General features: G+C 67.8%; 49 protein-coding genes (1 of these 49 only partly in view). 31 read left to right on the forward strand and 18 right to left on the reverse strand.

The features are described from left to right. On the reverse strand, positions 1-456 hold a 456-nt coding region (locus tag MUU56_RS19005), incomplete at its 3' end, for an AMP-binding protein (RefSeq protein WP_244768861.1). A 170-nt stretch (positions 457-626) separates the two neighbouring features. Further along, positions 627-1,499, reverse strand: a complete 873-nt coding sequence (locus tag MUU56_RS19010) for a GntR family transcriptional regulator (RefSeq protein WP_244768862.1) — start codon at positions 1,497-1,499, stop codon at positions 627-629. A 210-nt stretch (positions 1,500-1,709) separates the two neighbouring features. Between MUU56_RS19010 and MUU56_RS19015 the strand changes: the two genes are divergently transcribed. From MUU56_RS19015 to MUU56_RS19060, 10 genes are all read left to right on the forward strand, one after another. Then, positions 1,710-2,630, forward strand: coding sequence for a GntR family transcriptional regulator (locus MUU56_RS19015; protein ID WP_244768863.1), 921 nt, complete (start codon positions 1,710-1,712; stop codon positions 2,628-2,630). Further along, a complete protein-coding gene (locus MUU56_RS19020; protein ID WP_244768864.1) occupies positions 2,627-3,985 on the forward strand; it encodes an acyclic terpene utilization AtuA family protein in 1,359 nt (452 codons plus the stop codon). The genes MUU56_RS19015 and MUU56_RS19020 overlap by 4 nt, the downstream gene beginning before the upstream one ends. Beyond that, the gene (locus tag MUU56_RS19025; protein ID WP_244768865.1) at positions 3,978-4,280 is read left to right on the forward strand and encodes a DUF4387 family protein; all 303 of its coding nucleotides are present in this window, start codon (positions 3,978-3,980) and stop codon (positions 4,278-4,280) included. Before MUU56_RS19020 ends, MUU56_RS19025 begins: the two co-directional genes overlap by 8 nt. Positions 4,281-4,637: 357 nt before the next feature. Continuing rightward, positions 4,638-5,591, forward strand: a complete 954-nt coding sequence (locus tag MUU56_RS19030) for a tripartite tricarboxylate transporter substrate binding protein (protein ID WP_244768866.1) — start codon at positions 4,638-4,640, stop codon at positions 5,589-5,591. Positions 5,592-5,621: 30 nt separating this feature from the next. Beyond that, entirely contained in the window at positions 5,622-6,095 is a 474-nt protein-coding gene (locus tag MUU56_RS19035) for a tripartite tricarboxylate transporter TctB family protein (RefSeq protein WP_244768867.1), read from the forward strand. A gap of 1 nt (position 6,096) precedes the next feature. Continuing rightward, positions 6,097-7,614, forward strand: a complete 1,518-nt coding sequence (locus MUU56_RS19040) for a tripartite tricarboxylate transporter permease (protein ID WP_244768868.1) — start codon at positions 6,097-6,099, stop codon at positions 7,612-7,614. A gap of 82 nt (positions 7,615-7,696) precedes the next feature. Further along, positions 7,697-8,776 carry an Ldh family oxidoreductase gene (locus MUU56_RS19045; RefSeq protein ID WP_244768869.1) on the forward strand — a complete coding sequence of 360 codons (1,080 nt, stop codon included), beginning with the start codon at positions 7,697-7,699 and terminating at the stop codon, positions 8,774-8,776. Further along, positions 8,776-9,561, forward strand: coding sequence for a hydroxypyruvate isomerase family protein (locus MUU56_RS19050; protein WP_244768870.1), 786 nt, complete (start codon positions 8,776-8,778; stop codon positions 9,559-9,561). Before MUU56_RS19045 ends, MUU56_RS19050 begins: the two co-directional genes overlap by 1 nt. Continuing rightward, a complete protein-coding gene (locus MUU56_RS19055) occupies positions 9,558-10,934 on the forward strand; it encodes an NAD-dependent succinate-semialdehyde dehydrogenase (protein WP_244768871.1) in 1,377 nt (458 codons plus the stop codon). Before MUU56_RS19050 ends, MUU56_RS19055 begins: the two co-directional genes overlap by 4 nt. Before the next feature lie 8 nt (positions 10,935-10,942). Next, a complete protein-coding gene (locus tag MUU56_RS19060; protein ID WP_244768872.1) occupies positions 10,943-11,350 on the forward strand; it encodes a cupin domain-containing protein in 408 nt (135 codons plus the stop codon). A gap of 281 nt (positions 11,351-11,631) precedes the next feature. Here the strand turns inward: MUU56_RS19060 and MUU56_RS19065 are convergent, their stop codons facing one another. Both MUU56_RS19065 and MUU56_RS19070 read right to left on the reverse strand, forming a co-directional pair. Further along, positions 11,632-12,711: a threonine aldolase family protein gene (locus MUU56_RS19065; protein ID WP_244768873.1), complete on the reverse strand. Its 1,080-nt coding sequence runs from the start codon at positions 12,709-12,711 to the stop codon at positions 11,632-11,634. Positions 12,712-12,787: 76 nt separating this feature from the next. Further along, complete coding sequence (locus MUU56_RS19070) at positions 12,788-14,197, reverse strand: helix-turn-helix domain-containing protein (protein ID WP_244768874.1); 1,410 nt, start codon at positions 14,195-14,197, stop codon at positions 12,788-12,790. A 119-nt stretch (positions 14,198-14,316) separates the two neighbouring features. On the opposite strand from MUU56_RS19070, the gene MUU56_RS19075 reads away from it, so the two are divergent. From MUU56_RS19075 to mce, 5 genes are read left to right on the forward strand one after another with little or no spacing between them, the layout of a single operon-like run. After that, on the forward strand, positions 14,317-15,849 hold the full coding sequence (locus MUU56_RS19075) for an acyl-CoA carboxylase subunit beta (RefSeq protein WP_244768875.1): 1,533 nt from the start codon (positions 14,317-14,319) through the stop codon (positions 15,847-15,849). A gap of 14 nt (positions 15,850-15,863) precedes the next feature. After that, positions 15,864-16,166, forward strand: coding sequence for a hypothetical protein (locus MUU56_RS19080; protein ID WP_023514401.1), 303 nt, complete (start codon positions 15,864-15,866; stop codon positions 16,164-16,166). Beyond that, the gene (locus tag MUU56_RS19085) at positions 16,166-18,184 is read left to right on the forward strand and encodes an acetyl-CoA carboxylase biotin carboxylase subunit (protein WP_244768876.1); all 2,019 of its coding nucleotides are present in this window, start codon (positions 16,166-16,168) and stop codon (positions 18,182-18,184) included. Before MUU56_RS19080 ends, MUU56_RS19085 begins: the two co-directional genes overlap by 1 nt. Positions 18,185-18,239: 55 nt before the next feature. Beyond that, positions 18,240-20,378 carry a methylmalonyl-CoA mutase gene (scpA, locus tag MUU56_RS19090; RefSeq protein WP_244768877.1) on the forward strand — a complete coding sequence of 713 codons (2,139 nt, stop codon included), beginning with the start codon at positions 18,240-18,242 and terminating at the stop codon, positions 20,376-20,378. A 7-nt stretch (positions 20,379-20,385) separates the two neighbouring features. Then, entirely contained in the window at positions 20,386-20,787 is a 402-nt protein-coding gene (gene mce, locus MUU56_RS19095; RefSeq protein ID WP_244768878.1) for a methylmalonyl-CoA epimerase, read from the forward strand. Between the two features lie 13 nt (positions 20,788-20,800). On the opposite strand, the gene MUU56_RS19100 is transcribed toward mce, so the two are convergent. Beyond that, positions 20,801-21,799 carry an AraC family transcriptional regulator gene (locus tag MUU56_RS19100; RefSeq protein WP_244768879.1) on the reverse strand — a complete coding sequence of 333 codons (999 nt, stop codon included), beginning with the start codon at positions 21,797-21,799 and terminating at the stop codon, positions 20,801-20,803. 320 nt (positions 21,800-22,119) lie between these two features. On the opposite strand from MUU56_RS19100, the gene MUU56_RS19105 reads away from it, so the two are divergent. Further along, positions 22,120-23,238, forward strand: coding sequence for a branched-chain amino acid ABC transporter substrate-binding protein (locus MUU56_RS19105; RefSeq protein ID WP_244768880.1), 1,119 nt, complete (start codon positions 22,120-22,122; stop codon positions 23,236-23,238). Between the two features lie 169 nt (positions 23,239-23,407). On the opposite strand, the gene MUU56_RS19110 is transcribed toward MUU56_RS19105, so the two are convergent. Then, positions 23,408-24,265, reverse strand: coding sequence for a LysR family transcriptional regulator (locus MUU56_RS19110; RefSeq protein WP_064333568.1), 858 nt, complete (start codon positions 24,263-24,265; stop codon positions 23,408-23,410). A gap of 92 nt (positions 24,266-24,357) precedes the next feature. Here MUU56_RS19110 and MUU56_RS19115 point away from each other — a divergent pair, with 92 nt between their 5' ends. The 9 genes from MUU56_RS19115 to MUU56_RS19155 all read left to right on the forward strand — a co-directional run bounded on the left by MUU56_RS19115 (position 24,358) and on the right by MUU56_RS19155 (position 36,238). Then, positions 24,358-25,689 (forward strand): aspartate aminotransferase family protein, encoded by a 1,332-nt coding sequence (locus MUU56_RS19115; protein WP_244768881.1) that lies wholly within the window; start codon positions 24,358-24,360, stop codon positions 25,687-25,689. 13 nt (positions 25,690-25,702) lie between these two features. After that, positions 25,703-26,161, forward strand: a complete 459-nt coding sequence (locus MUU56_RS19120; protein ID WP_244768882.1) for a cobalamin B12-binding domain-containing protein — start codon at positions 25,703-25,705, stop codon at positions 26,159-26,161. Next, positions 26,158-27,150, forward strand: a complete 993-nt coding sequence (meaB, locus tag MUU56_RS19125) for a methylmalonyl Co-A mutase-associated GTPase MeaB (protein WP_244768883.1) — start codon at positions 26,158-26,160, stop codon at positions 27,148-27,150. The genes MUU56_RS19120 and meaB overlap by 4 nt, the downstream gene beginning before the upstream one ends. After that, positions 27,147-28,847 carry a methylmalonyl-CoA mutase family protein gene (locus MUU56_RS19130; RefSeq protein WP_244768884.1) on the forward strand — a complete coding sequence of 567 codons (1,701 nt, stop codon included), beginning with the start codon at positions 27,147-27,149 and terminating at the stop codon, positions 28,845-28,847. Before meaB ends, MUU56_RS19130 begins: the two co-directional genes overlap by 4 nt. Positions 28,848-28,855: 8 nt before the next feature. Beyond that, positions 28,856-29,605: an enoyl-CoA hydratase/isomerase family protein gene (locus MUU56_RS19135; RefSeq protein WP_244768885.1), complete on the forward strand. Its 750-nt coding sequence runs from the start codon at positions 28,856-28,858 to the stop codon at positions 29,603-29,605. A 2-nt stretch (positions 29,606-29,607) separates the two neighbouring features. Beyond that, positions 29,608-31,239, forward strand: a complete 1,632-nt coding sequence (locus tag MUU56_RS19140) for an AMP-binding protein (protein ID WP_244768886.1) — start codon at positions 29,608-29,610, stop codon at positions 31,237-31,239. Between the two features lie 147 nt (positions 31,240-31,386). Next, positions 31,387-33,336, forward strand: coding sequence for a PrkA family serine protein kinase (locus MUU56_RS19145; protein WP_244768887.1), 1,950 nt, complete (start codon positions 31,387-31,389; stop codon positions 33,334-33,336). 25 nt (positions 33,337-33,361) lie between these two features. Further along, positions 33,362-34,684, forward strand: a complete 1,323-nt coding sequence (locus MUU56_RS19150) for a YeaH/YhbH family protein (RefSeq protein ID WP_244768888.1) — start codon at positions 33,362-33,364, stop codon at positions 34,682-34,684. A gap of 12 nt (positions 34,685-34,696) precedes the next feature. After that, positions 34,697-36,238 (forward strand): SpoVR family protein, encoded by a 1,542-nt coding sequence (locus tag MUU56_RS19155; RefSeq protein WP_244768889.1) that lies wholly within the window; start codon positions 34,697-34,699, stop codon positions 36,236-36,238. 253 nt (positions 36,239-36,491) lie between these two features. Here the strand turns inward: MUU56_RS19155 and MUU56_RS19160 are convergent, their stop codons facing one another. From MUU56_RS19160 to MUU56_RS19200, 9 genes are all read right to left on the reverse strand, one after another. After that, a complete protein-coding gene (locus MUU56_RS19160; RefSeq protein WP_244768890.1) occupies positions 36,492-38,894 on the reverse strand; it encodes a polysaccharide biosynthesis tyrosine autokinase in 2,403 nt (800 codons plus the stop codon). Between the two features lie 51 nt (positions 38,895-38,945). Continuing rightward, on the reverse strand, positions 38,946-39,851 hold the full coding sequence (locus MUU56_RS19165; RefSeq protein ID WP_244768891.1) for a UTP--glucose-1-phosphate uridylyltransferase: 906 nt from the start codon (positions 39,849-39,851) through the stop codon (positions 38,946-38,948). Positions 39,852-39,855: 4 nt separating this feature from the next. Further along, positions 39,856-40,887, reverse strand: coding sequence for a glycosyltransferase family 2 protein (locus MUU56_RS19170; RefSeq protein ID WP_244768892.1), 1,032 nt, complete (start codon positions 40,885-40,887; stop codon positions 39,856-39,858). Beyond that, a complete protein-coding gene (locus tag MUU56_RS19175; RefSeq protein WP_244768893.1) occupies positions 40,884-41,810 on the reverse strand; it encodes a glycosyltransferase family 2 protein in 927 nt (308 codons plus the stop codon). Before MUU56_RS19175 ends, MUU56_RS19170 begins: the two co-directional genes overlap by 4 nt. Continuing rightward, on the reverse strand, positions 41,807-42,805 hold the full coding sequence (locus MUU56_RS19180) for a glycosyltransferase family 2 protein (protein WP_244768894.1): 999 nt from the start codon (positions 42,803-42,805) through the stop codon (positions 41,807-41,809). The genes MUU56_RS19175 and MUU56_RS19180 overlap by 4 nt, the downstream gene beginning before the upstream one ends. Further along, on the reverse strand, positions 42,795-43,994 hold the full coding sequence (locus MUU56_RS19185; RefSeq protein ID WP_244768895.1) for a glycosyltransferase family protein: 1,200 nt from the start codon (positions 43,992-43,994) through the stop codon (positions 42,795-42,797). The genes MUU56_RS19180 and MUU56_RS19185 overlap by 11 nt, the downstream gene beginning before the upstream one ends. 14 nt (positions 43,995-44,008) lie before the next feature. After that, positions 44,009-44,794 carry an endo-1,3-1,4-beta-glycanase ExoK gene (gene exoK / locus MUU56_RS19190; protein WP_244768896.1) on the reverse strand — a complete coding sequence of 262 codons (786 nt, stop codon included), beginning with the start codon at positions 44,792-44,794 and terminating at the stop codon, positions 44,009-44,011. Between the two features lie 5 nt (positions 44,795-44,799). Beyond that, positions 44,800-45,942 (reverse strand): acyltransferase family protein, encoded by a 1,143-nt coding sequence (locus tag MUU56_RS19195; RefSeq protein WP_284219589.1) that lies wholly within the window; start codon positions 45,940-45,942, stop codon positions 44,800-44,802. Between the two features lie 353 nt (positions 45,943-46,295). Beyond that, positions 46,296-47,768 (reverse strand): lipopolysaccharide biosynthesis protein, encoded by a 1,473-nt coding sequence (locus tag MUU56_RS19200; RefSeq protein ID WP_244768897.1) that lies wholly within the window; start codon positions 47,766-47,768, stop codon positions 46,296-46,298. 122 nt (positions 47,769-47,890) lie between these two features. On the opposite strand from MUU56_RS19200, the gene MUU56_RS19205 reads away from it, so the two are divergent. Together MUU56_RS19205 and MUU56_RS19210 are read left to right on the forward strand one after the other, a co-directional pair. Continuing rightward, a complete protein-coding gene (locus MUU56_RS19205) occupies positions 47,891-48,850 on the forward strand; it encodes a glycosyltransferase family 2 protein (RefSeq protein ID WP_244768898.1) in 960 nt (319 codons plus the stop codon). 63 nt (positions 48,851-48,913) lie between these two features. Continuing rightward, entirely contained in the window at positions 48,914-49,876 is a 963-nt protein-coding gene (locus MUU56_RS19210) for a polysaccharide pyruvyl transferase family protein (RefSeq protein WP_244768899.1), read from the forward strand. A 24-nt stretch (positions 49,877-49,900) separates the two neighbouring features. Here MUU56_RS19210 and MUU56_RS19215 read toward each other — a convergent pair whose 3' ends face one another. Both MUU56_RS19215 and MUU56_RS19220 read right to left on the reverse strand, forming a co-directional pair. Beyond that, on the reverse strand, positions 49,901-50,896 hold the full coding sequence (locus MUU56_RS19215; RefSeq protein ID WP_398432570.1) for a glycosyltransferase family 2 protein: 996 nt from the start codon (positions 50,894-50,896) through the stop codon (positions 49,901-49,903). A 100-nt stretch (positions 50,897-50,996) separates the two neighbouring features. After that, positions 50,997-51,287: an exopolysaccharide production repressor protein gene (locus MUU56_RS19220; protein WP_244769141.1), complete on the reverse strand. Its 291-nt coding sequence runs from the start codon at positions 51,285-51,287 to the stop codon at positions 50,997-50,999. A gap of 715 nt (positions 51,288-52,002) precedes the next feature. Between MUU56_RS19220 and MUU56_RS19225 the strand changes: the two genes are divergently transcribed. The 4 genes from MUU56_RS19225 to MUU56_RS19240 all read left to right on the forward strand — a co-directional run bounded on the left by MUU56_RS19225 (position 52,003) and on the right by MUU56_RS19240 (position 56,321). After that, positions 52,003-52,680, forward strand: a complete 678-nt coding sequence (locus MUU56_RS19225; RefSeq protein ID WP_244768901.1) for a sugar transferase — start codon at positions 52,003-52,005, stop codon at positions 52,678-52,680. 104 nt (positions 52,681-52,784) lie between these two features. Beyond that, positions 52,785-54,008, forward strand: a complete 1,224-nt coding sequence (locus MUU56_RS19230; RefSeq protein WP_398432615.1) for a polysaccharide biosynthesis/export family protein — start codon at positions 52,785-52,787, stop codon at positions 54,006-54,008. Between the two features lie 7 nt (positions 54,009-54,015). Next, positions 54,016-55,293 (forward strand): O-antigen ligase family protein, encoded by a 1,278-nt coding sequence (locus MUU56_RS19235; protein ID WP_244768903.1) that lies wholly within the window; start codon positions 54,016-54,018, stop codon positions 55,291-55,293. After that, entirely contained in the window at positions 55,290-56,321 is a 1,032-nt protein-coding gene (locus MUU56_RS19240; RefSeq protein ID WP_244768904.1) for an acyltransferase family protein, read from the forward strand. Before MUU56_RS19235 ends, MUU56_RS19240 begins: the two co-directional genes overlap by 4 nt. Positions 56,322-56,644: 323 nt before the next feature. On the opposite strand, the gene MUU56_RS19245 is transcribed toward MUU56_RS19240, so the two are convergent. Next, on the reverse strand, positions 56,645-56,655 hold the final stretch of the coding sequence (locus MUU56_RS19245) for an ATP-binding protein (RefSeq protein ID WP_244768905.1). Its footprint extends 2,107 nt past the window's final position; 11 of the gene's 2,118 nt are visible here — the last part of the coding sequence; the start codon falls outside the window, past its right edge; the stop codon is at positions 56,645-56,647.

The following is a 56,655-nucleotide window of genomic DNA, read 5'->3' on the forward strand; positions in this document are numbered from 1 at the left end:
GCCGCGCTCCGCGTCGAGGAAATCGGTCTCCTCGTCCGCCGCAAGCTCCAGCAGCGAGCCGCCGCCCGCCTCGTCCAGCGTTTCGACCCCGGCGCCGTATTTGCCGGCGATGGGGCTGACGCCCTCGCGGGCACCCGGCGAGACGACGACGAGGCTCGGCTCGGCATCGCCGATGAAATAGTTGAGTTCGGCCAGCGTATAGGCGGTGTTGAGCGGCAGGTAGACGGCGCCGGCCCTGACGCAGGCGAGATAGAGCATCAGCGCCTCGGGGCTCTTTTCCACCTGCACGGCGACCCTGTCGCCCGGGCGCACGCCGCGCGCGGCGAGGGCGCCGGCGAGCTGCCCCGAAAGCGCGATCATGTCGCCATAGGTCCATCGACGCCCGTCGCCCGTCTCGATGAAGATCGCCTCCGGCCGTGCCGCTGCCCGGATCGCGTCGAAGAGATGGTTGCTCATGGGGTCGTTTCCCTCGTGTTGCCGATTCTGCCCCGCGCCGGGCCAAGCCGCGAGCACACTAGAGCATTTCCAGCCGAAGCGAAGTCGCTTCGGCGTCGGATAATGCGGCAGAACAAGAATCTGGAGCCTTGCGGATCCGCGCCGGACAGCGCGAATTCCCCGCCACCGGTTCAGGGCGCGGGCGCCTTCAGCGGGCCAAGCGCGCTCAGGTGCTGGCGCATCGCCTCGGCGGCCTCTCCATTCCGGCCGTCCAGCACCAGTTCGAGGATGTGCACATGTTCGGCGCAGCGCTGGCGGGCCTGTTCGCGGTCCACCCGCTGCTGGTACTCGATGAGCCGGCGCAGCCGGTCGACGCGCCGGAGGCTTTCGATGAAGAAGGCGTTGCGGCTGCATTCGGCGATCGCCTCGTGCATCTCGCTGTTCGTCTCGAACAGGCGCACGGCCGAGATCTCCAGGATCTCCCCCGCCACGAAACGGCGCTGCTGTTCGAGATGCCGCTCCAGCACGGGCCGGTTGAGCGTGAAGCCCGGCTCCAGCAGCGCGGCCGGCTCGATCGCCTGGCGAAAGCTGTAGCTCTGCCGGTAGGTCTCCATCGAGGTCAGTACCGGCAGGAAGCGCCAGCCGTGCCCGGGCAGCCGCTCCGCCCAGCCTTCCTCCGACATGCGCCTGAGCAGGGCCTGCAGGCGCGGGCGGGTGATGCCGTAGCGGCGCAGGAGCTCGTTCTCGCTCGTCCGGTCGGGGATCTCGCCGGCCAGCCGGTCGCGGGCGATGGCGAGATAGACCTCCTCGCCGCCGTCGGGCGCCGGCGTGCTGGCGGCAAGCGCCTTCGCGGCGGAAGGATCGGCCACCTTGAAGCCGCCGCGCTCGGCCGCCGTCAGCACGCCGGCGCGCTGCAGTTCGCGCAGCGCCGTGCGGATCGGCGAGCGCGAGACGAGGAAGCGTTCCGCAAGGCTGCGCTCGGTCAGGGGCTCGCCGGGCGCCAGCCGCTCGGCATGCACGAGCCGGGCGATCTCGTGGGCAAGGGTGCTGGCTATCTGGGTCATCGGCGCTCCTGGATGGCCTGTGCCTTGTCGCATGTTCCGCGGGCTTCGCCAAGCGCCGGTTCTTTGTGCTTGCATAGTACCAGGATTCGGGCTATTGGACTTTTGTCATTTCAAAACACCAAGGAGAGTGCGCCGGCAGGACCGGCGCCGCCAGATTGATTGCCTGTGGATTGTCGTATATACGCGCTTAATACCATCCAGGGGTCGATCATGAACGAACTTCATCGCTCGCTGGCGGACAAGATCGTCCGCCATATCAGGACATCGGCCATGGAACGGGGACAGCACCTGACGGAAGCCAGCCTCCAGTCCCTGTTCGGCACGTCGCGCCAGCCGATCCGCTCGGCGCTCGGCATCCTGGCCGACCAGGGCATTGTCGAGCGGGTGCCCAACAAGGGCTTCTACCTGCGCGATCCCGACCGCATCGCCGCCGATCCGCTGCCCGCGGCCAACGAGACGTCGGACGAGGCGACCTATCTGCGCATCGCCGAAGACCGCCTGTCGCGCCGCCTGCCGGACCGGGTCAGCGAGACCGACCTCATGCGGCGCTACGGCGTGTCACGGCTGGGGCTGCGGCGCATCCTGACGCGCATTTCCGGCGAGGGCTGGATCGAGCGCAACGAGGGCCGGGGCTGGACCTTCGCGGTGCTGATCGATTCCGTCGAGGCCTACCGGGAATGTTACGACCTGCGCCAGGCGATCGAGGTGCACGGCATCCGCTCGCCCGAGTTCCGGGCCGATCCCGCCGTGCTCGCGGACCTGCGCCGCCGGCAGGAGATCGTCGCCGACGGCGGCTGGCGTCGGCTCAGCCAGATGGAGCTGTTCGAGGCGAATTCGTCCTTCCACGAGGGTCTCGCCGCGCTCTCCGGCAACCGTTTCCTGGTCAACACGGTGCAGAAGCTCAACCAGCTCCGTCGCCTGATCGAATACCGCCAGACGCTGAATGCCGAGCAGGTGCGCGGCCAGAATGCCGAGCACCTCGCCATTCTCGACGCGCTGGATGCCGGCGATACCGGCAGGGCGGCGGACCTGATGCACGACCACCTCGGCAGGGCCAAGCTGCGCAAGGCCCGCGCCGAAATGTTTTCCGGTGGCCCCGCTGGCGGGCCGAGCAAGGGAGGTGACACATGACACGCGTACTTATACCCGCAGGCGCGCTGGGACTGGGCTATGACCGCGCGGCGCTGGAGCGCGGCGTCGCCAACCGGCCCGATATCATCGCCATCGACGGCGGATCGACGGACAGCGGCCCGTCCTATCTCGGGCGCGGCGTCTCGAAATATTCGCGCGCTTCGACCAAGGTGGAGTGGCGCGAATTGATGCAGGCGCGGGCCAAGGCCGGCGTGCCGCTCGTCATCGGCACGGCCGGCACCTGCGGCGCCGATGCCGCGGTCGACTGGCTGTTCGACATCACCCGCGAGATCGCCCTGGAGGAGGGCATGCAGGTCAAGGTCGCAACGCTGAAATCCGGCCAGCCGAAGGAACGGGTGAAGGCCGCGCTCGGCGAGGGCCGCCTGCACGCGCTGCCCGCCGCGCCCGACATCAACGAGGCCATCGTCGACGACTGCACCAACATCGTCGCGCTGGCCGGCGTCGAGCAGGTGGCGGCGGCGCTCGCCACCGGGGCGGACATCGTGATTGCCGGCCGGACGACCGACACGGCCATCATCGCAGCGCTGCCGGTGGTGCGCGGCGACCATGCCGGCGCCGCCTGGCACGGCGCCAAGGTCGGCGAATGCGGGGCGCTTGCCACCACGCAGCCGAATTCCGGCGTGATCCAGATCGATTTCGACGCCTCGGGCTTCACCATCGAGCCGATGGCCGCCGATGCCGCCGCGACGCCCTACACCGTCTCCGCCCACATGCTCTACGAGAACTCCGACCCCTTCATCCTGCACGAGCCGGGCGGCCATCTCGACGTGACGCGGTCGGAATACGAGGCGCTCGACGGGCGCCGGGTGCGCGTCGAGGGCTCGAAATGGGTGCCGGGGGGCTACACGGTCAAGCTGGAGGGCGCCCGCATCGTCGGCTACCAGACGGTCGGTCTCGCGGTGGTGCGCGAGCGCCGCTATGTCGAGCATGTGCGCGAATGGGCGGCGGATGTCGAGGCCAGGGTGCGCGACAAGATCGTCGCCCGCATGGGCCTTGCCCCCGATGCCTTCACCGTCGAGATCCGGCTGATCGGCATGGATGCGACGCTCGGCGCGCTGGAGAACCGCCACGACATTCCCGTCGAGGTCGGCATTCTCGGCATCCTCACCTGCCCGACCGCCGAGCTGGCGGCCGAGGCCGGCAAGATCCTCAACCCCTATCTCCTGCACCATCCCCTGACCGAGGACGAGCCGATGCCGACCTTCGCCTTCCCCTTCTCGCCCGCCGAAATGCAGCGCGGCGCGCTCTACGAGTTCTGCCTCAACCATGTGATGGAGCTGGACGACCCGCTCGCCGCCTTCGTGCTCGAGACGCACGAGGTGGGACATGCCTGAACTGGGAAGCCTCGTCAGCAAGGTGCGCTCCAAGAATGCCGGGCCGTTCTGGCTGACGGTCGATGTCTTCTGCGACGATCCGGCGACCTATGCCCGGGTGCGCGACGGGCTGAAGGACGCCACGGTGGCGAAGCTCTTCGGCGTCGAGCAGCAATTGCTCAAGCGCTTCGACATCCCGGCGCTCAACGTGGTGAAGTTCTCCGTGCCGCGCCCCGTCGTCCAGGGCACGCGCGCCGACCGCGACATGCACGGCGCCGGCTGGGCCTGCCTGCTTGAGGAACTGCAGATCGACTGACCGGCCTGTTGCGCGCCGTTTCCTTTCGACGCCCTCTGCCCTGGGCGTTTTGTTTGCAGGCCGAGGTTGCCGGCGCTCCGTTGTTTTCTTTTGAAACGATGTCGCTTCAGCAGTGGCCTATGAACAATGGAGATGACGGCCACCCCCTCTGCCCTGCCGGGCAGAGGGGGGCTGCACCGGGTCCGGAACCCGGACCGCTTATTGCGCGGAACCGTTGCCTCCCAACGGCAACAACGGTGTTGCGCAACCGATAATATTGTCGTAAGTGTCTTATTAAGACAACGGCAAGGAGGCCGGTGTCTGTGTTGCCGCTCGGCAGCACCGGGGCTTTCGACCCGGACTTTTTGGGAGGAAATTATGATCAAAGCAGTTTTTGCCGCAGCATTGGCGTTTTCGCTTTCGGCCGCAGCGCCGGCCCTTGCCGATCCGGCCGTGGTGATGGCGCCGGGCGGCGCCGGCGGCGGCTATGACGCCATGGCGCGCCTGCCGTTCGAGGCCATGTCGAAGGAAGGCATCTTCACCGATGGCGCGACCTTCACCAACAAGGGCGGTGCCGGCGGCACGATCGGCCTTGCCGAATTCGTCGGCGCGAACCGCGGCAACGACAATGCCGTCATGTCGATGGGCGTCATCCTGGTCGGGGGCATCCTGCTCAATTCCTCGCCCGTCACGCTCGACGACGTGACGCCGCTGGTGCGCCTCACCAACGATACGGGCGTCGTCGCGGTGGCGACCGATTCCCCGATCAAGACGGTGGACGACCTCGTCAAGGCGATGAAGGAGAACCTCGGTGCCGTGTCGATCGGCGGCGGCTCGGCCGGCGGCGTCGACCATATCGTGATGGCGCTGATCGCCAAGGAAAGCGGCCTGGAGCCGGCCAGGCTGAACTACATCCCCTATGACAGCGGCGCGGAAGCCGTGACCGCGCTCGGCGGCGGCGCCGTGACGGTCGCCGTCTCGGGCGTCTCGGAATTCAAGCCGATGGCCGATGCCGGCCGCATCCGCATCATCGCCGTCACCTCCGAGGGCCGCGTCGAGGGCATCGACGCGCCGAGCCTGAAGGAAGCCGGCCTCAACGTGGTCGTCGGCAACTGGCGCGGCATCGTCGGCGCGCCCGACATGTCGGCGGAGGGCCGTACCATGTGGCTCGACCGCTTCGCCAAGATGCACGACAGCACTGCCTGGAAGGACATCCTGGCCAAGCAGGGCTGGGAAGACGCCTACCTTGCCGGGGATGATTTCGTCGCCTTCCTGAACGACGAAAAGACCCGCATCGGCGCAATCCTGAAGGAAGCCGGCCTCACCAAGTAAGCCGCCGCGCTTTTCGAAAGGATGTCTGACATGACGGAACGCCCCTATTGGATTGCGGCGGGAACGGTCGGCTGGGGAGCCATCGTTTTCTGGAAGGCCGCGGAACTGCCCCAGTTCGACCAGTACGCCCATGTCGGCCCGGGCTTCATGCCCTCGGCCGTCGGGCTCGGCCTGGTCGTCCTGGGCCTGCTGCTGGCACTGCAGATCTACCGGGGCGTTCCGTTCGAGGAACAGGGCGCCGAGGACGTGAGCGAGGACCACAAGGTCAACTACATGGCGCTCGGCCTTGCCGCGGCCGCCAGCGCCCTGCCGATGCTGACGATGAAGCCGCTCGGCTTCGTCATCACCTGCACCGGCTGTTTCGTGCTGGTCGCGGCGGCCTTCAAGTCGCGCCGCTGGCATCTCGACCTGGTGCTCGGCTTCGGCTTCTCGCTTTTGTGCTGGTGGCTCTTCCGCAAGCTGGGCGTCCAGCTCGGCGGTCTTCTTCCGATGATGGGGGTGTAGGATGGACGCGATCACCGGCCTGATGAACGGTTTTTCCGTCGCCCTGCAGCCGCAGAACCTGTTTTGGGCCTTCGTCGGCACCTTCATGGGCACCGCCATCGGCGTGCTGCCCGGCATCGGCCCGGCGCTGACCATCGCGCTGCTCCTGCCCGTCACAGTCTATATCGAACCGACGGCGGCCTTCATCATGTTCGCCGGCATCCTGTACGGCGCGATGTATGGCGGCTCCACCACCTCGATCCTGCTCAACACGCCCGGCGAGAGCGGCTCGATGATGACCGCGCTGGAAGGCAACAAGATGGCCCGCCAGGGCCGCGGCGCGGCGGCGCTCTGCACGGCCGCGATCGGCTCCTTCGTCGCCGGCACCATCGGCACGCTCGGCATCACCTTCCTCGCCCCGCCCATCGCCGAGCTCGCCTTCATCTTCAAGCCGCAGGACTATTTCGCCCTGATGCTGCTCGCCTTCCTCTCCGTCTCCGTGGTGATGGGGACGTCCAAGGTGCGCGGCTTCATCGCGCTCTTCCTCGGCCTGTCGCTCGGCGTCGTCGGCATCGACAAGCAGACCGGCCTGCAAAGGCTGACCTTCGGCGTGCCGGACCTCATGGACGGCGTCGAGATGACCGTCGTGCTCGTCTCGCTCTTCGCCGTCGGCGAGACGCTCTATGTCGCCAGCCGCTTCGGCTTCCAGAAGCCCAACCTCAATCCGCTTTCCGGCGGCATCTGGATGACGAAGGAAGACTGGAAGCGCTCGTGGAAGCCGTGGCTGCGCGGCACCGGCTTCGGCTTTCCCATCGGCGCGCTGCCGGCCGGCGGCGCGGAGATCCCGACCTTCCTTTCCTATACGGTCGAGCGCAACCTGACCAAGCATCCGGAGGAGTTCGGCCATGGCGCCATCGAGGGCGTGGCCGGTCCCGAGGCCGCGAACAACGCCGCTGCCGCCGGCGTGCTGGTGCCGCTCCTGACGCTCGGCCTGCCGACCTCGGCCACCGCCGCGATCCTGCTCGCCGCCTTCCAGAACTACGGGCTGCAGCCGGGGCCGCTGCTGTTCATCAACTCCGCCGATCTCGTCTGGGGCCTCATCGCCTCGCTCTATGTCGGCAACCTGATGCTGCTGATCCTCAACCTGCCGCTGGCGGGGCTGTGGGTGCGGCTGCTCTTCATCCCGCGTCCCTATCTCTATGCCGGCATCCTGATCTTCTCGCTGGTCGGCATCTGGGGCGTGTCGAACTCCTGGGTGGACCTTGCCATGATGGCCGGCGTCGGCGTGCTCGGCTACATGATGCGCGTCTATGATTTCCCGATCGCGCCGGTGCTGATCGGCCTCATCCTCGGGCCGATGGCGGAGGTGCAGATGCGCCGGGCGCTCGCCGTGGGGCAGGGGGATCCGACGGTCTTCGTCTCCACCCCGCTCTCGGCCGTGCTCATCGCCGTCTCGGTCCTGATCCTGATCGTGCCGGCGATGCTGCACTGGCGGCGCACCCGCAAGATCGACATGCCCGACGAAACCGCCGGCGTCTGACGCCGCCCACCATCCACGCCGATGCCTGACCGGCCGCCTCCCTGCGGCCGGGCGGGCGGTCGCAACCCTCCGGGAGCCCAAAATGGCCGAAACGCTTTATTTTAGAGCCGAAGACCTGATCCGATACGCCAAAGCCCTGTTCCTCTCCGTGGGCATGAGCGAGGCGGACGCGGCGCTGATCGCGGGCGACCTCGTCAAGGCGAACCTGCGCGGCGTCGACAGCCACGGCGTCAGCCGCATCCCGATGTATCTGGAGCGGCTGAAGCGCGGCCTCGTCAATCCGCGCCCCGACGTGACGGTGACGAAGGCGGCCGGCGCCGTTGCCGCGGTCGACGGCGACAACGGCATGGGCTTCATCGCCTCGAACATCGCCATGAACGCCGCCTGCGACATTGCCGGCGAGATGGGCATCGGCCTTGCCGGCGTCCGCCGCTCCACGCATTTCGGCATGGGGGCGTGTTATGCGCTGCGCGCCATCGAGCGCGGCTTCATCTCGATGATCTTCACCAATTCCTCGCCCGCCATTCCGATGTGGGGCGGGCGCACCACCTTCCTCGGCGCAAGCCCCATTGCCGCCGGCATCCCGGGCGGCAAGCACCCGCCCTATGTCATGGACATGGCGATGACGGTGATCGCGCGCGGCAAGATCCGGCTCGCCGCCATGAAGGGCGATCCGATAGCCGAGGGCCTGGCGCTCGATGTCGAGGGCAACCCCACCACGGACGCCGCCAAGGCCTTCGAGGGCGTCTGCCTGCCCTTCGGCGGCGTCAAGGGCTCGGTGCTGGCGACGCTGATGGACCTGATGTCCGGCGTCCTCACCGGCGCGAATTTCGGCGGCGACGTGAAGAGCCTCTATTTCGACCATTCCGAGCCGCAGAATGTCGGCCACCTGTTCTTCGCCATCAAACCCGACCTCTTCCTCTCGCTGGACGATTTCGGCGCCCGCATGGATGAGTTCTACGAGCGCATCAAGGTGCTGCCGCGCGCGGCCGGCGTCGAGGAGATCATGATGCCGGGCGAGCCCGAGCAGCGCCGCGAGGACGAGCGCCGCCGCACCGGCATTCCCGTCACCGGCAATGTCGTCGCGGACCTTGCCGCCGAGGGCGCGGTCGCCGGCATCGCCGTGCCGGAAGGCAGCGCGGCTCCGTTCGAGGCGGCCTGATGAACCGCCTCTCCGCCCATATCGGCTATCTCTACGCAGACCTGCCGCTTGCCGAGCGGCCGGCGGCGGCGGCGCGCGACGGCTTCACCGCTATCGAGCATCCCGAGCCCTGGGCCGTGCCGGCCAAGGAGATGCGGGCCCGCCTTGCCGATCTCGGCCTCACCTTCTCGCAGGTCACCTCGGGCATGGGCGACGCGGCTGCGGGCGAGAAGGGCCTTGCCGCGCTCGCCGGCCGCGAGGCGGAGTTCTGCGCCGGCTTCGACCGCGCGCTCGCCTATGCGCTGGAGATCGGTTGCCCCTTCGTCCACCCCATGGCGGGCGTGCCGAGGGGCGGGCTCCTCGATGCCGCCGAGACCTACCGGCTGAACCTCTCCTGGGCGCTGAACCGGGTCGAGGGCAGCGGCGTGCGGGTGCTGGTCGAGGCGATCACCATTCCCGGCTATCACATGGGCAGCCTTGCCCTTGCGGCGGAGCTGCAGGATCAGTTCCACGACCGTTTCGCCCTCCTGTTCGACACCTACCATGCCGCCGTGCTGGGCGAGGACCCGCATCGCTGGATCACGCGGAACGCCGGCCGCATCGGCCATGTCCATATCGCCGACCATCCCGGCCGCCACGAGCCGGGAACCGGAACGCTTTCCTTCGAGCCCGTCCTTACCGCCCTCACGGCGGCGGGCTATGCCGGCGCCATCGGCTTCGAATACATCCCCTCCGCCGCGACATCCGCCAGCGCCGCCTTCCTGCCCGGCTGGAAGCGGCTCCTTTCCGAAAAGGTTTCGCCATGACAGCCATCACGTCCGTCAACCCCGCCACCGGCCGGCCCATCTGCAGCTTCGACCTGCAGGACGATGCCGCCGTGGACGCCGCTTTGGAAGCGGCCGCCCGGGCGCAGCGTGCCTGGCGGCGCGTGCCGGTCGGCGAGCGCGTGGCGCTGCTCACCCGCATGGCCGCGGCGCTGCGCGCCGGCAAGGCGCGCTATGCCGGGATGATCGTGCGCGAAATGGGCAAGCCCATCGCGGAAGCCGAGGCCGAGATCGAGAAATGCGCGTATAATTGCGACTTCTATGCCGAGCATGCGCCGGCCTATCTCGCCGACGAGCCCGTCGCCTCCAATGCCAGCGAAAGCGTCGTTGCCTTCGAGCCGCTCGGCGTGGTGCTGGCGATCATGCCGTGGAACTATCCGTTCTGGCAGTATTTCCGCTTCGCCGCCCCGGCGCTCGCCGCCGGCAACGGCGCCATCCTCAAGCATGCCAACAACGTGCCGGAATGCGCGCTCGCCGTACAGGAGGTGATGGAGGCCGCCGGTGCCCCGGCCGGGCTGACGGCGACGCTCCTTATCGACACGTCCAGGGTCGCCGGCCTCATCGCCGACCCGCGCATCGCCGCCGTGACGCTGACCGGCTCGACCGAGGTCGGCGCCATCGTCGCCGCGCAGGCCGGCAAGGCGCTGAAGAAGCAGGTGCTGGAGCTCGGCGGCTCCGACCCGTTCATCGTGCTCGCCGATGCCGACCTCGACGCCGCCGCCGAGACCGCCGTCAAGGCGCGCTACATCAATGTCGGCCAGTCCTGCGTCAACGCCAAGCGCTTCATCGTGGAGGAGGCCGTGGCGGACCGCTTCACCGCGCTCTTCGTCGAGAAGGCCGCCGCGCTGACGATCGGCGATCCCATGGCGCGCGACACGAAGATCGGCCCGATGGCCCGCGAGAACCTGCGCACCGGCCTGCACGAGCAGGTGAAGCGCTCGCTCGCCGAAGGGGCCGTGCTGAAGCTCGGCGGCGCGCCGGTCGAGGGCGACGGCTTCTACTATCCGCCGACCGTGCTCGATCATGTCCGGCCCGGCATGACCGCCTTCCGCGAGGAGACCTTCGGCCCGGTCGCCGCCATCATCCGCGCGAAGGACGCAGACGAGGCCGTCGCCATGGCCAATGACAGCGAATACGGTCTCGGCGCCGCGCTCTGGACGGGCGACGTAGCCCGCGGCCGGGCGCTCGCCGCCCGCATCGATGCCGGCGCCGTCTTCATCAACGGCATGACCGCCTCCGACCCGCGCTATCCCTTCGGCGGCATCAAGCGCTCCGGCTACGGGCGAGAGCTCGGCGTCTACGGCATCCGCGAATTCGTCAACGTCAAGACCGTCTGGATCGGTCCTTCCAAGTGAGGTCCCACATGCCCGAACCCGCCATCCTGCGCCCGCACGAACTGAAGACCAACGATCGCGGCGGCGGCGCGCGCACCACGCCGCTCGTCACCCGCCGCTGCGGCTCCACCAGCATGATCAACGGCATCACCGCCTTCGATCCCGGCGCCGCCATCGGCCTGCATTTCCACAATTGCGAGGAGAGCGTCATGGTGATCGAGGGCGAGGCGATCGCCGAGATCGACGGGGTGCAGCACCACCTTGCCACCAACGACACGACCTGGATCCCCGCCAACGTGCCGCACCGCTTCATCAATGCGTCGGACAAGCCGATGCGCATCTTCTGGACCTATGCCACGGTCGACGCCACCCGCACCATGGTCGCGACAGGCGAGAGCCGGTCGATCGACGCCGAACACGGCCACGCACCGAAATGACGGAGAAAGCCCTGCCGCCGGTCGCCACCCATCGGACGGCAGGGCAATCGCATAAGGAATTCAACGTTGCCGCCTTCCCCTTCTCCCCCGCGGGGAGAAGGTGGCCCGAAGGGTCGGATGAGGGGGTGATTCGGGTGGGATTCCTAACTTTCCTGCCTTCGCCATCCCCCTCATTCGCCTGCCTTCCCCTTCTCCCCGCGGGGGAGAAGGGGAAGGCGGCAACGTTGAATTCCTTATGCGATTGCCCTGTATCTGACAGGGGGTATAGCGCGCAGCCTTTTCTACGGCGCGGCATGACCTTGCGGAGCGGCCCGCAGCCGCGCCAGCGCCGCCACGATCGCCCGCCCGGCGGCCTCCACGTCCCCGGCTGAAATGTCGAGATGGGTGACCATGCGGATGCGGCTCTCGCCCTCGACATTGACGCGGACCGCCTCGCCGAGCAGCGCCTCGGCCAGGGCGCGCGCGGGGACGCCCGTTCCGGAAAGGTCGAGAAAGAGGATGTTGGTGACGGCGCCCCCCGGCTGCAGGGCAAGGCCGGGCACCGCGCCGAGCAGCGCCGCGAGCCGCCGGGCATTGGCATGGTCCTCCGCCAGGCGCGCGACATTGTGGTCGAGCGCATAGAGCCCCGCGGCGGCGAGGATGCCGGACTGCCGCATCGCCCCGCCGAGCCGGTGCTTCCAGACCAGCGCTTCCTCGATGAAGGCCTCCGGCCCCGCCAGCACGGCGCCGACCGGGCATCCCAGTCCCTTGGAGAGGTCGATCCAGACGCTGTCGCAGGGCGCGGCGAAGCGCGCCGCCGCAAGGCCGGTGGCGACAGCGGCGTTGAGCAGCCGCGCGCCGTCCATGTGCAGCGCAAGCCCGTTTTCGCGCGCCAGCGCCTTCAGGGCGAGGATCTCCGCCTCGGGCCAGATGCGCCCGCCGCCCCGGTTGGTGGTCTGCTCGATGGCGATGACCCGGCTGCGCGGCGAACGGTGGCGCGGCGCCCGCAGCCGGCGGGCGACGTCCTCCACGGAAAAGAGGCCCGTCGCCGTCTCGATCGGCCGGAACTGCGCGCCGGAAAGCGCGGCCGCCCCCGCCCCCTCCGAGCCGAAGACATGGGCGTTCTCCGCGCAGACGATCTCGTCCCCCGCCCGGCAATGGACGAGGAAGGCGATCTGGTTCGCCATCGTCCCGGACGGCAGGAACAGCGCCTTCTCCTGCCCGAGAAGCCCGGCCACCCGCGCCTCCAGCGCCAGCGTCGTCGGGTCCTCGCCCCGCTGCTCGTCGCCCACGGGCGCCGCCGCGATGGCCTGGCGCATGCCCTTGGAGGGGCGCGTCGCGGTGTCGGCGGCAAGATCGATGAGGCGGGGCTGTGTCGGCATGTCTCGTCGGTCCTTCCCGTGTTCGAAATCGGCCGGGACTATGCAGGGACCGCTCGGCGAAAGGCAAGCCGGCCCCTCAGGCAAGACGGTAGGGGATCGTCTCGCGGATGTCGGGATCGACCTGCAGGCGGCCGCGAATCGGCGGGACGGCGCGGCTCGGACAGTTGCCACGCTCGCACAGCCGGCAGGAAATGCCGATCGGCTCGAAGCGGGAGCGCTCGCCGATCGCAAGGTCGTCGGCATAGACGAACTGGTCGGCATAGGAGACCTCGCAGCCGAAGGCGAGCACATAGCCCGTGCGCGTGGCGGCAAAGCCGCCGGTGCCCTTGAAGGTCTGCGTCGCAAGACAGAGATAGCGCACCCCGTCGGGCGTTTCGGCCAGCTGGCGGATGATGCCCTGCGGCACCTCGAAGGCCCGGTGGGCGTTCCACAGCGGACAGGCCGCGCCGAAGCGGGCGAATTGCAGCTTGGTCGCGCTGTGCCGCTTGGTGATGTTGCCGGCGCGGTCGATCCGGGCGAAGAAGATCGGCACGCCCTTGCTGCCTGGCCGTTGCAGCGTGGAGAGCCGGTGGCAGACCTGCTCCAGCGAGGCCTCGAAGCGGGCGGAGAGAAGTTCGATATCGTGGCGCAGTTTCTGCGCGGCGGAAAGGAATTCACCGTAGGGCATGACGAGGGCGCCGGCGAAATAGTTGTGCAGGCCGATGCGACAGATGTCCCTTGCTTCGTCCGTGCGGAAGTTCGCCCGCTGCACGATCTCCTCGATCTCCCGCGCCGCATGGAGCTGGGAGACCTGGTGGGCGAGCTGGAAGACCTGCGTCGGGTTCGCCGAGAGCCGGTTGAGCGTCAGGACCTTCCGGTCGCGGTCGTAATGGCGCAGCGGGCCGTCATTGGTCTCGGCGAAGGCGACCGAGACGCCGAACTGCTTTTCAAGGTGGCGCACGAGGGCGGACCTGCGGTCGAAGCCCGCGCCGTAGAGGCCGGTCGCCAGCGTTTCGGCGAGAATGTCGAGCGCGTGCACGTAGTTGTCGACGAAATGGAAGAAGTCGCGCACCTCCTCGTAGGGCGTGGCGCCGAGGCCGGGGGCGTTCTCGCGGTCGTGGTCGAGGCTCGCCAGCTGCTCGCTCTTGCGGCGATAGGCCTGGTGGGCGAGCACGAGTGCATGGGCGAGCGCCGGGGCGTTCTGCGAAATCAGCTTGAGTTCCTGGAGGGAAGGGCTGAAACTCTCGAAGATCGGGTCGGCGAGCGCCTCGCTGAGCGCCGAGAGCAGCCGGTCGGTCTCCCCGCGCGAAAGCTCGCTGATGTCGAGGTTGAACTTGTCGGCGAGCTGCAAGAGCACGGCGGCGGAGACGGGGCGCTGGTTGTTCTCGATCTGGTTGAGGTAGCTGGTGGAGATGCCGATGCGCTTGGCGAACTGGCTCTGCGTCTGCTGGCTCGCCACGCGCAACTCGCGCACCTTCAGGCCGATGAACAGTTTTCCAAGCGCCATGTTCGCAATTTCGCAAGTTTCAATTCGCGAATTTATAATTCCACATTCGCGCCCGATCAAGACTTCAGCAAACCTGTGCAAACCGGTATGACTACCAGACGACACCAGTGGGAGCCTTCATGCGCGACATCCTTGAACAACTCGAACAACGCCGCAGCGAGGCGAGGCTCGGCGGCGGCCAGAAGCGCATCGACGCCCAGCACGGCAAGGGCAAGCTGACGGCGCGCGAGCGCATCGAGGTGCTGCTCGACGAGGGCTCCTTCGAGGAATACGACATGTACGTCACCCACCGGGCCGTCGATTTCGGCATGGCGGGGCAGACTTTCGCGGGCGACGGCGTCGTCACCGGCTGGGGCACGATCAACGGCCGGCAGGTCTATGTCTTCAGCCAGGATTTCACCGTGCTCGGCGGCTCGCTGTCGGAAACCCATGCCCAGAAGATCTGCAAGATCATGGATATGGCCGTGCGCACCGGCGCCCCGGTCATCGGCCTCAACGACAGCGGCGGCGCGCGCATCCAGGAGGGCGTCGCCTCGCTCGCCGGCTATGCCGAGGTGTTCCGCCGCAATGCAGAGGCCTCCGGCGTCATCCCGCAGATCTCCGTCATCATGGGCCCCTGCGCGGGCGGCGCCGTCTATTCGCCGGCCATGACCGACTTCATCTTCATGGTGCGCGACACCTCCTACATGTTCGTGACGGGCCCGGACGTGGTGAAGACCGTCACCAACGAGATCGTCACCGCCGAGGAACTCGGCGGCGCCGGCACCCACACGAGGAAGTCCTCGGTCGCCGACGCGGCCTATGAGAACGACGTCGAGACGCTGGAGAATGTCCGGCTGCTCTTCGATTTCCTGCCGCTCAACAACCGCGAGAAGCCGCCGGTCCGCCCGTTCCACGACGACCCCGCGCGCCTCGAGATGCGCCTCGACAGCCTCGTGCCCGAAAGCTCGACCAAGCCCTACGACATGAAGGAATTGATCCTGGCGCTGGCCGACGAGGGCGATTTCTTCGAATTGCAGGAGGCCTTCGCCCGCAACATCATCACCGGCTTCATCCGGCTGGAGGGCCAGACGGTCGGCGTCGTCGCCAACCAGCCGATGGTGCTGGCCGGCTGCCTCGACATCGATTCCGCCCGCAAGGCCGCGAAATTCGTGCGCTTCTGCGATGCCTTCTCGATCCCGCTGCTGACCCTCGTCGACGTGCCCGGCTTCCTGCCCGGCACCGCGCAGGAATATAACGGCATCATCAAGCACGGCGCCAAGCTGCTCTTCGCCTACAGCCAGGCGACGGTCCCGATGGTGACGCTGATCACCCGCAAGGCCTATGGCGGGGCCTATGACGTCATGGCCTCCAAGCATATCGGCGCCGATGTCAACTATGCCTGGCCGACCGCCGAGATCGCCGTCATGGGCGCCAAGGGCGCGACCGAGATCCTCTATCGCTCGGAACTTAGCGATGCGGAGAAGATCGCCGCCCGCACGAAGGAGTACGAGGCGCGCTTCGCCAATCCCTTCGTCGCCGCCGAGCGCGGCTTCATCGACGAGGTGATCATGCCGCATTCCTCGCGCCGGCGCATCGCCCGGGCCTTCGCATCGCTGAAGAACAAGCAGGTGGAGACGCGCTGGAAGAAGCACGACACGATACCCCTTTGACGAGGACGGGGAGGATGGAACGGCCGGAACTGACGCCGGAGGAGGCGCGCAAGGACCACTGGCACATGCTACGCTTCATGATGCTGCATGCGCTTGTCGGCGGCCTGATCGGCGCGGCGACGGCCGCCGCCGTCATCCTCCTCGATATCGGCGGCATCGGCACGCGCATCGCCCGCGCGGCGGACCCGGTCATGCCGGTGCTGCTGCTCGTCGTGCCCTTCGCCTCGCTGTTCGGCGGGGCCGCGACGGCCTCGGCCATCCTGCTGATGCCTTACGAAAAGAAATACAAAGACAGACCGGGACCGGAAGACACCTGATGTTCAAGAAAATCCTGATTGCCAATCGCGGCGAGATCGCCTGCCGCGTCATCAAGACCGCCCGCAGGCTCGGCATTCCCACCGTCGCGGTCTATTCCGATGCCGACCGCAACGCGCTGCATGTGACCATGGCCGACGAGGCCGTGCATATCGGGCCGGCACCGTCGGCACAGTCCTACATCGTCATTGATCGCATCCTCGACGCCATCCGCAAGACCGGCGCGGACGCCGTGCATCCCGGCTACGGCTTCCTGTCGGAAAACGCCGCCTTCGCCGAGGCGCTGGAGAAGGAGGGCGTCGCCTTCATCGGCCCGCCGGTCGGCGCCATCCGGGCAATGGGCGACAAGATCACCTCGAAGAAACTGGCGGCGGAGGCCGGCGTCAATACGGTGCCGGGCCATATGGGCCTGATCGAGGATGCCGACGAGGCGGTGACGATCGCTTCGCGCATCGGCTATCCCGTGATGATCAAGGCGTCCGCCGGCGGCGGCGGCAAAGGCATGCGCATCGCCTGGAACGACGCGGAGGCGCGCGAGGGCTTCCAGTCCTCCCGGAACGAGGCGAAGAGCTCGTTCGGCGACGACCGCATCTTCATCGAGAAGTTCGTCACGCAGCCGCGCCATATCGAGATCCAGGTGCTGGGCGACAAGCACGGCAACACGCTCTATCTCGGCGAGCGCGAATGCTCGATCCAGCGGCGCAACCAGAAGGTCATCGAGGAGGCGCCGTCGCCCTTCCTCGATGTGGCAACGCGCAAGGCCATGGGCGAGCAGGCCGTGGCGCTGGCCAGGGCCGTCGGCTATCACTCCGCCGGCACGGTGGAGTTCATCGTCGACGGGAACCGCAATTTCTACTTCCTCGAAATGAACACGCGCCTGCAGGTCGAGCATCCGGTGACGGAGCTCATCACCGGCATCGACCTCGTCGAGCAGATGATCCGTGTCGCCGCCGGCGAGAAGCTGGCCTTCGGGCAGGACGAGGTGAAGCTGGACGGCTGGGCGATCGAAAGCCGCCTCTATGCCGAGGACCCCTACCGCAACTTCCTGCCGTCGATCGGCCGCCTCACGCGCTACCGCCCGCCGGCCGAGGGCAAGGCGGCCGACGGCACGGTCGTGCGCAACGATACCGGCGTCTACGAGGGCGGCGAGATCTCGATGTATTACGACCCGATGGTCGCCAAGCTCTGCGCCTGGGCACCGGGCGAGGGGGCCGAGGCCCGACTTGCGGCGGTGGACGCCATGGCCCGCGCGCTCGACGGTTTCGAGGTCGAGGGCGTCGGCCACAACCTGCCGTTCCTCGCGGCCGTCATGCAGCAGCCGCGGTTCCGCGAGGGCCGGCTGACGACCGCCTATATCGCGGAAGAGTTCCCGGACGGCTTTAACGGCGTCGAGCCGGATGGAGAGGCCGCGCGGGTGCTTGCCGCCGTCGCCGCCTCGGTCAATCAGGTGATGCAGGCCCGCGCCGTGCAGATTTCCGGCACGATCGGCAACCACCGCCGCGTCCTCGGCAAGGACTGGGTCGTGCGCTTCGGCGAGACCGAGCTTGCCCTGACGCTGGAAACCGGCGTGGAGGGTGCCAGCGTGCGCTTTGCCGACGGCACCGTGCTGCCCGTCGCCGGCAGCTTCGTGCCGGGCTCCACCCATGCCTCCTTCACCATTGCCGGCGAGACGGTCGGCATGAAGGTCGATCTCGTCGGCCCGGCCATCCGCCTGCGCTGGCGGGGCATGGACGTCAAGGCCCATGTCCGCTCGGGCCGGGTCGCGGCGCTGGCGCGGCTGATGCCGAAGAAGCAGCCGCCGGACACCTCGAAGATGCTGCTCTGCCCGATGCCGGGCGTCATCACCTCCGTCAGCGTCAAGGCGGGCGATACGGTCGAGGCCGGGCAGGCGCTCGCCGTCGTCGAGGCGATGAAGATGGAGAACATCCTGCGCGCGGAAAAGCGCGCGGTCGTCAGGCGCGTCGCCGTCGAGCCGGGCGCGAGCCTTGCGGTCGACGAGCTGATCATGGAGTTCGAATGATGGGAGTTCGAATGATGGCAAACGACCTTGACCGCGGCCGGCAGGAGGGCGCCCGATGAACGACAAGACGATCGCCGACTGGCAGGCGCTGGCCGAAAAGGAGCTGAAGGCCTCCCCCGAGACGCTGACCTGGCAGACGCCGGAGGGCATCGCCGTCAAGCCGCTCTACACGGCCGCCGATCTCGAGGGCATCGACCACCTCGCCTCGCTGCCCGGCTTTGCGCCCTTCGTGCGCGGGCCGCGCGCCACCATGTATGCGGGGCGGCCGTGGACCATCCGGCAATATGCCGGCTTCTCCACCGCCGAGGCCTCGAACGCCTTCTACCGGAAGAATCTCGCCGCCGGGCAGCAGGGCGTGTCGGTCGCCTTCGACCTTGCCACCCATCGCGGCTATGACAGCGACCATCCGCGCGTCGTCGGCGATGTCGGCAAGGCGGGCGTCGCCATCGACAGCGTCGAGGACATGAAGATCCTGTTCGACGGCATCCCGCTGGAGAAGATCTCCGTGTCGATGACGATGAACGGCGCCGTCATCCCCATCCTCGCCAGCTTCATCGTGGCCGGCGAGGAACAGGGCGTCCCGCGCGAAAAACTGTCGGGGACCATCCAGAACGATATCCTCAAGGAGTTCATGGTCCGCAACACCTATATCTATCCGCCGGCACCCTCGATGCGGATCATCGCCGACATCATCGAATATACCGCGCGGCAGATGCCGAAGTTCAACTCCATCTCGATCTCCGGCTACCACATGCAGGAGGCCGGCGCGACGCTGGTGCAGGAGCTGGCCTTCACGCTGGCGGACGGGCGCGAATATGTCCGCGCCGCGCTTGCCAAGGGGCTCGACGTCGACGATTTCGCCGGCCGCCTCTCCTTCTTCTTCGCCATCGGCATGAACTTCTTCATGGAGGCCGCCAAGCTGCGCGCGGCGCGGCTGCTGTGGACGCGCATCATGCGGGAATTCGAGCCGAAGAAGCCGTCCTCGCTGATGCTGCGCACCCATTGCCAGACCTCCGGCGTCTCGCTGCAGGAGCAGGACCCCTACAACAACGTCATCCGCACCGCCTATGAGGCGCTGTCGGCCGCGCTCGGCGGCACCCAGTCGCTGCATACCAATGCGCTCGACGAGGCGATCGCGCTGCCGACGGAGTTTTCCGCCCGCATCGCCCGCAACACCCAGCTCATCCTGCAGAACGAGACGGGCGTGACCAAGGTGGTCGATCCGCTCGCCGGCTCCTACTACGTCGAAAGCCTCACCAGCGAGCTGGCGGAAAAGGCCTGGGCGCTGATCGAGGAGGTCGAGGCGATGGGCGGCATGACCAAGGCGGTCGATGCCGGCCTGCCGAAGCGGCTGATCGAGGAGGCGGCGACGCGCCGGCAGGCGGCGGTCGACAAGGGCGAGGAGGTGATCGTCGGCGTCAACAGGTTCCGCCTGGAGGACGAAGCGCCGATCGACACGCTGGAGATCGACAACACCGCCGTCCGTTCCTCGCAGATCAAGCGGCTCGAAGCGATCCGGCGCCGGCGGGATTCCGCCGCCGTCACGGCCGCGCTCGCGCGCCTTGAAGAGACCGCCCGCACGGGCGAGGGCAATATCCTGGACGCGGCCGTCGACTGTGCCCGCGCCAAGGCCACCGTCGGCGAGATCTCCGATGCCCTGCGCGCGGTCTTCGGCAACCATGTCGCCGAGCCCAAGGTCGTGCGCAACATCTACGGCAAGGCCTATGAGGGCGAGCCGGAACTGTCGGTCCTGACGGAGCGTCTCGACGGCGTCGCCGAAAAGCTTGGGCGCAGGCCGCGGGTGATGGTGGCCAAGCTCGGCCAGGACGGTCACGACCGTGGCGCCAAGGTCATCGCCTCGGCCTTCGGCGACCTCGGCTTCGACGTGCTGGCGGGGCCGCTGTTCCAGACGCCGGATGAGGCGGCCGCCATGGCCGCGGCGAAGGGCGTCGACGTCATCGGCGTCTCCTCGCTCGCCGCCGGCCACAAGACGCTGATGCCGCAGCTTGCCGAGGCCCTGAAGACGAAGGGCGGCGAGGATATCATCGTCGTCTGCGGCGGCGTCATCCCGCGGCAGGACTATTCCTATCTGATGGAGAACGGCGTTGCCGCCGTCTTCGGCCCGGGCACCAACGTGCTCGACGCCGCCCGGACGGTGCTCGACCTGATCGAAGGCCGCCGCAGGAACCAGTGAGGCCAGCATGCTGAAACGCGTCAACCATATCGCCATCGCCGTCCCGGATCTGGCAGCGGCGGCCAGCCGCTACCGCGACCTCGGCGTTGCGACGACCGAGCCGCAGGACCTGCCGGAACACGGCGTGCGCATCGTCTTCGTGGAGTTCGAGAACACCAAGATCGAGCTCCTGGAGCCGCTGGGGCCGAATTCGCCCATCGCCGCCTTCCTGGAACGCCAGCCGGCGGGTGGCATCCACCACATCTGCTTCGACGTGGACGACATTTCGGCGGCCATCGGCACGGCGACGGAAAACGGCATCCGCCTGCTCGGCGGCGGCGAGCCGAAGACCGGCGCGCACGGCAATCCCGTCGTCTTCGCCCATCCCAAGGATTTCCAGGGCACGCTCGTCGAGTTCGAGGAGAACTGACGGGAAGACCGCCCTACGCCTCCGTCGCGCCCGCACTGCGCCGGAAAACGGCCGGGGACTTCCCGGTCCACTTGCGGAACGCGCGGTAGAAGGCGCTCGGCTCGGAAAAGCCGAGGTCGGCGGCAAGCTGCGTGACATTGGCATGGCCCTCCGCCAGGGCCTCCATGGCGAGCGCGCGGCGCAGGTCGTCCTTGATCTCCCGGTAGGACTGCCCTTCCAGCTTCAGCCGCCGCCGCAGGCTCGGCGCGGGGATGCGCATGCGCCCGGCCAGCTCCTCGAAGCCCGGCCAAGCCTGCGGCGCGAGGCCGCCGAGGCGCTTGCGGATGGCGGCCGACAGGCCCATGTCGTGCCGGTAGCGCACGAGGATGTTACCCGGCGCGTGGCGAAGGAATTCCTTCAGCGCGCGCTCGTCGCGGATGGTCGGCAGGTTCAGGAACTCGGCATCGAAGACCAGCCGCGTCTGCGGCTGGTCGAAGCGCACCGGCGCGCCGAAGAACAGGCGGTAGTCGGTGCCGGCCGGCGGCGCGCTGCAGCGGAAATCGACCCAGCGGATCGGCAGCCGCCGCCCGATCAGCCAGCAATTGACCCCGTGCACGATGATCCAGAAGGTGCGGTAGGCGAAGGCCGAGCGCGGCCCGCCCGCATCCTTCAGCACGATCTGCGCCAGTCCCTCCTCGACGACCAGCGTGCCGTGCGGATCGTCGAGCACGATCCTCAGGAACCGCAGCGCCCGCCGCAGCGCATGTTCCAGCGTCGCCGTCGAGAGGATGGCCTGGCAGAGCAGCGCGAAGGAGCCGGCGCGCATGGGCCGCGCGCCCTCGCCGAAGAACTCGTCGTCCATGGTGCGGGCCACCGCGTGCCAGAAGGCGCCGTAGCGCTCGGCCGGGATGGGGCCGGTGATGACCGGCGGGAGGCCCGCTTCGGCGAGAAGCGGCGCGGCCTCCACCCCCTGCCGCCGCAGGCATTCGAGCGTGTCGTCCATGAAGCAGGGCGCGATCATGCGGCGTTCCATGCGGCCTGCCCTCCGTCCCTATGGCAAAAGCGATCACAAAATCTGAAACCTTCGGTCATTGCATACCATATTTCTCCGCCGCATCATCCCCTCTCGAAAGAAGGGGAGCCGGGCGGCATGGAGCCGGGGCGCCGCGCCTTCGCCGCCTGACAGGGCGGCCGGTGGGGCAGGGAGCCCGAACCGCCCGCCGGACACAGTCCGACATCATCACGACCGAATGCCTGGCGGGTGTCCTCACGCGCCGGATGGCGTTCTGCGCCGATCGTGGGCAGCGCAGCAAGGCCTCAACCATCGCCCGCAGCCAAACTGGGAGCGCATCCATGAAGAAAATCCTCTTGTCCTCGGTGGTCCTGACATCCCTGGCCCTGTCCGGCGGCAGCGCCTTCGCCGATATCGTCATCGGCGTCGCCGGTCCCATCACCGGCCCGAACGCCGCCTTCGGCGCGCAGTTCGTCAAGGGCGCGGAGCAGGCGGCCGCCAACATCAACGCGGCCGGCGGCGTGCTCGGCGAGCAGGTGAAGATCGTCATCGGCGACGACGTCTCGGACCCCAAGCAGGGCATCTCGGTCGCCAACAAGTTCGTCGCGGACGGCATCCACTATGTCGTCGGCCATTTCAATTCCGGCGTCTCGATCCCCGCCTCGGAGGTCTATGCGGAAAACGGCGTGCTGCAGATCACGCCGGCCTCGACCAACCCGCAATTCACCGAGCGGGGCCTGTGGAACACCTTCCGCACCTGTGGGCGCGACGACCAGCAGGGCAGGGTGGCGGCGGCCTATATCGCGGCCAATTTCAGGGACGCGAAGATCGCCATCGTGCATGACAAGACGCCCTACGGCCAGGGCCTCGTCGACGTCGCCAAGCAGGAGCTGAACGGCGAGGGCATCACCGAGGTCCTCTATGAGGGCATTACCGGCGGCGAGAAGGATTTTTCCGCGCTGATCGCCAAGATGAAGGATGCCGGCGTCACGCTCATCTATTTCGGCGGCCTGCACACCGAGGCCGGGCTGATCATGCGCCAGTCGGCCGACCAGGGGCTGAAGGCGACGCTGTTCTCCGGCGACGGCATGGTCTCCAGCGAGCTGGCGCAGATCGCGGGCGATGCCGTCGTCGGCACGCTGAACACCTTCGCCCCCGACCCGCGCCGCAACCCGGCGGCAAAGGAGGTGGTCGAGGCCTTCCGTGCCGCCGGCTTCGAGCCGGAGGCCTATACGCTCTATTCCTACATCGCCGTGCAGATCGTCGCCGCCGCCATCGAGAAGACGGGCTCGGCCGAGGACGCGCAGAAGGTCGCCGAGACCATCAGGTCCGGCGGTCCCTGGGCGACGGCGCTGGGCGAGATCGGCTACGACGCCAAGGGCGACATCAACCGCCCCGACTATGTCATCTACGAATGGCGCAAGGGCGAGGACGGCAAGCCGACCTATTTCGAGAAATAGAGCATTTCCAGCAAAAGTGTGAAGCGGTTTTGCGTCCGGAAATGCGGTAAAACAAAGGGTTAGAGCGTTTTCGCGATTTCGGAGAAAAGCGGAAACGCGTCGAGGGCGCAGGCATCGCGTCCGGGAACCGGACCGGCCGCGGCGGGGAGACCTGCCGCGGCCGTTCGCGTCACAGCGTCGGCAGCACCGCGCGGATATGGTCGGCGAAGGCGATCGTCGCCGGTGATGCGTCGCCGTCGGCGAAGGCGATCAGCATGCCGAGATGCGGCAGGTGCGGCAGCGGCGCGTTGAGGATGTGAAGGTCGGGCGGCACGGCCTCCTGCGTCATGACGCAGATCGCAAGGCCGGAGCGGGCAAGGCCGATGAGGCCGGCAAGGCTGTTGCTGGCATAGGAGATCTTGTAGCGCAGCCCCGCCCGCGCCATCGCCTCGCAGGCCGCGCGGTGGTCCATCGCATTGGAGGCCGGCAGCGCCAGCGGCACCGTATCGCCGAAATCATGCGCCTCCAGCGTCGGCTTGCTGCCGACCCAGACCAGCGGCTCGGTCCGCACGATATTGTCGACGTCGGCAAGATTGGGCGTCGAGACAAGGGCGAGGTCGACCTTGCGCGACGGCAGGAGGGCGCGCAATTCCGCGGTCGGGGCGGAGACCACCTTGATCTCGACATCCGGATAGCGCGTGCCGAAACTCTTCAGCAATATGGGAAAGAACGACAGGAGGTAGTCTTCCGGGCTGCCGAAGACGATGGAGCCGTGCAGGCCCTTTTCGGAAAAGGCGGAGACGGCCTCGTCGTGCATTTTCAGGATGCGTTCGGCATAGGCGAGGAAGCGCTCGCCGCTTCCCGTCAGCCGGACACCGCTGCCGCTGCGGTGCAAGAGGCTGTGCCCCAGCATCTCCTCCAGCCGCTGCATCTGCATCGTCACGGCCGATTGCGTGCGGCCGACCTGCACCGCCGTGGCGCTCAGCGAGCCGGAATGGGCGGCATTGACGAAGGTGATGAGCAGGCGAAGGTCCAGCGGTCCCAGCATATCAGTTTTCCTTATATCGGAATCCAAATACTATCAATTTTACAGAGATCCTGCCAGCCGGTATCGCTTGTGCAACGGCATCGGAGGCTCACATGTCACGCAATCAGGACCCCGCCTTCTGGGCGGCCGCACGCAAGCACCTCATCCGCTATGGCGGAAGCTTCGACCCGGCCATCATCGAGCGTGCCGAGGGCTGCTTCGTCTTCGATGCCGACGAGCGCCCGATCCTCGATTTCACCTCCGGGCAGATGAGCGCGCTCGTCGGCCATTCCCATCCGCACATCGTCGCCACCGTCCAGCGCCAGATGGGCGCGGTGGCGCATCTCTTCAGCGGCATGCTGTCGCGGCCCGTCGTGGACCTTGCCGCGCGGCTGGCGGCGCTGGCGCCGGGGCTCGACCGGGTCATGCTGCTGTCGACCGGCGCGGAATCCAACGAGGCGGCCATCCGCATGGCCAAGCTCGTCACCGGCCGGCACGAGATCGTCGCCTTCTCCAAGAGCTGGCACGGCATGACGGGCGCGGCGAGCTCGGCGACCTACAGCGCCGGCCGCAAGGGCTACGGCCCCGCGATGGTCGGCTCGCTCACCATTCCCGCGCCCAACACGTTTCGCCCACGCTTTCGTCATGCCGATGGTTCGCTGGACTGGAAGACCGAGCTCGACGACGCCTTCGGGCTGATCGACAGCCAGTCGGTCGGCAGCCTCGCCGCCTTCATCGCCGAGCCGATCCTGTCGAGCGGCGGCATGCTGGAACTGCCGCCCGGCTATCTGGCGGCGCTGAAGGAAAAGTGCCGCGAGCGCGGCATGCTGCTCATCCTCGACGAGGCCCAGACCGGCATCGGCCGCACGGGCACCATGTTCGCCTTCCAGCGCGACGGCGTGACGCCGGACATCCTGACGCTCTCCAAGACGATCGGCGCCGGCCTGCCTCTGGCGGCCGTCATGACGACGGCGGAGATCGAGGACATCGCCCATGAGAAGGGCTACCTCTTCTACACGACCCATGTCTCCGATCCGCTGCCGGCGGCCGTGGGCCTCGCCGTGCTCGACATCGTGGAGGAGGAAGGGCTGGTCGCGCGCGCCGGGCGGCTCGGCAGCCGGCTGTTCGAGGGACTGTCGCAGCTCAAGCAGCGCTTCGACTGCGTCGGCGACGTGCGCGGCCGCGGGCTGATGCTCGGCGTCGAGATCGTCAATCCCGACCGCAGCGCCGACCACGAGCTCGGCAGCCGCATCGCCGCCGAAGCCTTCCGACGCGGGCTCAGCATGAACATCGTCAAGCTGCCCGGCATGGGCGGCGTGTTCCGCATCGCGCCGCCGCTGACGATTTCCGAGGAGGAGATCGACCTTGGCCTGCGCATCATCGCCCAGTCCATCGAGGTGGCATCCGTCTCCGGTGCCCGCGCGCCGGGCATTGCGGCTGAATAGGGAGAAAGAGCGGATGCGCGACGCGAACCTTGCCGGCGAAAGCCTTTCCACCGGGCCGGCCGAGGCCCCCGACACCATCCGCGTCCTCGTCGCCAAGCTCGGCCTCGACGGCCATGACCGGGGCGCCAAGGTGGTGGCGCGCATCCTGCGCGATGCGGGCATGGAGGTCGTCTATACCGGCCTCTACAAGACGCCGAAGGACGTCGTGCAGGCGGCGATCCAGGAGGACGTCGACGTCATCGGCGTCAGCCTGCTCTCCGGCTCGCATGTCCCGCTGTTCCGCGAACTCGGCCGCTGTCTGCGCGAGGAGGGGGCCGGGCACATCCTCGTTGTCGCCGGCGGGGTCATTCCCGAGCAGGACTATCCCGCGCTGCTGGAGGGCGGCGTCGATGCCATCGTGCCCCAGGAGGCCCGTTCCGACCTGATCGTCACGACGATCACCGATCTCGTCACGGCGCGTGGCCGGATATGACGGTCGTCACCCATTCCACAAGACCGCGGCGGGCGGCCTATGTCCCCTCGGCCGACCTGGTGAAGGACGTGCTGGCGGGCCGGGCCATCGCCATCGCGCGGATGATCTCGCGCGCGGAGGAAGGGTATCCGGAGGCCGCCGCAGCGCTGGCGGAACTCTACCGGCACGGCGGCAAGGCCCATGTCATCGGCATTACCGGCGTTCCGGGGGCGGGCAAGTCGACCCTCGTTTCGGCGCTGATCAAGGCCTATGCCGCCGAAGGCCGCAAGGTCGGCGTCATCGCCGTCGATCCGAGCAGCCCCTATTCCGGCGGGGCGATCCTCGGTGACCGCGTGCGCATGAGCGAGACGGCGGCCGCCGGCGGTGCCTTCGTGCGCAGCATGGCGACGCGCGGCCATCTCGGCGGGCTGACGCGGGCGACGCTCCAGGCGGTCGACGTGCTGGATGCGGCGGGCTACGACCCCGTCATCATCGAGACCGTGGGCGTCGGGCAGGACGAGGTGGAGGTGGTGACGGCCGCGCACACCGTCGTCGTGCTCTCCGCGCCGGGCCTTGGCGACGACATTCAGGCGATCAAGGCCGGCATCCTCGAGATCGCCGACATCCACGCCGTCAGCAAGTGCGACAAGCCGGAGGCCGCCGCGACGGTCTCGGCGCTGCGCGGCATGCTGGCGCTCGGCGGCGAGCGGCCCGGTTCCCGCCGGGCGCCGCCGGTCCTGCCGGTCAGCGCCGTCTCCGGCGAGCGCATCGGCGAACTGAAGGACGCCATCGGCGCGCATTGGGCGCATCTCAACGAGAGCGGCGAACGGGTCGAGCGCCAGCGCGCCATGGGCCGCACCCGCATCCTCGGCACGGCCCGGCATCTCTTTCAGCAGAAATTCCAGGAAGCACCCGAAACGCTCGAAAGGCAGATCCGGGCGGTGGCGGAACGGCGGATGGATCCCGCCGTCGCCGCGCGGGCCCTTCTGGGTTGGGAGGAAACACCATGAGCGACGCCCATCTCTTCTCCGCCTCCGCCATCGACGCCATCCGCCAAAGCCAGGCGGAATGGGAGGAGGGCGCGCTTGCCGCCTTCCTCAAGACCCGGCCGGAGGAAAAGGACGTCTACGAGACGGAGAGCGGCATCCCGCTGAAGCGGATCTACACGGCCGCCGACGTTGCCGACATTCCGGCCGAGGAGCTCGGCTTTCCCGGCGCCTATCCCTTCACCCGCGGCGTCTACCCGACGATGTATCGCGGCCGCCCCTGGACGATCCGCCAGGTCGCCGGCTTCGGCAATCCCGAGGCGACGAACCAGCGCTACAAATACATGATCCAGACCGGCCAGACCGGCCTTTCGACCGACTTCGACCTGCCGACCCTGCTGGGGCTCGATTCCGACGACCCGATGGCCTTCGGCGAGGTCGGCCGCGTCGGCGTCGCCATCGACACGATGGACGATATCGACCGCCTGTTCGACGGCATCGACCTGGAAAAGATCTCGGTCTCGCTGACGATCAACCCCTCGGCCTGGGTGGTCTATGCCATGTTCGTCGCCGTGGCGGAGCAGCGCGGCTGCGACCTTGCCAAGCTGACCGGCACGCTGCAGGCCGATCCGCTGAAGGAATATGTCGCCCAGAAGGAGTGGATCTATCCGGTCCGCCCGGCCGTTCGGCTCCTGCGCGACCTCATCATGTACAGCGCCAGGGCGACGCCGAAGATCAATCCCGTCAGCCTCAGCGGCTACCATCTCTCCGATGTCGGCGGCAACGCGCTGCAGGAGATCGCCTTCACCATGGCCTTCACCATCGCCTATTGCGAGGAGGTCACGAAGGCCGGCATGGACATCGACGATTTCGCCCCGCGCCTGTCGTTCTTCTTCATCAGCCACCAGGATTTCTTCGAGCAGATCTGCAAGTTCCGCGCCGCGCGCCGCGTCTATGCGAAGATCGTGGCGGAGCGCTTCAAGGCCCGGAAGCCGGAATCCATGCGCCTGCGCGTCCATGTGCAGACGGCGGCGATGAGTCTTACCAAGGTCGAGCACCACAACAACCTCATGCGCACCGCCATCCAGGCGCTCGGCGCGGTGCTCGGCGGCTGCCAGAGCATGCACACCAACGGCCTCGACGAGGCCTTCGCCATCCCCACAGAGGAGGCGATGAAGCTTGCCATCCGCACCCAGCAGATCATCCGCGAGGAGATCAACGTCACCTCGGTGATTGACCCGCTCGGCGGCTCCTATTTCATCGAGCGGCTGACCAGGGACATGGAAACCGAGATCTGGAAGATGCTCGACGAGGTGGAGGAACGCGGCGGCGCGGTCAAGCTGGTGGAGGAAGGCTGGTTCCAGCAGAAGCTTGCCGATTCCGCCTATGCCACCTTCAAGAAGATCGATTCCGGCGAGAAGATCTCCGTCGGCGTCAACAGGTTCGCCGACGAGGCGAGCAGCACCGCCGAGGTGCATATCCACCCCTATGACGAGCAGTGCACCCAGTTGCAGATCGACCGGCTCCAGGCGGTGCGGGCGAACCGGGACGATGCGCGCATCCGCACCCTCTTGGCCGAGCTGGCCGAGGAAGCGCGCTCCGACGACACGAACCTCCTGCCCAAGACCATCGAACTGGTCAAGGCGCGGGCGACGCTCGGGGAGATCTGCGGCGCGCTGCGCGGCGTCTGGGGTGCCTATGCCGAACCGATGATCGTGTGAGGCGGACGATGAACGAGACTGTCCTTTCCACCCTCGAAGGGCCGATCGCCTGGATCACGCTCAACCGGCCGGAGCGGCTGAACGCCATGAACCGGCCGCTCGTCGACGGGCTGATCGCGGCGCTTTCAGCCGCCGAGGCGAACGACGCCGTCCGCGTCGTCATCCTCCATGGCGCCGGCCGGGCCTTCTGCTCGGGCGACGACCTCAAGGACCTCGACGCGCAGACCGCGTCGGAGGCGGAGACGCAGGACTGGGTGGAGGCCATCCAGGCCGTCACGCGCCACATCATGCGTTCGCGCAAGATCGTGATCGCCGCCGTGCACGGCTGGTGCGTCGGCGGCGCACTGGAATGGGCGATCAACTGCGACTTCCGGCTCTTTGCCGAGAACACCCGCTGGTTCTTCCCCGAGGTCGGCTACGGCCTGTTCGTGACGGGCGGCGTGACCGCGCTCCTGACCAAGCAGGTCGGCCCGCAGGTCACCAAGGAACTGCTCATCCTCGGCGAACGCCACGATGCGCAAAAGGCGCTGGAGACCGGCATCGCCTGGAAGGTCGTGCCGGACGATACCTTGCTCGATGCGGCCCGGCAGCTCGCCCTTGCGATCGCCAGCCGTCCGGCGGACGCGGTGGCGGATGTCAAGCGCGCCATCAATGACGGCTTTCATTCCTCCCTCGAAGAGGCGATGGCGCAGGAGACGGCGGCCACGGTCCGCGGCTTCCTCTCCCCCGCGGCGCAGGCAAAGGCAAAAGGGTTCTGACCGTGTCCATCATTCCCGCCTTCCCGTCCCTTTCGCCCGTCCCGGGCCTTCACGACGACGAGATCGAAGAGCGCGTCCTGCCGAAGATCCTCGTCAGGCAGGCCGAGCGCTTCGGCTCCAGCCCCTTCCTCGACATCTGCGGCCGCACGGCGAGCTTCGAGGAGATGCTGGACCTCACCTGCCGGCTCTCCGGCGGCCTTCGCCGGCTGGGCGTCGGCCGCGCCGACCGGGTCGCGATGCTGCTGCCCAACTGCCTCGAACTCGTCGCCACCTGGTTCGCCGTCTCCAGCCTCGGGGCGATCGAGGTGCCGAACAATCCGGGGCTGAAGGGCGACCTGCTCTGCCACAATCTCAACAATTGCGGGGCGGAGGTGCTGGTCGCCGATGCGGCTGCCCTGCCGGAACTCGCCATCGTGCAGGACCGGCTGCCGGCGCTGCGCACGCTCGTCCTCGTCGGCGCCGATCCCGTAGAGGCGCGCGCGGCGGGGATCCGGATCGGCCGCATCCTGCGTTTCGAGGAATGCCTCGCATCGCCCGCGGGCCTCGACCTTTCGGCCGTGCATTACAGCGACCCGATGGCGATCCTTTACACCTCGGGCACGACGGGCCCGGCCAAGGGCGCGCTGATGTCGCACCACCATTGTTACGCCTGGGCGGCGGCAATGGCCGCCAATCTCGGCTACCGCACGGATGACAGCTACTTCTCCGCCCTGCCGCTGTTCCACACCGATGCGCAGATGTTCGGCGTCTACCTGCCGCTGATCTACGGCACCCGGGCAACGCTCGTCGACGGGTTCAGCGCCTCGCGCTTCTGGGCGCAGGTGCGCGACAGCGGCGCGACGGCAACCAACCTTCTCGGCGCCATGGCCGTCATCCTCCTGCGCGCGCCGCCGGAGGCGCGCGACGGCGGCAATCCGGTGCGGATCTGCCAGTGCATTCCCATGGTGCCGGACAAGGCGGCGTTCGAGAAACGCTTCGGCATGCGCCTCGTCACCGGCTACGGCCAGACGGAGACCAGCTTCGTGACGCTCGACACCGTCGACGACACGAGGCCGGGCTCCTGCGGCAGGGCGCATCCCGACTGGGAGGTGGCCGTCGTCGACGACAGGGACCGCCCGCTGCCGCCCGGCAGCATCGGCGAGATCGTCTCTCGTCCGAAGAAGAGCTGGAGCATGTTCTCCGGCTACTATCGCGCCGAGGCCAAGACGGTCGAGACGCTGCGCAATCTCTGGTATCATTCGGGTGATGCCGGCGTGATGGACGCGGACGGCTGGCTCTACTTCAAGCACCGGCTGAACGAGGCGATCCGCCGCCGCGGCGAGAACATCTCCGCCTACGAGGTGGAGACGCTGGCCGAGCAGCATCCCGACATCGTCGAAAGCGCCGCCTTCGGCATCGCCTCCGAGTTCACCGAGGAGGACATCATGGTGGTGGCCTTCCGCCGCGCCGGCTCGACGCTCGATGCGGCCGGCCTGCTTGCGCATTTCCGGGCGAACGCGCCGCGCCACATGGTGCCGCGTTATATCGAGATCACCGACGCGCCGCTGCCGCGCACGCCGACGGAAAAGGTGGCGCGCAGCGTGCTGCGCCAGCGCGGCCTCGGCCCGGCGACCTTCGACCGGGGATCGCGCTAGGCTGCACGGCCCGGCGGGGCCATGGAGAAGCAGCGATCCGCACACATTCGCTTGAAGAGGGGGGAACAAATTGCAGTCGTTGGCGTTCCAGCGTACACTACAGGCGGGAGATTCGATACCCCCGGCTGACGACCGCAGGAGCGTTCCATGGGAACCACTGGCAGCGACGTTTTCGATCTGTTTTCAAAGGCTTACGCAAGTACTGCGCAGGAAGAGCTGAGCCTTCAGGAGTACTTGCTGGCCTGCCGTGACGACAAGAGCATGTATGCCACCGCGCCCGAGCGCATGGTGGCGGCCATCGGCGCGCCGACATTGATCGACACCAGCGCGGACGAGCGCCTCGGCCGGGTCTTCGCCAACCGCACCATCAAGATCTATCCCGCCTTCTCCGATTTCTTCGGCATGGAGGATACGATCGAACGCATCGTCGGCTACTTCCGCTATGCCGCCCAGGGGCTGGAGGAGCGCAAGCAGATCCTCTACCTGCTCGGTCCCGTCGGCGGCGGCAAGTCCTCGCTCGCCGAACGCCTCAAGAAGCTGATGGAAGAGCAGCCGATCTATACGCTCGCCATAAACGGCAAGATCAGCCCGGTCTTCGAATCGCCGCTCGGCCTCTTTTCCCGCGACCGCATGGGCGAGCTGCTGGAGGACAAGTACGGCATCGCCCAGCGCCGGCTCACCGGCCTCATCTCGCCCTGGGCGACCAAGCGGCTGGACGAGATCGGCGGCGATATCTCCAAGTTCAGCGTCGTCAAGCTGATGCCCTCGCGGCTGCGCCAGATCGCCATCGCCAAGACGGAGCCCGGCGACGAGACCAACCAGGACGTGTCCGCCCTCGTCGGCAAGGTGGATATCCGGCAGCTGGAGAACTTCAGCCAGGCCGACCCCGACGCCTATTCCTACAGCGGCGGCCTCAACCGTACGACCCAGGGGTTGCTCGAATTCGTCGAGATGTTCAAGGCGCCGATCAAGGTGCTGCATCCGCTGCTGACCGCCACGCAGGAGGGCAGCTACAACGGCACGGAGAATTTCGGCGCCTTCCCCTACCAGGGCATCGTGCTCGCCCATTCCAACGAATCCGAATGGCTGCAGTTCAAGCACAACAAGAACAACGAGGCCTTCCTCGACCGCATCCTCGTCGTCAAGGTGCCCTATTGCCTGCGCGTCACCGAGGAGCGACAGATCTACGAGAAGCTGCTGCGCGAGAGCGAGCTGGCCGACAGCCCCTGCGCGCCGGAAGTGCTGGAGAACCTCAGCCGCTTCACGGTCGCAACGCGCCTTTCCCCGCACGAGAACTCGCCGACCTACACGAAGATGCGGGTCTATGACGGCGAGAACCTGAAGGACACCGACCCCAAGGCGAAGTCCCTGCAGGAATACCGCGATGCCGCCGGCATCGACGAGGGCATGACGGGCGTCAGCACGCGCTTCGCCTTCAAGGTGCTGTCGGAGACCTTCAACTACGACACCAAGGAGGTCGCGGCCGATCCCGTGCACCTCATGTACATCCTGGAACAGGCGATCAGGCGCGAGCAGTTTCCGAAGGAGGTCGAGGCGAACTATCTCGACTTCATCCGCTCCGAGCTTGCCGCCCGCTATGCCGAGTTCATCGGCCACGAGATTCAGAAGGCCTATCTGGAATCCTACAGCGAATACGGCCAGAACCTCTTCGACCGTTACATCGCCTATGCCGATGCCTGGCTGGAAGACCAGGACTTCAAGGACCCCGACACGGGCCAGATCCTCAACCGCGAGATCCTCGACAGCGAGCTGTCGCAGATCGAAAAGCCCGCCGGCATCGCCAATCCCAAGGACTTCCGCAACGAGGTGGTGAAGTTCACCCTGCGCGCCCGCGCCCGCAACAACGGGCGCAACCCCGCCTGGACGAGCTACGAGAAGCTTCGGGAAGTCATCGAGAAGCGCATGTTCGGCCAGGTCGAGGATCTTCTGCCCGTCATCAGCTTCGGCTCGAAGAAGGACAGCACGACCGAGAAGCAGCACGCCGAATTCGTCCAGCGCATGACGGCGCGCGGCTATACGGGCCGCCAGGTCCGCCGGCTCGTCGACTGGTACATGCGCGTCAACAAGGCCGGCTGACCATGCCGAAGCGGGGGATTGGCGCATGCCGAATTTCATCGATCGCCGGCTCAATCCCAAGGACCGGAGCCTCGGCAACCGCCAGCGTTTCCTCAAGCGCGTGCATGACGAGCTGAAGCGCACGATCCGCGACCAGGTGAAATCCGACAGGATCGCCGACGTGGACGCCGCCCATGGCGTGCCGATCCCGCGGCGCGGCGCGGACGAGCCGAGCTTCCGCCATTCCGGCGCCAGCGGCGAGCGGGACCATGTGCTGCCCGGCAACCAGACCTTCTCGCCCGGCGACCGGATCCGCAAGCCCGAGACGGGCGCCGGCGGCGGGGGCAACGGACGCGGCCCCGGACGCGGCGAGGCGGCGGACGATTTCCTCTTCATCCTGTCGCGGGAGGAGGTGCTGGACCTCTTCTTCGAGGACCTGGAGCTTCCCGATCTCGTGAAGCTCAATCTGCGGGAAACCGTCACCTACAAGCCGCATCGCGCCGGGCTGACGACATCCGGCACCCCCACCAACATCAATGTCGGGCGCACCATGCGCAACAGCTTCGGGCGCCGCATGGCGCTGCGCCGCCCGAGCGAGCGGGAATGCCGCGTGCTTGCCGACGAGATCGCCGCGCTGGAGGGGGAGGAGCGACTGTCGATGTCGCAGCGCAACCGGCTCGCACAGCTTCGCCAGGAGCTAGAGGTGCTGGAACGCCGGCGCCGGCGCATCGCCTATGTCGATCCCGTCGACGTGCGGTTCAACCGCTTCGAGCGCCAGCCGCTGCCCAATGCGAGCGCGGTGATGTTCTGCCTGATGGACGTTTCCGCCTCGATGGGCGAGCGCGAGAAGGACCTGGCAAAACGCTTCTTCGTGCTCCTGCACCTCTTCCTCAAGCGCCGCTACGAGCGCATCGACATCGTCTTCATCCGTCACACGGACGAGGCGCACGAGGTGGACGAGGAGACCTTCTTCTTCAGCAAGCAGAGCGGTGGAACGATCGTCTCGACCGCGCTGGAGGAGATGCAGCGCATCATCATGGACCGCTATCCCTCCAATATATGGAACATCTATGCCGCGCAGGCCTCGGACGGCGACAATGCCAATGGCGATTCCGAGCGCTGCGCCTCGCTGCTGCGCGACGAGCTGATGAAACTCTGCCAGTACTATGCCTATGTGGAGATCATCGACGAGCGCGAAAGCGAGATCTTCGGCACCACCGACAACGGCACCTCGCTCTGGCGCGCCTATCGCACGGTCGACGGGGCGGTGGGGAATTTCCAGATGACGCGCATTTCCCGGCCTGCCGACATCTACCCCGTCTTCCGCAAGCTCTTTGCCCGGCACCAACCCCGTTCCGCGCGCGGCTGAGGGGGCGAGCGGATGGCGAAGCGACCGGCCTCCTCCCTGCTGTTCGAAGGCTCCGAATGGAATTTCGCGACCCTGTCGCGGGCCTATGACGCGATCGAGGCCATCGCGATCGGCGAGATGGGGCTCGACGTCTACCCGAACCAGATCGAGGTCATCTCCTCCGAGCAGATGCTGGATGCCTATTCCTCGGTCGGCATGCCGCTGATGTACCAGCACTGGTCCTTCGGCAAGCGCTTCGTCTTCGAAAGCCACCTCTACCGCAAGGGCTATCGCGGCCTCGCCTACGAGCTCGTCATCAATTCCAATCCCTGCATCACCTATCTCATGGAAGAGAACACCATGCCGATGCAGGCGCTCGTCACCGCCCATGCCGCCTTCGGCCACAACCATTTCTTCAAGAACAACTACCTGTTCCGCCAGTGGACGGATGCCAGCGCCATCCTCGGCTACATGGATTTCGCCAAGAAATACGTCGCCAAATGCGAGGAGCGGCACGGCCCGGCGGCGGTGGAAGAGATCCTCGACGCCGCCCATGCCCTGATGGACCAGGGCGTCTTCCACTATCGCCGCCCGCCGCGGCTGTCCTCGGAAAAGGTGACGGAGCGGGCGCGCGAGCGGCTGGAATACGAGGAGCAGACCTACAGCGACCTGTGGCGCACCCTGCCGACGGCGGGCGGCAATGCCGGCATCGAGGCGGCCGAGCAGGAGGCGCTGGAGCGCAAGCAGGCGCTGAACCTGCCGGAAGAAAACCTGCTCTACTTCCTGGAGAAACACAGCCTGATCCTCGAGCCCTGGCAGCGCGAGATCCTGCGCATCGTGCGCGTCATCGCCCAGTATTTCTATCCGCAGGGCCAGACCAAGGTGATGAACGAGGGCTGCGCCACCTTCGTGCACTATTTCATCATCAACCGGCTGTTCGACCAGGGCCGGATGAGCGAGGGCGCCATGCTGGAACTGCTGGCGAGCCACGCCAACGTGGTCTTCCAGCCGGATTTCGACGATCCGCGCTTTTCGGGCCTCAATCCCTATGCACTCGGCTTCGCGATGATGCAGGACATCGAGCGCATCTGCACCCGGCCGACGGACGAGGACCGGGACTGGTTTCCCACCATCGCCGGCAATGGCGACTGGCGGGGAACGCTGCTCGACGCCTGGGAGAACCACCGCGACGAATCCTTCATCCTGCAATATCTGAGCCCGACGCTGATGCGCCGCTTCCGCCTGTTCCACCTCACCGACCGCGCCGACGAACGGTTCTGCGAGGTCGCCTCCATCCATGACGAGCGGGGCTATTCCGCCGTGCGCGCCGCGCTCGCCCGCAACTACGATCCCGGCGTCAACCGGCCGGATATCCAGGTGGTCGACGTCGACCTCCTGGGTGACCGGCAGCTCCGGCTGCGCCACCGGGTGAAGAGCGGCATCCTCCTGAACGAGAGCGACCGCGACGCGACCCTTGCCCATGTCCGCCGGCTGTGGGGCTACAATGTCAGCCTGTCCGGCGTGGATGCCGAGACGGGCGCCTCGCTCTACGAGTGCTCGGCGACGGCGGCGTAATTGGCGTGGGAATGTAAAGCTCCCCACAAGGGCAGGGCCATCGCCTGTGGAGGAAACCGGTGCTTCCTTCCCTTCTCCCCCGCGGGGAGAAGGTGCCGGCAGGCGGATGAGGGGGATGCCGAAGGCGCAAACGATCCGTTAGAGCCACCCCCTCATCCGACCCTTCGGGCCACCTTCTCCCCGCGGGGGAGAAGGGGAGAACGGCAATGTCGAGTTCCATTTGCAACGATCCCACCCCTGTGGGGAAGGCTCTTCACGCCCTCTGCGACTGCCCCGCCTTCACCGTCGCGCCCTTCTCCCGCATACGCACCGGCGGGACGGAATCGGTGCAATACTGGTCGTAGAGGCTGCGATATTTCTCCGCCGCGCCGAAATCGCTGTAGCGGGGGAGCGCCGCCATGTCCGTCTTGTTGAGCACGACGCCGACGATCTTGGCCTCGATGCGGCTTTCGGCGGCAAGCAGGTCGCGCACCAGCGGCGAGGGGGTCTTGCCCCATTCCACCACGAAGAGGAAGCCGTCCGCCAGCGGCTCGAAGGTCTTGACGTCGACGACCGGGGCGAGCGGCGCGAGATCGACGACGATGTAGTCGAAGGTCTGGCGCAGCTCGTCGAAGAGCCGCTTCATGGCGGCCGACGCCATCAGCTCGTTGGGATGGTGGCTCTCGCCCGCGCCCGCCCGGCCGCCGGCCGGCAGCACGGCGAGCTTGCTGCGGCGGTCGACCTTGATCGCCTGGTTCCACGCGGCCTGCCCGAGCAGTACCTCCACGAGGCCGGCCTGCGGGGCGGGTTTCAGCATGGCGGTGAGGCTCGGCCGGCGCAGGTCCGCGTCGATCAGCAGGGTGCGCTTGCCGCTGGCGGCGAGCAGCGCGGCGAAGTTGATCGCGACGGTGGACTTGCCCTCCTGCGGCAGGGCGGAGACGATGCCGATCACGCGGCTCTCGCGCCCGTGCAGCATCATGTCGCTGGCGAGCCGGGCATGGCGCAGCGTCTCGGCGAAGGCCGAGCCCGGCGCGTCGAGCACGATGCGCGTCATGCGCTCGAAGGGAATGACGTCACCCTCCTCCGTGCCGCCGTCCTCGGCCCGGGCGGGCTGCGCGCGCTCCTTGCGGGCGCCGACCAGCGGCAGGTAGCCGAGCGGGCGCAGCCCCAGCACGGCGCGGATGTCGTTGCCGACGCGAAAGGCGCGCTCGCGCATTTCCTGCAGCACGGTCAGCGCGCCGCCGCCCATCAGGCCGAGCACCAGCGACAGGCCCATCACCAGCGTCCTGCTCGGGCTGGAGGCCGCCGTCGGCACGCCGGCATCGGAGATCACCCGTGCCTTTGCGATGGGGAAGGACTGCTGCTGCGTCGCCTGCTCGTAGCGGGCGAGATAGGCGTCCGACAGCGTCTTCAGCGCCGCCGCCTGCTGTTCCAGCGTGCGCAGCTGCACCGAGGAGCGGTTCGCCTCGGCATTGCTGCCGGCGACTTTCTCGATGTTCTCGCGCAGCGAGACCTCCCGCGAGCGGGCGACGTCGTAGTCGTTGCGGTAGCTCGCCGTCAGCTGCTGGAGCTCCTGGTAGATCTGCCGGGCGAGGTCTTCCTTCTCGGTCCTGAGCGCCGTCGCCTGGGGATGGTCGGCGCTGAAGGCGCGGGTGATCTCCTCTTCGCGCTTGACGACGGCGTTGTAGCGGCCGCGCAGCGCCTGCAAGATGGAATTGTCGCCCTGCCGCGCCGGGATGGTCGCATTGGCGACCGCCTTTTCCGGCCCCTGTTCGACGATCGCGCGGAACTGGTTGTAGCGGGCGGAGGCGCTTGCCGCGTCGGCCTGCGCCACGATGAGCTGGCTGTTGAGGTCGGCAAGCTGCTGTTCCGACATGAGCTCGCCGCGCGCGGCGGTCAGGCCGTTTTCGTTGCGGTAGCGCTCCACCTCCAGCGCTGCGGCCTGCGAGCGCTGCTGGATATCGGCAAGCCGCTCCTGCAGCCAGGCGCTGGCCTGCTCGCTGGCATGGACATTGGCGTTGAGCTGCTCGGCGAAGAAGGCCTCGGCATAGGCCTTGGCGATGGTTGCCGAAAGCTGCGGGTCGGGCGAGCGGAAGGAGACCGCGACGACGGAGCTGCGCGCGACGCGCTCGACGCCGAGGGCCTGCTGCAGCATCGCCGCCGCCTTCTGCCGCCGGCCCTCCGCTTCCGCCTCCGCCGAGGGGGCGGGACCGTCGGAGCCGAGGGCGGCGAGCGACTTCACCCAGCTCTTGGCGAGGGAGACGGGCGATTGCGGCGGGTTGAGGATCGTCTCGTTTTCGGAAAGTTCAAGGGCATCGACCACGCGCAGCGCCAGCCGGCCCGATTTCAGGATCTCGATGGCGCTGGCAAGGCGCGTGTCCGCCTGCTGGCTGGTCTGCGGCGTGGTCTCGGCCTCCTCGGCATACCGCGACAGGTCCTCGTCGAGCAGGATCTGGGTCATCGCCGTGTAGAGCGGCGTGGCGAAGACGAGGTAGAGGACGCCGAGCGCCAGCGCCACGACGACGGAGAGCGCGATCAGCCGCGCCCGCCGCATGAGGATCGTCACCAGGCGGTTGAGATCGATGAAGCTGTCGGACGCATCCGGCGCCCTGCGGAAAAGGCTGCCGTACGGCACGGTGCGGTGATGCATGGGGCTCCGTTCTGCCTTTCGGCTCATTGGTCGCTGCCTATGCGGATCCCGGGCCCGGTGGCCCGGGATCCGCTCGTGTCAGGCGGCGCGCGCGCCGCCGCCATGGGCCATCACGAGATCGCGCAGCGGCTCGAAGAGCGCGCCGCCGAGGTCCGGGCGGGCCAGCGCGAAGGCGACGTTCGCCTCGATGAAGCCCTGCTTCGAGCCGCAGTCATAGGTCCGCCCCTCGTAGACATGGGCGTGGAAGGGCTGCGTGGCGGAGAGCTTCAGCATGCTGTCGGTCAATTGGATCTCGTTGCCGGCGCCGCGCTGCTGGCGGGCGAGATGGCCGAACACCTCCGGCTGGAGGATATAGCGCCCGTTGAGGAAGAGGTTGGAGGGCGCCGTGCCCGGTGCCGGCTTTTCCACCATGTGGCTGACGGCAAAGCCGTGCCGCACGGCCGCGCCCCTGCCGACGATGCCGTATTGCGAGGCCTCCTCGGGCGCGCATTGCTCGACGCCCACCACATTGCCGCCGACCTCGCCATAAAGATCCATCAGCCCGGACAGGCAGCCGCGCGGGCCGAAGGACACCATGTCCGGCAGGAGCAGCGCGAAGGGCTCGTCGCCGATGAGATCGCGCGCGCACCAGACCGCATGGCCGAGGCCGAGCGGAGCCTGCTGGCGGGTGAAGCTCACCGCGCCCGCTGCCGGCAGCAGCCGGCCGAGCTCGCTGACCGCGGCCTCCTTGCCGGAGCGCTCCAGCGAGGAGATCAGCTCCGGCGTGTCGTCGAAATGGTCCTCGATGACCTGCTTGTTGCGGCTGGTGACGAAGACAACATGCTCGATGCCGGCCTCGCGCGCCTCGTCGAGCGCATATTGCACGACCGGGCGATCGACGATGGTCAGCATTTCCTTCGGCATGGCCTTGGTGGCCGGCAGGAAGCGGGTGCCGTTGCCGGCAACCGGGATGACGGCCTTGCGGACGGTCTTGGTTCGCTCCATGGCATTATCCTTTGTTCTTGAGCGGCAGGTCTTCCGCTGTCGTTGGGGAAAGGGCCGCGCGCGGCGCGGCCGTCCTCACAGGGGCCGAGGGCGCCATCAGGCGGCGCCACCGGGCGGCGATCGGCATCGCAAGATGCCGGAGCGCGACGGGATCGCCGAGCGCTACCTTGAGGGCAGGCCCGAGCGAACGGTTCTTCAGATGCTGGACGAGCGCGAGGAAGGAGCGCGTCTCCTTCAGGTTCCGCGTGCGCCGGCGCTGGGCGGCGGCCGCCGCGCCCTGAAGCGGGAAGCGGGCGAGAAAACGCCGGTCGCCGGCCAGCATCGCATCGACATGGTGAAGGTGCAGCACGCGCGAGATCGAGCCTTCGCGGATGCGGTAGACATAGCCCGCCTCGGGCACGATGGCTGAGGTCCCGCCCGCGGCGAGCACCGAGGCGAGCAGGAGATAGTCCTCGCCGATGCGCAGCGCCTCGTCGAAGGCAAGGCCCTTCTCTTCAAGGAAGGACCGGCGGAAGACCGGCTTCATGTAGCCGAAATTGTGCGTGGCGCGGAAGATCCGGTTGGCGTCGATGAAGACGGGCAGCGTCAGCGCCGGCATGGCGGCGAGTTGCGCCGCGTCGAACATCCGCTCGCTGTGGCCATCGGCATGCAGCACGTCGAGATTGTCGACGACGACGGCGGCGCCCTCCGCCTCGGCCGTGGCGATCATGCGGCAAAGGCGATCCGGCCGCATCGTGTCGTCGGCGTCGAGCACCGCGATCCAGCGGCCGCGCGCGGCGGCAAAACCCGCATTGCGCGCCCCGCCCGGTCCGCGGTTGCGATCGAGCGGCAGGAGCGTCAGCCCGGGCGTGCCGAGCGCGGCGACGGCCGCGCGGGTCGCGTCCGCCGAACAATCGTCGACGACGATGATCTCCACCGTCACGCCCTCCTGCGCGGCGGCGCTGCGAACGGCGTCGCCGATCGTATCGGCCGCGTTGTAGGCGGCGATCACGATGGTGACATCGGGGCCGGCGTCGGGCGGGAGCGTGCGGTTCATCGCGTCGCGGCCTCCGGCTGTCCGTAGGGTTCGATGGCGCGGGCGCCGAAAAGGCCGCCGATTACGCCGGCATGCAGCAGGCCGCGCAGGAGGAAGCGGTTGCGCTGCACCGGCAGGAGGACGAAGGCCGTCGCCGCCGCAAGGCAGAAGCCGGCCTTCGCGGCCGCCAGCCCCGCCGCACCGGTCCGGCCCGCGCCGTGCCCGGCAAGAAGCCGGCCATGGGTCTGGCCCATGCGCAGGTGGCGCTGCGCCAGCCAGGAAAACCGGGCGCGCGCGGGCGGAACCGGCTCGTTGACCCAGGCCTCGCCGGCAAAGGCGATGCGCCCGCCGGCGGCGTGCACCTCGCCGAAGAAGGCGGTGTCCTCACCGCCGCTCCGGCCGAGCGCATGGTCGAACCGGCGGCCGGCGATGGCCGGCGCGGCAAGGCGCAGCAGCACGTTGCAGGTATAGCCGGTGCGGATCTCGCCGCCCACCCAGACGGGGCGGGTGGAATGGAAGTCGCCGCGCCGCATCCAGCCGGGGGCGTCCGGTCCGTACCGCGCCCTGACCGGGCCGAGGACCACGTCGGCGGCGGCCGTCGTCGCCGTCGCGAGCAGGTTTTCGAGCCATTGCGGTTCCACCGTCTCGTCGTCGTCGACGAAGGCGAGGAAATCCGCATCGGCCGCCTCCAGGCAGGCATTGCGGGCGAGCGAGATGTTGCCGGCCGGGCAATGCACATAGGCAAGTGCCATCGGCAGGTTTTTGCGCGCGGCCTCGGCGCAAGGACGGGCGCTCGGCTGGGCATCGTTGTCGGCGACGATGACGCGGAGGGCGACGCCCGCCGGCACCGTCAGCGCGGCGAGCGAGGCGAGCGTATCGCCAAGCGCCGCGCGCCGGAACGTGCAGACCGCGATGTCGATGCGGAGCGGGGCGGGGGCCGTCATGCCGGCACCCTCCGATGGCGGATGTCGAGAAGCTCGCGCCAGAAGCCGGCGGACCAGGCAAAATGCATGATCATCGCCGAGACGGCGGCAAGCGGGCCATAGGGGTTGCGCTGGCCGAGCGCCATCCAGGCGCCATAGCCGAGGCAGGCCGCCGCCCACAGCACGAAGGGCACGGCGGCGATCCAGGTGATGGCCGCCAGGAACGCCCCGGCCGCCACCGGTGCCACCATCAGCGGCAGAAGCTGGCGCAGGCTCGGGCGCGCGCGGTGTTTCAGGAAATTGCGCGCCCGGCCGCGGCCGTAGCGGAAATATTGCCTGAACAGCGGCCCGGCGCTGGCGCGCGGATAGTAGACCATCGCGGTGCGCGCGGTCATCCAGATCCGGTAGCCGGCTTCCCGCAGGCGGTAGTCGTATTCGGCGTCCTCGTTGGCGGTGAAGCTCTCGTCGTAGCCGCCGACCGTGCGGAAGGCGGAGATGCGCATCAGCGCGTGGTGGCCATGCTCGGCCCAGTGGCTTTGCGCCCCGGCGCGGTGTTTTGCGCCGCCATTGCCGAGCACGGAATTCTGCGCGACGGCAGTGGCCTTCTGGAAGGTGCCGAAGCCGACGGTCTGCATGGCGACGACGACGGAATCGGCCCCGGTCGACAGGGCTTCCTCGACGAGCACGCGGCAATAGTCCGCCGGATAGGTGCCGTGCGCGTCGATACGGATGAGATAGTCGTGCTCCATGCCGAAGGTCTCGACGGCAAGGTTCACGGCGGCGCTCTGGATGCGCTTGGGATTGTCGAGGAGGTGCAGGTTCGGCACGCTTGCCGCAAGCTCGGCGGCGATGGCGCGCGTGCCGTCCGTGCTGCCGCCGTCGGCAATGACGAGCGTGGCGTTGAGCTCGGCCAGCGCCGGCTCCAGCTGCCGCACCAAGGGCTCCAGGTAGCGCGCCTCGTTGAGGCACGGGATCACGATCAGGCACCGCACGGATGTCACGGGATCAATGGTCATGGCAATCCACCTTGCTTGCGAGAAGGGAGGGAACGGGCGCGGGCTCCGCCGCCGGTGCACGGAGCGCGGCGAGGCGCTGGACGAATGCGGCGCAATCGGCCCGGTCGTGGATCCAGGGTTTCGGCCCGAGCCTGGCGAGTGCGGCATGGAGCGCCCGGTAGCTGTCGCCGTCGAAGGCGGAAAAGCGCGTCACCAGCGTTTCGAGGCGCGCATCGCGCAGCGCAATGCCGATGCCGCGCAGGCCGGCAAGCCGCGCCGTCTCCGTTCCGCCGAGAACGATGGGCAGCGCGCCGTGGCGGCATCCCTCGTAGAGCCGGTTGGGCAGCAGCCAGGCGGAGTTCAGCCCCTCCTCGAAGAAGTCGATCGCCCAGGCGAGGTCGACGTCGCCGTAGATGGCGGCAAGGTCCTCCGGGTTGCGGTAGGGGCCTTCGAAGCGGATGAAGGGCTCGCGCGCCACGAGGCCGTCGAAATCGTCGAATTCCGAGCGGGCGGGCCGGCCGCGCAGGATCACCTCGAAGCGGCCCTCCATGCGCCGCGTGAAGGCGGCGAGGAGGTCGAGCGACCTGCGGCAACGGATTGCTCCGAACCAGCCGATGCGCCAGGGCTCGCCCGCCTGTTTTGCCCGCGGGGGCAGGTCGCCGGCCGGGCCGTCCAGCTCCAGCACGCGGTTCTCCACGAGATGGACCGGCGCCCTGACGCCGGACAGCGGCTTGAAATAGTGCTCCACGAAGGCCGGCGAGCTGGTGACGAGGAGGCCGGCCTTGCGGGCGAAATGGCGCTCGGCCGCGCGCAGGCCGCGGCTCGCCACGCCCTTGCCGGTCAATAGCCGGTGGATGTCGAGGCATTCATAGGCGACCGGCACGGCGCCGCCGAAGATACCCTGCGCCCGGCCGGCCAGCGCCAGCATCTCGAGATTGCGCGCGAGGATGACATCCGGCCGCGCCATGCCGGCCAGCCGCTGGCGAAGCGTGGCGCCGGCGCGGGCGACGGCGGCAAGGCGCTGGGCGAAGCGGGCGTCCTGGGTGGCGCCGAGTTCCACGGGCACGACGCCCTCCACCGCCGCGAGCCGGTTCTCGCCGCGCCGGAAGCCGGCCAGCGTCACCTCCGCCCCGCCCGCGCGCAGCATCAGCACGCGGCGGCGCACCGCGGGATCGGAAAGATCGTGAACGAGATAGAGCACCCGGAGCATCGGCGGTGTCCCGGTCAGTTCAGCAGGCAGGCGACGGAGCCCGCGAAGGGGCAGGCATCGCCCTCGGCGGTGAAGGCGACGCGCTCCACCTCAAGCCGCGTCGGGCCGGCAAAGGCGAAGCGGCCCATCCAGCCGGTCAGCGTGTCGCTGCCCCACAGCGAGAGGAACACCTTCTGGGCGTTTACCGGCAGTGCCGCAGGGTCCGTCACCTCGTGCACGAGGGCGCCGTTGACATAGTAGCGCAGCCGGCCCTTCTGCCAGACGAAGGCATAGTCGTTGAAGCCGGCATCCGCCGGGGCGGGGAGCGGCACCAGCTTCTCGTTGCCGCCCTTGCCGGCGACATACTGGTTGAGCTGGACGCGCGACGTGTCCTTGCCGAGCACCTCGAAATCGATCTCGTCGTGCTGTTTCTTGTCGGCCGGGCCGATATAGGTGAAGAAGGCCGAGTTGAGGCCGGAGCCGGTCGCCGTCTTCATACGCACCTCATAGGTGCCGTAGCCGTAGCGCTTGCGCGTCTGCACCTCGCCGCAGGCATAATCACGCTCGCCGGCCGGCGCGGCATCGAAGGAGAGCAGCAGCTTGCCGTCGCTGACCGCGACCTGGTTCTTCGACCAGGTGCAGTTCTGGTGCGCGCCGTTGTTCCAGCCGTCGGAGACGTACCAGAAGCCCGTGTCGAGCGTATCGAACTCCTCGACGAAGGAGGTGCCGCTTGCGCCCTCCTGGGCGGCAAGGGGGCCGGTTGCGGCGAGTGCCGCAAGAAGGGCGCCGGCCCGAAGGGCGTTTTTCAGGGAAGCGGTCATTCCGGTTACCTCCGTTGGGCGATGGAACCGCTCGGCTCCATCGGCGGATGCTGGCGCTGGCCCGTGGGCGCCCGCGGGCCGCCCAGCCGGCGGCCGGTGAGGATGGCGTGCAGCGACGGCGTGAAACGCCGCGCCGCGGCATGGCTAACAACGAGGATGACGAACGCGAGCAGAGGGCTTGCGACATAGAAGAGCGGGTAGTCGCCCGCGCTGCCGAGGCGGTTCCAGACCATCCAGAACAGGACGAGCAGCGGATAGTGCGCGCAGAAGATCCAGAAGCTGAGGCCGCCGAGCTTCGCCAGCGCCGCGCCCTGCGCCGTGCGCACCAGAAGCGCGGAAAGCGCCCAGGCCCCGAAGATGCCGGCGATCGCCGTCAGGCTGCGCAGCATGTCCAGCCAGGCCGGGAATTGCGGGCCGAAGGCGAAGAGGACGAGCGACAGCGCCACCGCCATGGTGAGCACGGCGAGGACGAGCGGCACGGCGAAGCGGTCGAGGCGGCGGATGTCGACGCGATGCAGTGCGGCGCAGACGCCGAAGCTGAAGCCGAACAGGATGGATTTCTTCAGGAAGATGCCGTTCGGCAGCGGCAGCACCGCATAGGCCAGCATCAGCGCGAGCACGGTGCGCGGATAGCGCAGCACGGCGATGGCGATGAGCGGCGAGAGGAGAAGGCAGAGAAGGAGGTCGCGCAGGAAATAGAGCGGGATGTTGACCGGCCAGGCCTCGATGGCGAAGGAAAGGTTCATCCATTCGCGCGGCGTGGCGTTCAGGACGTCCGGCAGGTAGCCGAAGCCGATGCCGCGCGACTGCGCCGCCAGCACGAGGAGAAGGAAGGCCGTGTTCCACAGGAGGAACGGCACGAGGATCGTCGAGGCCTTGGTGCGGAGCGTCCTGCGATAGTCGAACCCCGCAAACCCGCGCTGGAAGAGCAGGTAGCCGGAAATCGCGCTGAGGCAGGGAACGCCGATCCGAAACAGGCTGTCGCCGAGGAAGACGCGCAGCCAGTCGAAGCCGCCGAACTGCCCGGCATAGGGGCTGGTCGCGGGATCATAGGGCACATGCACGAGGATGATGCCGCTGATCAGCACGATGCGCATCAGGTTGATGCGCTGTGAAACGGTCGCGTCGATATCCACGGTGTCCGTCACCCCTCTGGTGTGCCGCTCCCCCAAGCGGCCGTTCAAACAAGAGCAGACTCGAGCCTACGAAGCGGAGTCTGGGTGACGGGACGGAAAAAAATATGGCAGCGCAACAAAATCGCGTGAATGGAAGGTTGCATTGCAGCATAACGACAGGTTCGGCGCGGCGGGCGGAAGGGGAGTTCGGGGCGCCGTCCGGCAAGACCAAGCGCCGGGGCATCAATTCTTTGAAGCCTATTCGAATATACTGATCTGCCTGCAATTATGGGGTGCAGCGACCTGTGAAGTTTTTTTCGGGGACCATGCGTGACCGGCCCGGTGCCGGCGCGATTGTGGCCGGACGGGGCCGAAATGCGGCGGCCTCAGGGCAAGGCGGGCGATGCCTTGGGCCGGCGCGCGAGCTCGATGAGCTTGCGCAGCAGCGGACGCTCCGTCAGGAGGACCAGCACGCCGTAGAGGATGCCGCCGAGCGCGATGCCGGCGGCAAGCTGCAGGGTGGCCGGCAGCCGCGGGGCGAGGACGTGGTCGAGGGCGTAGCGCACGGCAAGCGCCATCAGCGCGGCCATCAGCATCGGCCGCACCGCGCGCAGGAAGCCGGAGAGGAACGGCGTGCCGTCGGCGCTGAACACCAGCCTGGAATAACCGACCAGCACGAGCGCGTTGACAATGCAGAGCGCCGTCATCGCCGCGACCAGCGTGCCCTCATAGGCGCCATAGGCGACGGCGGCGGTGGTAACGACGGCGCGGCCGACCGCCCAGCGGAAGAGCGCGCCGCCATGGCCGGCGCCCTTCAGATAGGGGATGAAGGTGCTGCAGGGCGTCAGGATGCCCTTCGACAGCGCGAGCAGGCCGAGCACCGGCCAGGCGGCCGCCCATTGCGGGCCGAACAGCAGGAACATGGCGGGTTCGGCGAGCGCCCACAGGCCGAACATCATCGGCGCGAGCAAGAGGGTCGTCACCTGCGTGGAGAGCATCAGCGCCTGCGAGCGGCGTTCGCGATCATGCATCATCGCGCTGAAGGCGGGAAACAGCACGCCCATGACGGCGGACAGCACCACCTGGTTGGGAATGCTGGAAAAGCGGTTCGCCGCGGAATAGGCCCCGGCCTCCGCCAGTCCCAGGAAGCGCGAGATGACGACCATCGGCGACTGGAAGGTGACGAAATTGGCGATCTCCGAGCCCATCAGCCCGAGGCTGAAGCGCGCGAGCCGCGTCACCTCCCCAAGGCGGAAGCGAAGGCGCGGCAGGTAGCGCGAGACGAAGAACAGGCCGGCCAGCCGCACGACGCCCGCCACGAAGAGCTGGATGACCAGCGCGACGACGCCGAAGCCGGCGATCGCCAGCGCGACCGCGGCGATCGCCGCCAGCGATTCGGACATCATGCTCCACAGCGCATCCTTGCTGAACTGCATGCGCCGGGCGACGAGGGCATAGGCGACGTCGCCGGCCAGCTGCAGCGGAACGAGCAGGCTCATCAGGCGGAGCAGCGGGGCGGCATCGGCCGCGCCGAGCCAGCCGGCCAGCGGCTCGGCCCAGAAAAACAGCCCCGCCGCCATCAGGAAGGAGAGTGCCAGATTGGCCCAGAACACCGAGTGGATCGTCTCCTCGTCTTCCCGCGGTTCGAGGATGAGGGCCGAGGCGAGGCCCGCCCCGCCGATCATCGCCAGGAACTGCACGAGGGCCAGCGCAACGGCCACCGCGCCGAATTCCTCGGGCGAAAGCAGCCGGGCGAGAATGGGCACCGTGACAAATTTAAGCCCGAATGTGCTTGTCTTGGATAGGACGCTCCAGCCGACGTTTCGCGTCACCGACTTCGCGTTCACCTGCTGGGACATGGCGGATACCTGCTCGAAAAAGGAGCCCTGGCGACGACGAAATGCCTGCGCCGGAAACGGCCGCGCCCCCGTGGGAGGAGACCATGCGAAACTCTTTCTAGAGAAACCACAGGGACGAAAAGATGGCGAAGCTGACAGTTATCATCCCCTTCTACCAGAAGGAGCCGGGCATCCTGGGGCGTGCGCTCAGGTCTGTTTTTGCCCAAGATTTCAATGATTTCGACGTGATCGTCGTCGATGACGAATCGCCGTATCCGGCCGATGGCGACATCATCGCGCTTTTACCGGAAGAGCAGGCGCGCGTGCGCATCCTGCGGCAGGAGAATGCCGGGCCGGGCGGGGCGCGCAACACCGGGCTCGACCATGTCGCGCCGGAGACCGGGTTCGTCGCCTTCCTCGATTCGGACGACACCTTCGCCCCCGGGCACCTTGCCCGCGCCCATGCGGCGATGACCCGCTACGGGGCCGATTGCTACTTTGCCTCCATCACCGGGGGCGATGCGTTCTACTATCATTTCGGCGTCGCCGATCTGTTGGAGAGCGAGGCCGCGGTGCGGCTCGCGGAGGATCCGCTCCTCATCGAGATCCCCGGCCTGACGCAGGTCATGCTGAAGAACTGGAGCTTCCTGCACCTCTCCGCGATGGTCATCGGCCGGCCGCTGATCGAGCGGGTGCGCTTCGACGCGGCGCTGCGGCTTGCCGCCGAGGACGTGCTGTTCTTCTGCGATTGCGTGCTGGCGGCCAGACGCGTCGTGCTCGGTGCGGAGGCGGGGGCCGTGCGCGGGGAGGGGGTCAATATCTTCCACGGCGTCGACAACGATTCCCCGCAGTTCCTGCGCCAGCAGTTCAACACCTGGCTGGCGCTCGACCGGCTGGAGACGCGCTTCACCGAGCGGCCGGCGGAGGTCGCCTCGCTGCGCGCCTACAAGCAGACGGCCCGGCGCCAGGCGCTCTGGGGCCAGGCGCGGCGCGTCAAGCGGCGCAAGCTGCCGCAGTTCGACATGCTCGCCCGCTGGGCACTGCGCGATCCGCGGCTGATCGCCAGCGCCTTCGCGCTCGCCGTCGGCAAGGTCTCCCGCTGAACCCTTTTCGCGCCGGGCGGGAACGCCCGGTCCCTTGCGCCCCGCTCTTCCAAGGAGGTGGACATGAAGCCCTATTACTGGGAATCGCAGCACGGCAATTTCGGCGACGACCTCAATCTCTGGCTCTGGGATTTCCTGCTGCCGGGCTTTCGCACCGTCCATCCCGACGTGCTGCTCGTCGGCGTCGGCACGGTGCTGAACAAGGCGCTGCTGCCCGAGGCGGGGCGCAAGCTCGTCATCGGCAGCGGCTTCGGCTACGGCGTGCTGCCGGACATGCGGGATGAAAGCCTCTGGGACATCCGCTCAGTGCGCGGGCCGCTGACGGCGGGAAAGGTCGGCGTGCCGGAGACACTGGGCATCGTCGACCCTGCGGTGCTGGTGGCCGAAATGCCGGAATTTTCGAACCTGCCGAAGCGCCATGGCTGCAGCTTCGTGCCCCATTGGGAATCGGCGGTGGCGGGCCTGTGGCCGGCCGTCTGCGCCACGGCGGGCCTCAACTATATCGATCCGCGCGGCGAGGCGAAGGCCGTGATCCGGGCGATCGCGCAGTCCGAGCGGATCGTCGCCGAATCCATGCACGGCGCCATTCTCGCCGACGCCTTCCGCGTGCCCTGGGTGGCCGTCAGCACGTCGGACAGCATCAACAGCTTCAAATGGCGCGACTGGGCGGCGACGGTCGGCGTGGAACACCGGCCGCGGCGCGTGCCGATCTCCAGCCGCGCCGAGGCCATCGTCAAGGGCGCCCGCTTCTGGGGTGTGGACTACGAGGGACGCCGTGTCGTGCGGCCGGAGCCCGGGCAGGCGGGGTCCAGGCAGGCAGGGGATGTTGCGGTGGCCGAGGCCGTCCGTGCGCCATCCGGCACGGGCCTTCGCCTCGCGGCCAAGCAGGTGCTCGCCGCCCCCTCGACGCTGGCGCTCTGGCAGGCGAGCCGCACCGAACCGCAGCTCAGCGCCGATGTGCGCCTTGCCGCGCGCAAGGCGCAGCTCTACGACGTGCTGGAAGGCGTGCGGCGCGACTACCTGTAAGTCCCGCGATGCCGGCCGGTCCCGTCAGACCGGCTCGGCGGGCAGCAGGTAGCGCAGGCCCGCCTCGGCCGGGACCCGCGGGCGGAAGCGCCGGTAGGCGGCCTCCGCCTTGTCGCGCAGGATGCCGCCGGCAATGGCCGGCAGGGCGGCGGGGTTGCCGAAGGCGTAGGAGAGGGCCGCCCCGGCGCCATTCTCCCGCTTGCGGTCGAGAAAGTGGCGCAGGGCATGCCGGTTGCCGATCTGGCGGCAGTGCCGGCGCAGGACGGGAAGCGCCTCGGGGGGGATGCCGCCCGTCGCCAGGATGGCGCGTTCGGCGGCATGCAGCGCCGCCAGGTCCTCCGTGCGGTGCCGACCGCTGAGCGAGTTCTCGCGCACCAAGGCGCCGTAGCCGCAGCTCTCGATCACCGTATAGCGCGCGCCGTTCGCCAGCGCCCGCACATAGAGCTCGTAGTCCTCGCCAAGCCGCATCTCCTCGCGGTAGCGCAGCCCGTGCGCATCGAGAAAGGCGCGGCGCATGACCGGTTTCAGGAAGCCCAGTTCGCCGCGCGGCGCGCCGCGGCGGGAGATGTTGCCGAGCACGAAGGCCTTGAGATCGAGGCGGCGCGGGCGCGGCGCGAACCGTGCCGGCTGGCAGAGCGGTTCGGCTTCGGCCATGAAGGCGATGTTGTCGGCGATGAAATCCCAGTCCGGGCAGGCGAGCATCTGGCGAAAACGGCCGGGGAAGAAGACGTCGTCCGCATCGAGAATGGCGATCAGCGGTGCGCGGGACACGGCGATCGCCCGGTTGCGGGCCGCCGAAGGCCCGCGGTTCCGGGTGAAGCCCAGGATCTCCAGCCGGCCGCTCGCATCGTTCGCGGCGGCGGCGGCCGCCATGGTACGGTCGTCCGACCCGTCGTCCACCACCACGACCTCGGCCACTTCCGGCTGCGCAAGGGCCGAGCCGACGGCCCGTCCGATCGTCTGCTCGGCATTCTTCGCGGCAATGATGACGCAGACCGTTTCTTCCCGGGCCATGAGCATACCCCCCTCACGCGTTGAACCATGGCGCGGCCTGCCCGCGCTGCAATGCAGCATGAAAGGGGAAAAGGGCACAAAAACGGCCCGCGCGAGGACGCGGCGATCAGGGCTTGGAGTGGCCGGGCTCGTTCATCGAAACGGGGACCTTGCTCTTCGCCGCATCCCGGGTCTTGTCGGCGTCCGGCGTGCCGGGGCCAATCCCCTGCCGGCGCTCCCGGGCCGCGCGCCAGACCAGGAAGAGGGTGGTGAGGAAATAGCCGATCTGGATGAGGACGGCGCAGAGGAACGTCTGGAGGGCGGTGGTGGCGAGCGAGCCGGTGGAAAGATAGGTCACCACGGCAAAGGCGACGAGCGCGATGGCCATGCTGAGGAAGAAGCGTGGCGCATAGGCCATGCTGTCCCGCCACTTTTTGTCCGGCACGCGTTTCATCGTTGGAATCCGCCTTCTCCTCGCAGGCTGTGGGGCACTATAGTGTGTTTCCACCGGTGCAATCAACGGCAAGAGCCGCGCAGGCGCCCACATCGGCTCCACCCTAGCCCGGCGACCTTGCGCTTCCGTTAAACGCCGCAGCGCCCGATTCGTTGCCTTGTTCCTGCCTCAATCGGGACATGGTCCACGCCGCATGCGGGTTATCCCGCCGCCAGCCTATCCGCGGGGTTGCGAAGGAAGGGCGCGGCGGATCAAATTTTATTACCGATTCAACGCTTCTTTGCCGGAAACTGTGCGTTGCAAAAATAATATTGCGATGCAAAATAATTCGCGGTTTCCATGTATATTATCGCGAGTTTTGCAATCTGCCGCAGAGGATTCCGGGAATGAACCGTAATTCATCGGCTTGTGATTCATCAAAAGAAGTGATGCTGAAACTTTCAAGGTAAAACCGCAGAAGTGCCATGGCCTTACCGCAGCGAAAAAGCTTGCCATTGAACCTGGATGAACATAACAGAACTTCAATTTAGCACATAAAGAATTTCTTAAATTCGAGTGCATCGCCCTTGTCCACGGCTTCACATTTCAAAAAACAAACTGTGACCACACAGTCCGCATTGGATGACGGGACGCGTCCGAGGGGACCGACCCTATCGCAAATCCAAGTGGAGCCATCTCTATGAAGTCCGCGACACGATCGGCCAGTTCGCCGTATTTCAGTTCGTTTGCAACCGGCGCGCCGCCGGTGGGGGGAATATCGAAACGAAGCTTCGACATCCTGGTGGCGCTCGGCGCCATCATCGTCATCAGCCCCATCTTCCTGATGATCATGGCGCTGGTGAAATTCTCCGACGGCGGCAGCGTCTTCTACGGCCATCGCCGCATCGGCTATAACGGCACGACCTTCCGCTGCCTGAAATTCCGCACCATGGCGGAAAACGGCGATGCCATCCTGCAGCAGTATCTGAAGGACAATCCGGCCGCCTATGAGGAGTGGCGCACCGCCCGCAAGCTGCAATACGATCCGCGGGTGACCCTCGTCGGCACCGTGTTGCGCAAGCTCAGCCTCGATGAGCTGCCGCAGCTCTTCAACATCCTGCGCGGCGAGATGAGCCTCGTCGGGCCGCGCCCGGTGGTCGAGGACGAGCTGGAGCTCTACGAGGCCTCCGCCATCTACTATCTCCAGACCCGCCCCGGCCTCACCGGTCTCTGGCAGGTCAGCGGGCGCAACGATGTGTCCTATGCGGCGCGCGTCGCCTTCGACACGCATTATGTCCGCAACTGGTCGCTGGTGAGCGATCTCATGATCGTCGCCCGTACCATCCCGGCCGTCTGCCTTTCGCGCGGCAGCTATTGATCCGGAAGACGCGCCCGCGGCCCCGGCTGCGGGACGCCCGGAAGACAGGGGTTTCCATGAAGACGAAGACACCGAACGCGGCGTTCGCCGCGGCCGCTTTTCCCATGAAGGCGCGCACGGCGCTCTGCCTCGCGCTTCTCCTCATCGCCGGCCCGGCAGGTGCACAGGTCGGCGAATACCGGCTCGGGGTGATGGACAAGCTGCGCATCCGCGTGGCGGAATGGCAGACCGCCGAGGGCGCGATCCGCGACTGGAGCGCCGTCAGCGGCGACTACAGCGTCGGGGCGGACGGGGCGGTTTCCGTGCCGTTCCTCGGCCCGCTGCCGGCGGACGGCCGCACCACCGGCGAGCTTGCCGAGGAGATCGGCCAGAAGATGCAGGTCCTCTTCGGCCTGCGCGACCGCCCGTCCGCCTCGGTGGAGATCGCCGAATACCGGCCGGTCTATCTTGCCGGCGAGGTGCAGACGCCGGGCGCCTATCCCTATGCGCCGGGACTGACGGTGCTGAAGGCCGTCAGCTTCGGCGGCGGCCTGCGCCGCGCCGATGCCGGCCAGCGCTTCACGCGGGATTTCCTGCGCTCCGAAGGCGAGGCGGCCGTCTTCCTTGCCGAGCGCAACCGCCTGCTGGTCCGCCGCGCCCGCATCCACGCGGAGATGAACAACGCCAAGGGCATCGCCATGCCGAAGGAGCTCGGCGATACCGAGGAGGCGCGCGCGCTGATGGAGAGCGAGAAGGCGCTGATGGTCTCGCGGGAGAAGCGCCTGCGCCTGCAATTGACGGCGCTCGCCGATCTGAAATCCCTGCTGGGCACCGAGATCGACGCCCTCGCCAAGAAATCGCAGACCCAGACGCGGCAGCTCGAACTCGTCCAGGCCGATCTCGACAAGGTCGACACGCTCGCCGAAAAGGGCCTTGCGATCAGCTCCCGGCGGCTGGCGCTGGAGCAGCGCACCGCCGACCTGCAGGCCGCCCTGCTGGACATCGACACCGCCTCGCTGAAGGCCAAGCAGGACATCAACAAGGCCACGCAGGACGAGACCAACCTCACGAACGACTGGGACGCGCAGCTTGCCCAGGAATTGCAGAACACCGAGCAGGAGCTCGACACGCTGGCCCTGAAGCTCGGCACGAGCCGCAGCCTGATGTCGGAGGCGCTGATGCAATCGGCCGATGCGGCCGCCTTCAAGGACGGGCTCTCCTCCGCCAACATCGCCTATTCGATCCTGCGCACGGTGAAGGGCAAGGCCGAAGAGATCGCCGCCACCGAGACGACGCCGGTCCTGCCGGGCGATGTCGTCAAGGTGGGGCTGAGCCTGAAGACGCAGTGAGCCGGCCATGCGGATCGCCAAGGCAAGCCTGATCGACCCCGGGGCCAACACGGCCTATGCCGCGACCGCCGTCGCGCTGTCCTTCTTCGTCTTCGCCTATTCCTTCCGCTTCGGCCAGGTGTCGATCCTCGCCTATTACGCGCTGTGGCTGCCGCTGGTCATCGTCGATTACCGGCGGGTGCTCGGCAATTATGCGCGCTACGGCTGGATCTTCGCCTTCGCCGTCTTCGCGTGCCTCTCCGTCTTCTGGTCGCAGGCGCCAGGCGTCACCGCCCGCGCGGGCGTGCAATATCTCTCCCATGTCGTCTGCGCGCTGATCGCCATGCGCGTCGTCGACACGCGCACGCTGGTGCGCGGCGGCCTTGCCGGCACGGCGCTCGTTTTGTGTTATTCGCTCGTCTTCGGCGTCTATCATCTCGATCCGCTCGACGGCACCTACAGCTTCGTCGGCGCCTTCGCCTCCAAGAACCAGCTCGGCTTCTACGCCTCGCTCGCCGTGCTCTTCGCCTTCGCCGCGCTCTTCCTCGGGGCCGAGCGCGGGGCGTGGAAGCTCGTCGCCCTCGTCTGCGTGGCCGTCGCGCTCTACTGCCTGAAAGCCTCGCAATCGGCGACCTCGGTGCTGACGACCGCCGCTGTCGCGGGCCTCTGCCTCGGGCTGAAGGCGCTGGAATGGCTGGCGCCGGCGCACCGCAAGATGCTGTTTCTCGTGCTTGCCGTCTTCGCCGTCCTCGTGCTCCTCGCCGGTGCCTATGGCGGCGGCTATGCGCTGGTGCTCGGCGCCTTCGGCAAGGATGCGACGCTGACGGGGCGCACCTATCTCTGGCAGCAGGGCATCGAGACGGCCGCGGCCGCGCCCTTCGTCGGTATCGGCTACCAGGCCTTCTGGGTGCAGGGTTTTGCCGAGGCCGAGCGGCTGTGGGCCGCCTTCTTCATCGGCACCCGCTCGGGCTTCCATTTCCACAACACCTTCATCGCCGCGACGGTGGAGACCGGGCTGATCGGCTGCCTCTTGCTGTCGATGGTGCTGCTCGCCGCGCTGGCCGGCCATCTCCACCGGCTCCTCTCGGCGGCGCACGACCTGGAGGCGCTGGTCCTCTTCACCGTGGCGGCGCTGCTCGCGGTGCGCACCTTCGTCGAGATCGACATCCTCAATCCCTATCACGTCGGCTCGTTCCTGCTCTATTTCGCCGCCGGCAAGCTGGCCGATGCCCGCCGCGCCCGAAGGGGGCAGCCGGTCTACCGCGTCAGGCTGCCGCTGCGCGCAGAAGGGACGGTCCGTCCATGACGCAGGAAAGCCGGCCGGCGACGCTCTACGGCATCCAGTACCTGCGGGCGCTCGCCGCGCTCGCGGTCGTCTTCTTCCATGCCGGCGAGCGCAGCGGCCATGCGCTGGCGATCGGCGCGGCGGGGGTCGACGTCTTCTTCGTCATCAGCGGCTTCATCATGTGGGTGATCGTCGCGCGGCGGCCGGTCTCGCCCGGCCGTTTCCTCGCCGAGCGGCTGCGCCGCATCGTGCCCGTCTACTGGCTGGCGACCGGCGTGATGGCGGCGGGCGCGCTGCTCGGCCTCTTCCCCAATCTCGTGCTGACGGCACTCCACCTCCTCGCCTCGCTGTTCTTCGTGCCCTTGCCCTCGCCGAGCAGCGGGGAGGTCTGGCCGGTCCTCGTCCAGGGCTGGACGCTCAATTACGAACTCTTCTTCTACGCCGTCTTCGCCGCCTGCCTGCTCCTGCCCGCGCGCATGAGGCTTGCCGCCGTCGCCGCGATCTTCCTCGCCCTCGTGGCGCTCGGCCTCGCGGTGACGAGCGAGAACCCGCTCTTCGTCACCTATACCCGGCCGATCATCCTGGAATTCGTGGCGGGCATGCTGATCGGCCGGCTGTGGCTCGCCGGGCGGGTGCGCGGCCGGGGGCTCGGCCTTGCGCTCGTCGTCCTGTCGCTCGCCGGCTTCGCCGTGATCGGCCTCCTGCGGCTGCCCTTCGACGAATGGACCTGCGGCCCGCTCGCGGCCATGCTCGTCTACGGCACCGCGGCGCTGGAGCGGGAAGGCGGCGTGCCGCACCTGCGGCTTCCCGCGCTCCTCGGCGATGCCTCCTATTCGATCTATCTCTGGCACACCTTCGCCATCTCGGTCGTGGCGAAGGCGGGAACGATGCTCGGCCTGGCGCCGGCGCTCGTCTTCCTCGCCTCTGTCCTCGCCGGCCTCCTTGCCGGCCTTGCCGGCTACCGCCTCATCGAGCGCCCGCTGCTGCGCGGGTTTTCCGGAAAGCGCCGCCCAGAGGTCGCCCGCAAGGCAGTCGCCGCCGAGGGATAACGCATCCGTCCATGAGCCCGTTCTGCCTGACGGCATCTCCCGCTTTGGAAGGAAACCGTTGCCGTTCTCCCCTTCTCCCCCGCGGGGAGAAGGTGCCGGCAGGCGGATGAGGGGGAGGTCGAAGGCGTAAGTGATCCGTCCGAGCCACCCCCTCATCCGGCCCTTCGGGCCACCTTCTCCCCGCGGGGGAGAAGGGGAAGGAGGCAATGCCGAATTCCACATGCCATTGTCTTGCTCTCAGGGGGAGAAGGTCGGACGCTCGTATTTCAGGTGCAGGGGATACCGCGGATTACGCGCCCGGCACGGGGGTTGGGGAGGGGACTTCACGCCGGGC

The organism is Shinella yambaruensis (genome assembly GCF_022899355.1).
Lineage (GTDB): Bacteria > Pseudomonadota > Alphaproteobacteria > Rhizobiales > Rhizobiaceae > Shinella > Shinella yambaruensis.

What these genes read in the sequence shown, in the direction of transcription:
- MUU56_RS19210 (WP_244768899.1), top strand. Translation starts at nt 48,914, where the DNA reads ATGAAGCCCTATTACTGGGAATCGCAGCACGGCAATTTCGGCGACGAC.
- MUU56_RS19225 (WP_244768901.1), top strand. Translation starts at nt 52,003, where the DNA reads ATGAAGTCCGCGACACGATCGGCCAGTTCGCCGTATTTCAGTTCGTTT.
- MUU56_RS19110 (WP_064333568.1), bottom strand. Translation starts at nt 24,265, where the DNA reads ATGCTGGGACCGCTGGACCTTCGCCTGCTCATCACCTTCGTCAATGCC.
- MUU56_RS19175 (WP_244768893.1), bottom strand. Translation starts at nt 41,810, where the DNA reads ATGACGGCCCCCGCCCCGCTCCGCATCGACATCGCGGTCTGCACGTTC.
- MUU56_RS19130 (WP_244768884.1), top strand. Translation starts at nt 27,147, where the DNA reads ATGAGCGACGCCCATCTCTTCTCCGCCTCCGCCATCGACGCCATCCGC.
- MUU56_RS19010 (WP_244768862.1), bottom strand. Translation starts at nt 1,499, where the DNA reads ATGACCCAGATAGCCAGCACCCTTGCCCACGAGATCGCCCGGCTCGTG.
- MUU56_RS19205 (WP_244768898.1), top strand. Translation starts at nt 47,891, where the DNA reads ATGGCGAAGCTGACAGTTATCATCCCCTTCTACCAGAAGGAGCCGGGC.
- MUU56_RS19165 (WP_244768891.1), bottom strand. Translation starts at nt 39,851, where the DNA reads ATGGAGCGAACCAAGACCGTCCGCAAGGCCGTCATCCCGGTTGCCGGC.
- MUU56_RS19170 (WP_244768892.1), bottom strand. Translation starts at nt 40,887, where the DNA reads ATGAACCGCACGCTCCCGCCCGACGCCGGCCCCGATGTCACCATCGTG.
- exoK (WP_244768896.1), bottom strand. Translation starts at nt 44,794, where the DNA reads ATGACCGCTTCCCTGAAAAACGCCCTTCGGGCCGGCGCCCTTCTTGCG.
- MUU56_RS19235 (WP_244768903.1), top strand. Translation starts at nt 54,016, where the DNA reads ATGCGGATCGCCAAGGCAAGCCTGATCGACCCCGGGGCCAACACGGCC.
- MUU56_RS19035 (WP_244768867.1), top strand. Translation starts at nt 5,622, where the DNA reads ATGACGGAACGCCCCTATTGGATTGCGGCGGGAACGGTCGGCTGGGGA.
- MUU56_RS19040 (WP_244768868.1), top strand. Translation starts at nt 6,097, where the DNA reads ATGGACGCGATCACCGGCCTGATGAACGGTTTTTCCGTCGCCCTGCAG.
- MUU56_RS19240 (WP_244768904.1), top strand. Translation starts at nt 55,290, where the DNA reads ATGACGCAGGAAAGCCGGCCGGCGACGCTCTACGGCATCCAGTACCTG.
- MUU56_RS19045 (WP_244768869.1), top strand. Translation starts at nt 7,697, where the DNA reads ATGGCCGAAACGCTTTATTTTAGAGCCGAAGACCTGATCCGATACGCC.
- MUU56_RS19105 (WP_244768880.1), top strand. Translation starts at nt 22,120, where the DNA reads ATGAAGAAAATCCTCTTGTCCTCGGTGGTCCTGACATCCCTGGCCCTG.
- meaB (WP_244768883.1), top strand. Translation starts at nt 26,158, where the DNA reads ATGACGGTCGTCACCCATTCCACAAGACCGCGGCGGGCGGCCTATGTC.
- mce (WP_244768878.1), top strand. Translation starts at nt 20,386, where the DNA reads ATGCTGAAACGCGTCAACCATATCGCCATCGCCGTCCCGGATCTGGCA.
- MUU56_RS19215 (WP_398432570.1), bottom strand. Translation starts at nt 50,896, where the DNA reads ATGCTCATGGCCCGGGAAGAAACGGTCTGCGTCATCATTGCCGCGAAG.
- MUU56_RS19060 (WP_244768872.1), top strand. Translation starts at nt 10,943, where the DNA reads ATGCCCGAACCCGCCATCCTGCGCCCGCACGAACTGAAGACCAACGAT.
- MUU56_RS19120 (WP_244768882.1), top strand. Translation starts at nt 25,703, where the DNA reads ATGCGCGACGCGAACCTTGCCGGCGAAAGCCTTTCCACCGGGCCGGCC.
- scpA (WP_244768877.1), top strand. Translation starts at nt 18,240, where the DNA reads ATGAACGACAAGACGATCGCCGACTGGCAGGCGCTGGCCGAAAAGGAG.
- MUU56_RS19230 (WP_398432615.1), top strand. Translation starts at nt 52,785, where the DNA reads ATGAAGGCGCGCACGGCGCTCTGCCTCGCGCTTCTCCTCATCGCCGGC.
- MUU56_RS19085 (WP_244768876.1), top strand. Translation starts at nt 16,166, where the DNA reads ATGTTCAAGAAAATCCTGATTGCCAATCGCGGCGAGATCGCCTGCCGC.
- MUU56_RS19180 (WP_244768894.1), bottom strand. Translation starts at nt 42,805, where the DNA reads ATGACCATTGATCCCGTGACATCCGTGCGGTGCCTGATCGTGATCCCG.
- MUU56_RS19065 (WP_244768873.1), bottom strand. Translation starts at nt 12,711, where the DNA reads ATGCCGACACAGCCCCGCCTCATCGATCTTGCCGCCGACACCGCGACG.
- MUU56_RS19135 (WP_244768885.1), top strand. Translation starts at nt 28,856, where the DNA reads ATGAACGAGACTGTCCTTTCCACCCTCGAAGGGCCGATCGCCTGGATC.
- MUU56_RS19030 (WP_244768866.1), top strand. Translation starts at nt 4,638, where the DNA reads ATGATCAAAGCAGTTTTTGCCGCAGCATTGGCGTTTTCGCTTTCGGCC.
- MUU56_RS19220 (WP_244769141.1), bottom strand. Translation starts at nt 51,287, where the DNA reads ATGGCCTATGCGCCACGCTTCTTCCTCAGCATGGCCATCGCGCTCGTC.
- MUU56_RS19050 (WP_244768870.1), top strand. Translation starts at nt 8,776, where the DNA reads ATGAACCGCCTCTCCGCCCATATCGGCTATCTCTACGCAGACCTGCCG.
- MUU56_RS19115 (WP_244768881.1), top strand. Translation starts at nt 24,358, where the DNA reads ATGTCACGCAATCAGGACCCCGCCTTCTGGGCGGCCGCACGCAAGCAC.
- MUU56_RS19025 (WP_244768865.1), top strand. Translation starts at nt 3,978, where the DNA reads ATGCCTGAACTGGGAAGCCTCGTCAGCAAGGTGCGCTCCAAGAATGCC.
- MUU56_RS19185 (WP_244768895.1), bottom strand. Translation starts at nt 43,994, where the DNA reads ATGCTCCGGGTGCTCTATCTCGTTCACGATCTTTCCGATCCCGCGGTG.
- MUU56_RS19150 (WP_244768888.1), top strand. Translation starts at nt 33,362, where the DNA reads ATGCCGAATTTCATCGATCGCCGGCTCAATCCCAAGGACCGGAGCCTC.
- MUU56_RS19020 (WP_244768864.1), top strand. Translation starts at nt 2,627, where the DNA reads ATGACACGCGTACTTATACCCGCAGGCGCGCTGGGACTGGGCTATGAC.
- MUU56_RS19200 (WP_244768897.1), bottom strand. Translation starts at nt 47,768, where the DNA reads ATGTCCCAGCAGGTGAACGCGAAGTCGGTGACGCGAAACGTCGGCTGG.
- MUU56_RS19160 (WP_244768890.1), bottom strand. Translation starts at nt 38,894, where the DNA reads ATGAGCCGAAAGGCAGAACGGAGCCCCATGCATCACCGCACCGTGCCG.
- MUU56_RS19070 (WP_244768874.1), bottom strand. Translation starts at nt 14,197, where the DNA reads ATGGCGCTTGGAAAACTGTTCATCGGCCTGAAGGTGCGCGAGTTGCGC.
- MUU56_RS19055 (WP_244768871.1), top strand. Translation starts at nt 9,558, where the DNA reads ATGACAGCCATCACGTCCGTCAACCCCGCCACCGGCCGGCCCATCTGC.
- MUU56_RS19145 (WP_244768887.1), top strand. Translation starts at nt 31,387, where the DNA reads ATGGGAACCACTGGCAGCGACGTTTTCGATCTGTTTTCAAAGGCTTAC.
- MUU56_RS19100 (WP_244768879.1), bottom strand. Translation starts at nt 21,799, where the DNA reads ATGGAACGCCGCATGATCGCGCCCTGCTTCATGGACGACACGCTCGAA.
- MUU56_RS19075 (WP_244768875.1), top strand. Translation starts at nt 14,317, where the DNA reads ATGCGCGACATCCTTGAACAACTCGAACAACGCCGCAGCGAGGCGAGG.
- MUU56_RS19015 (WP_244768863.1), top strand. Translation starts at nt 1,710, where the DNA reads ATGAACGAACTTCATCGCTCGCTGGCGGACAAGATCGTCCGCCATATC.
- MUU56_RS19155 (WP_244768889.1), top strand. Translation starts at nt 34,697, where the DNA reads ATGGCGAAGCGACCGGCCTCCTCCCTGCTGTTCGAAGGCTCCGAATGG.
- MUU56_RS19080 (WP_023514401.1), top strand. Translation starts at nt 15,864, where the DNA reads ATGGAACGGCCGGAACTGACGCCGGAGGAGGCGCGCAAGGACCACTGG.